This is a genomic window from Achromobacter piechaudii NBRC 102461 (genome assembly GCF_001571245.1).
Lineage (GTDB): Bacteria > Pseudomonadota > Gammaproteobacteria > Burkholderiales > Burkholderiaceae_B > Achromobacter > Achromobacter piechaudii.
This window is the reverse complement of sequence record NZ_BCTK01000001.1, coordinates 51,140-106,256: the sequence shown is the minus strand read 5'-3', so window position 1 is coordinate 106,256 and position 55,117 is coordinate 51,140. Positions and strand designations below refer to the sequence as shown.

Annotated in this window: 57 protein-coding genes and 1 pseudogene (2 of these 58 cut by a window edge); 31 read left to right on the top strand and 27 right to left on the bottom strand. The window is 64.6% G+C overall.

What is annotated here, in order from left to right:
* The 3 genes from API01S_RS00605 to API01S_RS00595 all read right to left on the bottom strand — a co-directional run.
* Positions 1-242: the 5' end (the start) of an undecaprenyl-diphosphate phosphatase gene (locus API01S_RS00605; RefSeq protein ID WP_006220646.1), read on the bottom strand. The gene continues 622 nt to the left of window position 1, outside the view; 242 of the gene's 864 nt are visible here — the first part of the coding sequence; its start codon is at positions 240-242; the stop codon falls past the left edge of the window.
* Between the two features lie 18 nt (positions 243-260).
* A complete protein-coding gene (locus tag API01S_RS00600) occupies positions 261-1,847 on the bottom strand; it encodes a TerC family protein (protein WP_006220647.1) in 1,587 nt (528 codons plus the stop codon).
* Between the two features lie 189 nt (positions 1,848-2,036).
* Positions 2,037-2,822, bottom strand: a complete 786-nt coding sequence (locus API01S_RS00595) for an inositol monophosphatase family protein (RefSeq protein WP_006220648.1) — start codon at positions 2,820-2,822, stop codon at positions 2,037-2,039.
* Between the two features lie 130 nt (positions 2,823-2,952).
* Here API01S_RS00595 and API01S_RS00590 point away from each other — a divergent pair, with 130 nt between their 5' ends.
* Positions 2,953-3,744, top strand: coding sequence for an RNA methyltransferase (locus API01S_RS00590; RefSeq protein ID WP_085947669.1), 792 nt, complete (start codon positions 2,953-2,955; stop codon positions 3,742-3,744).
* 69 nt (positions 3,745-3,813) lie between these two features.
* Here the strand turns inward: API01S_RS00590 and API01S_RS00585 are convergent, their stop codons facing one another.
* Positions 3,814-4,803, bottom strand: coding sequence for a Bug family tripartite tricarboxylate transporter substrate binding protein (locus tag API01S_RS00585; protein WP_006220650.1), 990 nt, complete (start codon positions 4,801-4,803; stop codon positions 3,814-3,816).
* 160 nt (positions 4,804-4,963) lie between these two features.
* Here API01S_RS00585 and API01S_RS00580 point away from each other — a divergent pair, with 160 nt between their 5' ends.
* A complete protein-coding gene (locus tag API01S_RS00580; protein ID WP_050729894.1) occupies positions 4,964-5,725 on the top strand; it encodes an IclR family transcriptional regulator in 762 nt (253 codons plus the stop codon).
* Between the two features lie 102 nt (positions 5,726-5,827).
* Here API01S_RS00580 and API01S_RS00575 read toward each other — a convergent pair whose 3' ends face one another.
* The 5 genes from API01S_RS00575 to API01S_RS00555 all read right to left on the bottom strand — a co-directional run bounded on the left by API01S_RS00575 (position 5,828) and on the right by API01S_RS00555 (position 11,846).
* Positions 5,828-6,673, bottom strand: a complete 846-nt coding sequence (locus API01S_RS00575; RefSeq protein WP_006220653.1) for a mechanosensitive ion channel family protein — start codon at positions 6,671-6,673, stop codon at positions 5,828-5,830.
* A gap of 143 nt (positions 6,674-6,816) precedes the next feature.
* On the bottom strand, positions 6,817-7,929 hold the full coding sequence (locus tag API01S_RS00570) for a DUF1513 domain-containing protein (protein ID WP_061302625.1): 1,113 nt from the start codon (positions 7,927-7,929) through the stop codon (positions 6,817-6,819).
* Entirely contained in the window at positions 7,919-9,034 is a 1,116-nt protein-coding gene (locus API01S_RS00565; protein ID WP_156487037.1) for an imelysin family protein, read from the bottom strand. Before API01S_RS00565 ends, API01S_RS00570 begins: the two co-directional genes overlap by 11 nt.
* On the bottom strand, positions 9,034-10,551 hold the full coding sequence (locus API01S_RS00560) for a di-heme oxidoreductase family protein (RefSeq protein ID WP_061302623.1): 1,518 nt from the start codon (positions 10,549-10,551) through the stop codon (positions 9,034-9,036). The genes API01S_RS00565 and API01S_RS00560 overlap by 1 nt, the downstream gene beginning before the upstream one ends.
* Positions 10,548-11,846: an imelysin family protein gene (locus API01S_RS00555; RefSeq protein ID WP_006220657.1), complete on the bottom strand. Its 1,299-nt coding sequence runs from the start codon at positions 11,844-11,846 to the stop codon at positions 10,548-10,550. Before API01S_RS00555 ends, API01S_RS00560 begins: the two co-directional genes overlap by 4 nt.
* Positions 11,847-12,058: 212 nt before the next feature.
* Here API01S_RS00555 and API01S_RS00550 point away from each other — a divergent pair.
* The 10 genes and pseudogenes from API01S_RS00550 to API01S_RS00505 all read left to right on the top strand — a co-directional run bounded on the left by API01S_RS00550 (position 12,059) and on the right by API01S_RS00505 (position 21,250).
* Positions 12,059-12,987 (top strand): annotated as a pseudogene (locus API01S_RS00550) (LysR family transcriptional regulator).
* A 106-nt stretch (positions 12,988-13,093) separates the two neighbouring features.
* Positions 13,094-13,894 (top strand): class II aldolase/adducin family protein, encoded by an 801-nt coding sequence (locus tag API01S_RS00545; RefSeq protein ID WP_061302622.1) that lies wholly within the window; start codon positions 13,094-13,096, stop codon positions 13,892-13,894.
* A 101-nt stretch (positions 13,895-13,995) separates the two neighbouring features.
* Entirely contained in the window at positions 13,996-14,955 is a 960-nt protein-coding gene (locus API01S_RS00540; protein ID WP_050729890.1) for a Bug family tripartite tricarboxylate transporter substrate binding protein, read from the top strand.
* Positions 14,956-14,962: 7 nt separating this feature from the next.
* Entirely contained in the window at positions 14,963-15,952 is a 990-nt protein-coding gene (locus API01S_RS00535) for a D-2-hydroxyacid dehydrogenase (RefSeq protein ID WP_061302620.1), read from the top strand.
* Between the two features lie 211 nt (positions 15,953-16,163).
* On the top strand, positions 16,164-17,171 hold the full coding sequence (locus API01S_RS00530; protein ID WP_006220662.1) for an ABC transporter substrate-binding protein: 1,008 nt from the start codon (positions 16,164-16,166) through the stop codon (positions 17,169-17,171).
* A gap of 45 nt (positions 17,172-17,216) precedes the next feature.
* Positions 17,217-18,029, top strand: a complete 813-nt coding sequence (locus API01S_RS00525) for an ABC transporter permease (protein ID WP_006220663.1) — start codon at positions 17,217-17,219, stop codon at positions 18,027-18,029.
* Positions 18,029-18,850: an ABC transporter ATP-binding protein gene (locus API01S_RS00520; protein WP_006220665.1), complete on the top strand. Its 822-nt coding sequence runs from the start codon at positions 18,029-18,031 to the stop codon at positions 18,848-18,850. The genes API01S_RS00525 and API01S_RS00520 overlap by 1 nt, the downstream gene beginning before the upstream one ends.
* 70 nt (positions 18,851-18,920) lie before the next feature.
* On the top strand, positions 18,921-19,103 hold the full coding sequence (locus API01S_RS00515; RefSeq protein ID WP_006220666.1) for a DUF4089 domain-containing protein: 183 nt from the start codon (positions 18,921-18,923) through the stop codon (positions 19,101-19,103).
* The gene (locus tag API01S_RS00510; protein ID WP_061302618.1) at positions 19,100-20,488 is read left to right on the top strand and encodes an AtzE family amidohydrolase; all 1,389 of its coding nucleotides are present in this window, start codon (positions 19,100-19,102) and stop codon (positions 20,486-20,488) included. Before API01S_RS00515 ends, API01S_RS00510 begins: the two co-directional genes overlap by 4 nt.
* 54 nt (positions 20,489-20,542) lie before the next feature.
* The gene (locus API01S_RS00505; RefSeq protein ID WP_061302616.1) at positions 20,543-21,250 is read left to right on the top strand and encodes a GntR family transcriptional regulator; all 708 of its coding nucleotides are present in this window, start codon (positions 20,543-20,545) and stop codon (positions 21,248-21,250) included.
* A 13-nt stretch (positions 21,251-21,263) separates the two neighbouring features.
* Here API01S_RS00505 and API01S_RS00500 read toward each other — a convergent pair whose 3' ends face one another.
* Positions 21,264-21,806 carry an antibiotic biosynthesis monooxygenase gene (locus API01S_RS00500; protein ID WP_050729886.1) on the bottom strand — a complete coding sequence of 181 codons (543 nt, stop codon included), beginning with the start codon at positions 21,804-21,806 and terminating at the stop codon, positions 21,264-21,266.
* 200 nt (positions 21,807-22,006) lie between these two features.
* Here API01S_RS00500 and hpxZ point away from each other — a divergent pair, with 200 nt between their 5' ends.
* Together hpxZ and API01S_RS00490 are read left to right on the top strand one after the other, a co-directional pair.
* Positions 22,007-22,381, top strand: a complete 375-nt coding sequence (gene hpxZ / locus API01S_RS00495) for an oxalurate catabolism protein HpxZ (RefSeq protein WP_061302614.1) — start codon at positions 22,007-22,009, stop codon at positions 22,379-22,381.
* Between the two features lie 123 nt (positions 22,382-22,504).
* Positions 22,505-23,059, top strand: a complete 555-nt coding sequence (locus tag API01S_RS00490) for an NADPH-dependent FMN reductase (protein ID WP_050729884.1) — start codon at positions 22,505-22,507, stop codon at positions 23,057-23,059.
* A 793-nt stretch (positions 23,060-23,852) separates the two neighbouring features.
* Here API01S_RS00490 and API01S_RS00485 read toward each other — a convergent pair.
* Positions 23,853-24,068, bottom strand: coding sequence for a dodecin (locus API01S_RS00485; RefSeq protein ID WP_006220672.1), 216 nt, complete (start codon positions 24,066-24,068; stop codon positions 23,853-23,855).
* 185 nt (positions 24,069-24,253) lie between these two features.
* On the opposite strand from API01S_RS00485, the gene API01S_RS00480 reads away from it, so the two are divergent.
* Complete coding sequence (locus tag API01S_RS00480; protein WP_061302612.1) at positions 24,254-24,769, top strand: DUF6496 domain-containing protein; 516 nt, start codon at positions 24,254-24,256, stop codon at positions 24,767-24,769.
* 141 nt (positions 24,770-24,910) lie between these two features.
* On the opposite strand, the gene API01S_RS00475 is transcribed toward API01S_RS00480, so the two are convergent.
* Positions 24,911-25,813 carry a LysR family transcriptional regulator gene (locus API01S_RS00475; RefSeq protein WP_061302609.1) on the bottom strand — a complete coding sequence of 301 codons (903 nt, stop codon included), beginning with the start codon at positions 25,811-25,813 and terminating at the stop codon, positions 24,911-24,913.
* Between the two features lie 127 nt (positions 25,814-25,940).
* On the opposite strand from API01S_RS00475, the gene API01S_RS00470 reads away from it, so the two are divergent.
* The 3 genes from API01S_RS00470 (at position 25,941) to API01S_RS00460 (ending at position 28,953) form a co-directional block, all read left to right on the top strand.
* A complete protein-coding gene (locus API01S_RS00470) occupies positions 25,941-26,735 on the top strand; it encodes an SDR family NAD(P)-dependent oxidoreductase (protein ID WP_006220675.1) in 795 nt (264 codons plus the stop codon).
* A gap of 28 nt (positions 26,736-26,763) precedes the next feature.
* Positions 26,764-27,777 (top strand): zinc-binding alcohol dehydrogenase family protein, encoded by a 1,014-nt coding sequence (locus tag API01S_RS00465; RefSeq protein ID WP_061302607.1) that lies wholly within the window; start codon positions 26,764-26,766, stop codon positions 27,775-27,777.
* Positions 27,778-27,990: 213 nt separating this feature from the next.
* Positions 27,991-28,953 (top strand): tripartite tricarboxylate transporter substrate binding protein, encoded by a 963-nt coding sequence (locus API01S_RS00460; RefSeq protein ID WP_006220677.1) that lies wholly within the window; start codon positions 27,991-27,993, stop codon positions 28,951-28,953.
* A 96-nt stretch (positions 28,954-29,049) separates the two neighbouring features.
* Here the strand turns inward: API01S_RS00460 and API01S_RS00455 are convergent, their stop codons facing one another.
* Together API01S_RS00455 and API01S_RS00450 are read right to left on the bottom strand one after the other, a co-directional pair.
* Positions 29,050-29,847: a flavin reductase family protein gene (locus tag API01S_RS00455; RefSeq protein WP_061302605.1), complete on the bottom strand. Its 798-nt coding sequence runs from the start codon at positions 29,845-29,847 to the stop codon at positions 29,050-29,052.
* Between the two features lie 12 nt (positions 29,848-29,859).
* On the bottom strand, positions 29,860-30,924 hold the full coding sequence (locus API01S_RS00450) for an LLM class flavin-dependent oxidoreductase (RefSeq protein WP_006220679.1): 1,065 nt from the start codon (positions 30,922-30,924) through the stop codon (positions 29,860-29,862).
* Between the two features lie 108 nt (positions 30,925-31,032).
* Here API01S_RS00450 and API01S_RS00445 point away from each other — a divergent pair, with 108 nt between their 5' ends.
* On the top strand, positions 31,033-31,980 hold the full coding sequence (locus tag API01S_RS00445; protein WP_006220680.1) for a LysR family transcriptional regulator: 948 nt from the start codon (positions 31,033-31,035) through the stop codon (positions 31,978-31,980).
* Here API01S_RS00445 and API01S_RS00440 read toward each other — a convergent pair whose 3' ends face one another.
* Positions 31,981-32,859, bottom strand: coding sequence for an SMP-30/gluconolactonase/LRE family protein (locus API01S_RS00440; protein ID WP_061302603.1), 879 nt, complete (start codon positions 32,857-32,859; stop codon positions 31,981-31,983).
* Between the two features lie 277 nt (positions 32,860-33,136).
* Between API01S_RS00440 and API01S_RS00435 the strand changes: the two genes are divergently transcribed.
* Genes API01S_RS00435 through API01S_RS00405 form a run of 7 tightly spaced genes read left to right on the top strand, consistent with a single transcriptional unit; the run spans position 33,137 to position 40,922 of the window.
* The gene (locus tag API01S_RS00435; RefSeq protein ID WP_006220682.1) at positions 33,137-33,907 is read left to right on the top strand and encodes an enoyl-CoA hydratase/isomerase family protein; all 771 of its coding nucleotides are present in this window, start codon (positions 33,137-33,139) and stop codon (positions 33,905-33,907) included.
* A gap of 1 nt (position 33,908) precedes the next feature.
* Positions 33,909-36,062, top strand: coding sequence for an acetate--CoA ligase family protein (locus tag API01S_RS00430; RefSeq protein WP_061302601.1), 2,154 nt, complete (start codon positions 33,909-33,911; stop codon positions 36,060-36,062).
* A gap of 8 nt (positions 36,063-36,070) precedes the next feature.
* Complete coding sequence (locus tag API01S_RS00425; protein ID WP_061302599.1) at positions 36,071-37,276, top strand: acyl-CoA dehydrogenase family protein; 1,206 nt, start codon at positions 36,071-36,073, stop codon at positions 37,274-37,276.
* Positions 37,273-38,217: an acyl-CoA dehydrogenase family protein gene (locus API01S_RS00420; protein ID WP_061302597.1), complete on the top strand. Its 945-nt coding sequence runs from the start codon at positions 37,273-37,275 to the stop codon at positions 38,215-38,217. The genes API01S_RS00425 and API01S_RS00420 overlap by 4 nt, the downstream gene beginning before the upstream one ends.
* Before the next feature lie 10 nt (positions 38,218-38,227).
* Positions 38,228-38,986: an SDR family NAD(P)-dependent oxidoreductase gene (locus tag API01S_RS00415; RefSeq protein ID WP_061302595.1), complete on the top strand. Its 759-nt coding sequence runs from the start codon at positions 38,228-38,230 to the stop codon at positions 38,984-38,986.
* Positions 38,986-40,194, top strand: coding sequence for an SDR family NAD(P)-dependent oxidoreductase (locus API01S_RS00410; protein WP_061302593.1), 1,209 nt, complete (start codon positions 38,986-38,988; stop codon positions 40,192-40,194). The genes API01S_RS00415 and API01S_RS00410 overlap by 1 nt, the downstream gene beginning before the upstream one ends.
* The gene (locus API01S_RS00405; RefSeq protein WP_061302591.1) at positions 40,182-40,922 is read left to right on the top strand and encodes a carboxymuconolactone decarboxylase family protein; all 741 of its coding nucleotides are present in this window, start codon (positions 40,182-40,184) and stop codon (positions 40,920-40,922) included. The genes API01S_RS00410 and API01S_RS00405 overlap by 13 nt, the downstream gene beginning before the upstream one ends.
* Positions 40,923-41,046: 124 nt before the next feature.
* Here the strand turns inward: API01S_RS00405 and API01S_RS00400 are convergent, their stop codons facing one another.
* Both API01S_RS00400 and API01S_RS00395 read right to left on the bottom strand, forming a co-directional pair.
* Positions 41,047-41,403 (bottom strand): hypothetical protein, encoded by a 357-nt coding sequence (locus tag API01S_RS00400; protein WP_050729872.1) that lies wholly within the window; start codon positions 41,401-41,403, stop codon positions 41,047-41,049.
* A 68-nt stretch (positions 41,404-41,471) separates the two neighbouring features.
* Positions 41,472-42,377, bottom strand: a complete 906-nt coding sequence (locus API01S_RS00395) for an aldose epimerase family protein (RefSeq protein WP_061302589.1) — start codon at positions 42,375-42,377, stop codon at positions 41,472-41,474.
* A gap of 341 nt (positions 42,378-42,718) precedes the next feature.
* Here API01S_RS00395 and API01S_RS00390 point away from each other — a divergent pair, with 341 nt between their 5' ends.
* From API01S_RS00390 to API01S_RS00370, 5 genes are all read left to right on the top strand, one after another.
* Positions 42,719-42,985, top strand: coding sequence for a hypothetical protein (locus API01S_RS00390; protein WP_061302587.1), 267 nt, complete (start codon positions 42,719-42,721; stop codon positions 42,983-42,985).
* Between the two features lie 561 nt (positions 42,986-43,546).
* The gene (locus API01S_RS00385; protein WP_061302585.1) at positions 43,547-44,074 is read left to right on the top strand and encodes a hypothetical protein; all 528 of its coding nucleotides are present in this window, start codon (positions 43,547-43,549) and stop codon (positions 44,072-44,074) included.
* A gap of 28 nt (positions 44,075-44,102) precedes the next feature.
* A complete protein-coding gene (locus tag API01S_RS00380) occupies positions 44,103-44,294 on the top strand; it encodes a hypothetical protein (RefSeq protein ID WP_061302583.1) in 192 nt (63 codons plus the stop codon).
* Positions 44,295-44,378: 84 nt separating this feature from the next.
* Positions 44,379-45,044, top strand: coding sequence for an SOS response-associated peptidase (locus API01S_RS00375; protein WP_061302582.1), 666 nt, complete (start codon positions 44,379-44,381; stop codon positions 45,042-45,044).
* A gap of 55 nt (positions 45,045-45,099) precedes the next feature.
* The gene (locus tag API01S_RS00370) at positions 45,100-45,408 is read left to right on the top strand and encodes a hypothetical protein (protein WP_254598522.1); all 309 of its coding nucleotides are present in this window, start codon (positions 45,100-45,102) and stop codon (positions 45,406-45,408) included.
* 458 nt (positions 45,409-45,866) lie between these two features.
* Here the strand turns inward: API01S_RS00370 and API01S_RS00365 are convergent, their stop codons facing one another.
* From API01S_RS00365 to API01S_RS00320, 10 genes are all read right to left on the bottom strand, one after another.
* Complete coding sequence (locus tag API01S_RS00365) at positions 45,867-46,373, bottom strand: lysis system i-spanin subunit Rz (protein ID WP_061302579.1); 507 nt, start codon at positions 46,371-46,373, stop codon at positions 45,867-45,869.
* The gene (locus API01S_RS00360; RefSeq protein ID WP_061302577.1) at positions 46,352-46,846 is read right to left on the bottom strand and encodes a lysozyme; all 495 of its coding nucleotides are present in this window, start codon (positions 46,844-46,846) and stop codon (positions 46,352-46,354) included. The genes API01S_RS00365 and API01S_RS00360 overlap by 22 nt, the downstream gene beginning before the upstream one ends.
* The gene (locus API01S_RS00355) at positions 46,843-47,130 is read right to left on the bottom strand and encodes a hypothetical protein (RefSeq protein WP_061302575.1); all 288 of its coding nucleotides are present in this window, start codon (positions 47,128-47,130) and stop codon (positions 46,843-46,845) included. Before API01S_RS00355 ends, API01S_RS00360 begins: the two co-directional genes overlap by 4 nt.
* Positions 47,131-47,218: 88 nt before the next feature.
* Positions 47,219-48,037 carry a hypothetical protein gene (locus API01S_RS00350; protein WP_061302574.1) on the bottom strand — a complete coding sequence of 273 codons (819 nt, stop codon included), beginning with the start codon at positions 48,035-48,037 and terminating at the stop codon, positions 47,219-47,221.
* A gap of 3 nt (positions 48,038-48,040) precedes the next feature.
* Positions 48,041-49,963: a GDSL-type esterase/lipase family protein gene (locus tag API01S_RS00345; RefSeq protein WP_061302572.1), complete on the bottom strand. Its 1,923-nt coding sequence runs from the start codon at positions 49,961-49,963 to the stop codon at positions 48,041-48,043.
* 56 nt (positions 49,964-50,019) lie between these two features.
* Positions 50,020-52,911: a host specificity factor TipJ family phage tail protein gene (locus API01S_RS00340; protein WP_156487036.1), complete on the bottom strand. Its 2,892-nt coding sequence runs from the start codon at positions 52,909-52,911 to the stop codon at positions 50,020-50,022.
* Positions 52,908-53,252, bottom strand: a complete 345-nt coding sequence (locus tag API01S_RS00335) for a hypothetical protein (RefSeq protein ID WP_061302568.1) — start codon at positions 53,250-53,252, stop codon at positions 52,908-52,910. The genes API01S_RS00340 and API01S_RS00335 overlap by 4 nt, the downstream gene beginning before the upstream one ends.
* Positions 53,249-53,767, bottom strand: a complete 519-nt coding sequence (locus API01S_RS00330; RefSeq protein ID WP_061302566.1) for a DUF1833 family protein — start codon at positions 53,765-53,767, stop codon at positions 53,249-53,251. Before API01S_RS00330 ends, API01S_RS00335 begins: the two co-directional genes overlap by 4 nt.
* Positions 53,760-54,257 (bottom strand): hypothetical protein, encoded by a 498-nt coding sequence (locus API01S_RS00325; protein ID WP_061302564.1) that lies wholly within the window; start codon positions 54,255-54,257, stop codon positions 53,760-53,762. The genes API01S_RS00330 and API01S_RS00325 overlap by 8 nt, the downstream gene beginning before the upstream one ends.
* A protein-coding gene (locus API01S_RS00320; RefSeq protein ID WP_061302562.1) for a phage tail tape measure protein crosses the window boundary here: on the bottom strand, positions 54,254-55,117 show its 3' portion. It continues 1,950 nt past the right edge of the window; only the last 864 of its 2,814 coding nucleotides appear in the window; the start codon falls outside the window, past its right edge; its stop codon occupies positions 54,254-54,256. The genes API01S_RS00325 and API01S_RS00320 overlap by 4 nt, the downstream gene beginning before the upstream one ends.

Sequence of the window (55,117 nt, the reverse complement as noted above, 5' to 3'; positions counted from 1 at the left end):
GGAACGCCGGTCAGCGTGCCCCGGATCAGCTGGAGCAGCCGCGCCCGGAACACCCACATCACCGCCAGGATCGAACCCAGCTGGATGACGACCTCGAACACCTTGCCGTCGCCGGACTGGAAGTTGATCCAGTCGCCCACCAGGATCAGGTGGCCGGTGCTGGATACGGGAATGAACTCGGTCAGCCCTTCCAGAATGCCGAGTATGAAAGCCTTGATCAGATAGAGCGCGTTGTCAGTCACGATAGGTAGGGGTTCCGGTTAATCGTTGGCCAGCGGGGCTTCGTCCGACAGCATTTCCTGCGGCCGCTTTTCAACGCGCACCAGCGCGATCCGGCGGCCATCCATCTCCAGCACCTCGAAGCGGAAATGCTGATGATGGGCTTCGTATTCACACACATCGCCGGGCTTGGGCAGATGGCCAAAGCGCGACAGCAGGTAGCCTGCCAGCGTGGAGAAGTCCTGGGCTTCATCGACCAGGCCTTCGGTTTCCAGCACCTGTTCGACGTGGTGCAGGTCGGCCGCGCCGTCGATCTTCCAGGTGTTGTCGCCGTCGGCCACGATGTCGGGCAGTTCGTCTTCGTCGGGAAATTCACCGGCGATGGCTTCGAACACGTCGATCGGCGTGACCAGCCCTTCGATGGCGCCGAACTCATCGGCCACCAGCACCAGTTGGCCGCGCGAACGCTTGAGGGTGTCCATCAGGCGCAGGATGCCGATCGACTCGTGCACGATGATCGGGTCGCGCAGCCGGTTGCGGCGCACGCGGCCTTCGGTGATCAGGTCGGCGACCAGATCCTTGGCGCGCGCGATGCCCAGCACCTCGTCCAGCGAGCCCCGGCAGACCGGGAAAAAGCTGTGCGGGGCCTCGGTCAGCTGGCGGCGGATCAGTTCGGGGTCGTCGTCGATATTGACCCAGGACACGTCCGTGCGCGGCGTCATGATCGACCGGATGGAGCGCTCGGCCAGCGTCAGCACGCCGCTGACCATATTGCGTTCCTCGACGCCGAAGGCGGGCATGGCCGGGCCGTCGGCGTTGGGCAGGTCGGCTTCGTCGCTGGTGGGCGGGCGCTTGCCCAGCATGCGCAGCACGGCCGACGCGGTGCGTTCACGCATCGGGCGGCGCGCGTCCAGCTTGAGCAGGTTGCGGCGCGCGACCTGGTTCAGCGCTTCGATGGCTACCGAGAATCCGATGGCGGCGTACAGGTAGCCCTTGGGCACCTTGAAGCCGAAGGCTTCAGCCAGCAGCGAAAAGCCGATCATCAGCAAAAAGCCCAGACACAGCACCACCACGGTGGGGTGCGCGTTGACGAAGCGGGTCAGCGGCTTGGAGGCCAGCAGCATGATGCCGATGGCGATGACGACGGCGATCATCATGATGGCCAGATGGTCCACCATGCCCACGGCCGTGATGACGGAGTCCAGCGAGAACACAGCGTCCAGCACCACGATCTGCGTCACGATGACCCAGAAGCTGGCGTACACGCGCGGCCCGGAAGAGCCCGCGTGCTGGCCGCCTTCCAGGCGTTCGTGCAGCTCCATCGTGCCCTTGAACAGCAGGAACAGGCCGCCCACCATCAGGATCAGGTCGCGGCCCGAAGGCGAGACGGGGCCGACCGAGAACAAGGGGGTGGTCAAGGTGACCAGCCACGACATGACGGACAACAGGCCAAGCCGCATGATGAGGGCCAGGCTCAACCCCATGATGCGCGCGCGGTCGCGCTGCGCGGGGGGAAGTTTGTCCGCCAGGATGGCGATGAATATCAGGTTATCAATGCCCAGGACGATCTCAAGGACGACCAGGGTAAGCAAGCCGACCCACGCTGCGGGGTCTAGCAGCCACTCCATCAGGAGCTCCAGAAGTTACGCGACCGGTAATCGTACATGGAAAATTCGTGACATGCCGGTGACACGCGACCCTCCGTTTGCCTGATGGCCATTGGCTTTGCGCCATGCGCAGGACTTGCGCGAACGCCTCGGCGCGAAAAAAAACCGGCCCGAAGGCCGGTCTTTGCGTCGCCTTGACGGCGCTTGCTATCAGGCGGCGGACGGCGGGTTCAGCGACGTCAGCATTTGCGTGAAGATCTTCGGGCTGGCGGCCAGCACGTTGCCGCTGTCCATCCAGCCTTGCTCGCCGTCGAAGTCGGCGATCAGGCCACCGGCTTCCAGCACCATCAGGCTGCCGGCGGCCAGATCCCAGGCCTTGAGGCCGACGCCGCAGAAGCCGTCCAGACGGCCGCTGGCGACATAGGCCAGGTCCAGCACCGTCGAGCCCAGACGGCGCACGCCGGTGACGTTTTCAGCCATATGGCGGAAACGCTGCGAACCCTGTTCGGGATCGCCGGCGTTGGGCCAGTGCGCGCCCAGCAGTGCTTCGTGGTAGCGGGTGCGGCCCGAGACGCGCACGCGGCGGTCGTTCAGGAAGGTGCCGCTGCCACGGCTGGCCGTGAACAGTTCGTTGCGCGACGGGTCATAGATGACCGCCTGCGTGACTTGGCCGCGCTGGGTCAGAGCGATCGAGACGGCGTAGTTGGGCAGGCCGTGGATGAAGTTCGTCGTGCCGTCCAGGGGATCGACGATCCACTGGAACTCGGCCTGGTCGGGACCTTGCAGCCCGAATTCCTCGCCCAGCACGGCATGGTCCGGGTAAGCGGCATGCAGCGTTTCGACGATGGACTCCTCGGCGGCGCGATCGACTTCCGTGACATAATCGCGCGGCCCCTTGCGAGCCACGCTGAGTCGTTCCAAATCCATGCTGGCACGGTTGATAATGGTGCCGGCACGCCGGGCCGCCTTGATGGCGATGTTGAGCATCGGGTGCATAAAATTCCGTACGTATGCGGTGGGTTCGCGTGATGATAGGCCACTTGCCGCCCCCCGGATCCATCGACGCCCCAACGGGGAAATCGACCCAAAAAACCAGGAAGGCGCGAAGCCAAACGCGCCATTTTAAATGACTCAAGCATTTTCACGTGTTCGCTTCATTATGGTGAACCCCAGCCACCCCGGAAACGTGGGTTCGGCGGCCCGCGCAATCAAGACGATGGGCTTCTCCGAACTGGTGCTGGTCGAGCCTAAATTTCCAGATGTAACAACCCAGCCCGAGGCCATCGCCCTGGCCAGCGGCGCGCTGGACGTGCTGGAAAACGCACGCATCTATCCGTCGCTGGAAGAAGCGCTGGCGCCCGTGACCATGGCGTTCGCGCTGACCGCGCGGGTGCGCGACCTGGGCCCTCCGCCCTGCGACATCCGCCAGGCGGCGGACCTGGCGCGGGAGCATCTGGCCGGCACGGCCGAGGGCGTCGCCGCCGTCGTGCTGGGCACCGAACGCGCCGGGCTGACCAACGCGCAGATCGCCCTGTGCCATCGCATCTGCCACATACCCGCCAACCCCGAATACAGCTCGCTGAACGTGGCCCAGGCGTTGCAGCTGGCCGCCTGGGAGTTGCGCTACGCATTGCTGGTGGAACAAGGCGCGGCGCTGTTGCCGGCCTCGACCGCACAAGAGCCGTCACGCGGCGCGGAGCCGGCTTCGGGCGAAGCGGTGCAGGCGTTCCTGGCACATTGGGAAGAAGCGCTGATCGGCGTGCAGTTCCTGGACCCGGCGCACCCCAAGAAGCTGATGCCGCGCATGCGCCATCTGTTCTCGCGCCCTGCGCTGACGCGCGACGAAGTCGACATGATGCGCGGCGTCTGCACCGCGATGCTGGCGACCGCCCGGCGCAACGGCGGCGCAAAAAAATAGGGACGGGCGCCAAGCCCATCCCTATTTCAGATCCGCGACCCGGCGAACGATCGCCGGGAAGTTGCGCGATCAGTCCACCTTGGCGCCCGATGCCTTGACCACCGGCGCCCAGCCATCGACTTCCGACTTGATGAACGCACCGAACTCGGCCGGCGTGGTCTTCACGCCCACGGCGCCCAGCTTTTCATAGCTGGTCTGCACGGAGGCCTTGTCCAGCGCCTGCTGCATGGCGGCGTTCAGTTTGTTGATCACTTCCGGCGGCGTGCCGGCCGGGGCCAACAGACCGAACCACGACGATACGTCGAAGCCGGCGAAGCCCGATTCCTGCATCGTGGGCAGGTCCGGCGCGCTCTTGGAGCGCTCGCTGGTGGTGACGGCCAGGGCGCGCAGCTTGCCCGATTGGGCGTGCGGCCATGCCGAGGGCATGTTGTCGAACATGAACTGCACCTGGCCGCCGATCAGATCGGTCATGGCCGGCGCGCTGCCCTTGTAGGGCACGTGCAGCACGTCGATACCGGCCTTCATCTTGAACAGCTCGCCCGCCATGTGGATGGACGTGCCGCTACCCGACGAGGCGAATGCCAGCTTGCCAGGATTCTTCTTGGCGTAATCGACCAATTCCTGGACCGACTTGACCGGCACTTGCGGGTTCACGACCAGGATGTTGGGCACCTTGGCGCCCAGTGCCACAGGCGCAAAATCGCGGGTCAGATCGAACGTGACGTTCTTGTACAGCGTCTGGTTGATGGCGCTGGTCACGGCCACGAACAGCAGCGTGTAGCCGTCCGGTGCAGCGCGCTGCACCTGGTCGGTGGCGATGTTGCTGCCGGCGCCCGGCTTGTTTTCGACCACGAACGATTGGCCCAGGGACTCGGTCAGTTCCTTGGCCATGATGCGGGCGATCACGTCGGTGGTGCCACCGGCGGAAAAACCGACCACGATGCGGACAGGTTTGTCGGGATAAGCAGCATGGGCGGAACCCATCGCGAATGCGCTTGCGGCGGTAGCCAGAAGGGTGGCGGCAAAACGCCGCAGTCCAGGCTTTTGACCTGTAGTCATAGTGTCTCCGTGCAGGTACTGTCCATTAGGTGGACGATTCGAATTATTTGATGACGCATTCTGAGCTATACACGACGGTTGCATCAAGGTAGAGTCCACGCTACGGACAATGGTTTTCCCTTGACCGTTCCGCGATAACCCCTAGTTTTCAGAGATTTGCATGCAAGACAGTGATGCCGCGGCCGCAGGCCCACGCACTTTGCGGCGGGGACTGGCCGTGCTGGCCGCCCTGCGCGACCAAGGACCCGACGGCCTCAGCGTGACTGATATCGCCCGGCTGACGGGCATACAGCGCCCCACCATCTATCGCCTGCTGGCCGCCCTGCTGGACGCCGGCCTGGTGCTGCCCGTCACGGGCACCAAGAAATACCGCGCGCAGTTGGCGGTGGACCCGGACACCCGCTCGCGCGACCCGCGCGTGCGTCAGTTGCTGCCGGTGCTGCGCCGCCTGGCCGACCGCACGGGCGATGCCGTCTTCCTGGTGGTGCGCGACGACGACGATTCCATCAGCCTGCATCGCGAGATCGGCAGCTATCCCGTTCAGATCCTGGCCACCTATGCCGGCAAGCGCCAGCCCCTGGGCGTGGGCTCGGGCGGCATGGCGCTGCTGGCCGCGCTGCCCGACGACATTGCGCGCGGCATCGTCGACCGCAATTCCGGCCGGCTGGATGAGTACGGCGGCATGACGCCGCAGGAAATGTACCGGCTGATCGAAAACACGCGAGCGCGCGGCTACTCGGTCGTGGGCAACCACGCCGTGCGCGGCGCGCTGGGCGTGGGTTGCGCGTTGCTGGATTCGCACGGCGCGCCGCTGCTGGCCGTCAGCGTCACGGCCATCATCGACCGCATGCCGGCCCAGCGACAACGCGAGATCGCTGGCTGGATCAAGTCGGAACTGGCGCGCCTGGTCATGCAGGCCTGAGCGCCCGCTCCTCATCCGCCGGCCGCCCTGCGCGCTGCCGAGGCGGAACGCAACACGGGCGCCCGAAGGCGCCCGTGTTGCATTACAGACTGCTGCAAGCCCTCAGGCGGCGGCGTCGGCCTTGCCCGCCGTCTTGGGGTTCTGGATTTCGCGCAGCGGGATCGGCGGCTGGAAGCCGGCCGCTTCAAGCGACGTGCGAATCTGCTGGTACAGGCCCCAGCGCAGTTCCCAGTACTTGCTGGATTCGGCCCAGACGCGCACGTTCACGATCACGCCGCTTTCCTTGTACTCGAACACCTTGACCTGGGGTTCCGGATCCTTCAGCGCATCCGGCCGGGCGGCGACGATTTCCTTCAGCTTGCTCAACACCTCTTCCAGATTGTCGCCATAGCGCACCGGCACCGGGATATCCAGACGGCGCGTCTTGTTGCGGCTGTAGTTGGTGATGGTGGCGTTCCACACCGTGCTGTTGGGCAAGGTCAGGTGGATGCCATCGCCCTGCACCAGCCGCGTCAGGAACAGGCCGACTTCCTCGACCGTGCCGTCCGCGCCGGAACTGAGCGCCACGTATTCGCCCGCGCGAATGGGGCGCAGGATCAGCAGCATGATGCCCGCAGCGATGTTTTGCAGCGTGCCTTGCAGCGCCAGACCCACGGCCAGGCCGGCGGCGCCCAGCACCGCGATCAGGCTGGCCGTCTGCACGCCAAAGCGCGCCAGCACTGCGATCACCGTGAAAATGCGCACTGCCCACACGACCGTGCTGTAGAACATCGGCACGATCGTCGGATCGATCTTGCTGGATCGGGTTGCCGCGCGCCGCACCCAACTACCCAGCAACGACGACACCCACCAGCCTACGATCAGGATCAGCAGGGCAACCAGCAGATTGATGCCCATATCCACCAGCCTGGGGGCCCAGGCGTTAAATTCGTTCAAGGCGTCTTCCATGGGATCTTCCACAAAAAATAACAACCGAAAACTGTATCAGATGACGGATACGCAAAGGGGCGCGGGGCGAGCCGGCAGTGTCAAGCTTTGTAAGCGCGAAGGTGTCGGGATGGGCGTGCCCATCACGTCCAGCGCCCGCGCCCTCAGGCCGGGACGATGCGGAAGTGGTTGTCCCACGAAATCTCGCGCGACCGCGGCAGCACCGGTGTTTCTGCCCCGGCCGGGGCGGCGCGCAGCATTGCACCCAGGCCACTGCTGATCAAGAAACCCTCCCGGCTTGCGGGCGCCACGCCGCAGCCATCAGGCAGTTGCGTCGTGCCCAGGCAGCGGCCGTTGCCCGCATCCCAGTACATCACCTGCCCGCCCACCGGGCTGGACGTGGCGATGACGGCACCTGCCGCATCCACCGTCACCGAACCCACGTAATTGCGCATGTTGCGCAGCGTCTCGGCTGGCCCTTCGAACAGTTCCAGCGGTGCGCCCCGGCGATGCCGCCCCACCAGCGCGGGCCGGTCCGCCGCCGGACCCATGTACTGGCAACCGAACCACACGCAGCCGTCGGCCGCCAGCGCCAGATGCCGGATCGACAAGCGATGCAGCGCGGGGGCCAGCTCGACCTTTTCCAGCAGTTGGCCGCTGGCCGCATCGATATAGGCCAGCGACGGCCGCATCGTGTCCAGATTCAGCTCAAGCTTGCCGTAATCGGGATGGGTGAGGATGCCGCCGTTGGCGACGCACAGCGTCTTGCCATCGGGCATCAGCAATACCTCGTGCGGGCCGATGCCACCCGAATCGAATTCACCGACGCGGCGCCACGCACCGCCCGGCGAGGCGTCGTAAAGGCCCAGCACGCCGCGCCCGGCCTCGAAATCATTTTCGGTGGCGGCCAGCAAGCGCCCCCCATCCACGAAAACGCCGTGGCCGAAGAAGTGCCGTTCGTCCGGTACGGGCAAGGCGTGGCGCTCACGGCCCTCGCGCAGCGAAAACGCCACGGCGAAAAATCCTGGCTGGCGTCCGAACACCACGGCGCGCTCGTGCGCGGCGTCGATGGCAAAACTGTGGCCGCGCGCGGGCATCGGCACCACAAGGCGGTCGTGGCCAGCCTCGTCCAACAACACCGCTTCGTCGCGGCCGCCGCGCTTGCGGGCGCTCAGGTACAGCGCACCGCCATCGGCGGGCAGCACCGCGCGCGCAGCGGCGGGCGACAGGCCCAACGCCGTCGCCATCAACAGGAAGCGGCGGCGGTCAATCACCATCGAGCGCATTGAATCCGATGGTGACGCCCAGCGCCGGCGCAAGGTCCTGATCGACGATGGCCTTGGCATTCTTGAGGGTCAGCGAGGCCAGCAGCAACTGGCGCCGGCCGTCTTCGTCTTGCAACGCGGCCTCCAGCGGCGCGGGCACCGCCTGCAAGGCCTGCGCGGCCGACTGCAATTCACCGCGCACCGAGTCGTCGATCCAGGCGTTGCCGGCCGGCAAGGCATACGCGCCGGCCTGGTAGAACGCCTTCAACCCCTCCAGGTTGGCCACCAGCAAGCGCGTGGACAAGCCGCTGCGCCAAAACGCCGCCCGCTTGGGGCGCGCCGCGTCGGGCGAATCGCCCAGCACCGGCTGAATCTTCACGTCACGGGCGAATTGCAGGCCCGTGGACAGCGCCTTCATGGCTTCGGCGGCAATTTCCTGGGGATCGCGGTACAGCTCGTTGCCGGCTTGCGGCTTGGCAAACTGGCGGCCGAAATCGCCTTGCGGGCTCCAGGCCTGCGCCACATCGCGCGATATCGTCGACACGTTCGCAGCCACCGCGCGGGCATAGCCGCAGGCGTAGGCAAAGTCGGGCGCGCCCATCTGCTTGAGTAGCGCGGGCTCGCCGTACAGCACGTATTCCAACGCGGGCAGCCCTTGCACCGCAACGCTGCGTCCGGCCAGCGCGCCGGGCGCGAGCAAGGCGGCGTCCTGGGCGGCAATCAGTTGCTGCACCTGCCGGGGCATCACGCCGCGCGTGTCAGGCCAGAACGCCAGCCGCTCGTAACGGTTGGCTTGCACCAGCGGCCCAAAACGCAGAATCTCGACACCCGACCAGGCCAGCGCCAACTGCGTATAGGCATCGGCCACGCGCGTCGCGCCCGCTGCATCCGGCTTGGCGCACCAAGCACCCAGCGCCCCATCGAGCGCGCCGGCGGCATCCACCATCCCGGTAACGGCGGGACGCGCGTAATCGCGTGCCAGGCGCTCGCCCAGGTCGGCGGGCAGTTCGGCGTGGGCGGACAGCGGCGCGGCAAGCAGCATCGCGGCCAGAGCGGCCTTGATTCCGCGAGCCTTGATGCCGGCGCCGATCACATCGGCTTGCTTGAAAAATGCCATCAAAGCGACTCCAGGAAACGGATCAGGTCGGCGCGCTCGTCCGGCGTCATCGCCACCACGCGGTCGCGCGCGGGCTTGCCGGCTCCGCCATGCCACAGCACGGCTTCCAGCAAGGTGCGCGCGCGGCCATCGTGCAGCCAAGTCGCCGACGGATTCACCGTCTTGGTCAGGCCGATGCCCCAGAGCGGCGGCGTGCGCCATTCGCGCCCGTTGGCCTGGCCGTCGGACACGCCATCGGCCAGATCGTCGCCCATGTCGTGCACCAGCATGTCGGTATACGGCCAGATCAGCTGAAAGCGATGCTCGGGCTGTTTGGCGTTGCGGCTGGTCACGTACTTGGGTACGTGACAGGCCACGCAATTGGCTTCGTAGAACAGCTTCTTGCCGGCCAGCACGCGCGCGTCGTCCGCGTCGCGGCGTTGCGGCACCGCCAGATTGGTGGAGTAGATCGTCACGAAGTCCATCAGCTTGGCCGGCACTTCTTCCGGCCCGAAACGCGGTTGCGCTCCGTGCGGCATGTCCAGGCACTGCTTCTGGGCGGGCGTGCAATCGCCCGAATGCTTGGGGAACAGCGGCGTGGACAAGCCCATATCGTTGGAGAACGCGGCGGCGCTCTGCTGCTCGACGGTGGGCTGGCCCGCCTTCAGATTGAAGCGGCCCAGCACGCGCGCGCCGGTGCGGGCGTCGGTCACCCAGTTGGGCTTGCCGACGATACCATCGCGCTTGTCCGCCCCCACGTTGGCCAGGATGTCGGCTTCGTGGATGGATTCCAAGAGGCCCAGGCCGATCATGGGCGGCGCCAGGCGCGGCGAGATCTGCGTGTCGGCGCGCATAGGGCCATAGCCCAGATTTTCTATGCGATACGTGGGCTTCATCAAGGTGGCGGTTTCGCCGCCATTGAGGGCCACCGCGATCGGCTCGTAATCGATTTCCATGCGGCCTTCGGCGGGCAGCCCGGCCACCGCGAAATTCTGCAACTGGACGCCGTAGACGGGTTCCGGCAGCTCGGCCAGTTCACCGGGGGCCAGCTTGGGATGGCCACGGTCGGGCCCGCGCGGCACGGCCAGGCGCAGCAACAGCGCCACGGCATCGGTGCGTTCCAGCGGATCGAAGCCCGGCACCGTACCGCGTCCGTCCTTGGTATGACAGGCCTGACAGGAGCGCGCGTTGAACAGCGGGCCCAAGCCGTCGGAGGCCTGCGTCGAGGCCGGCGCGGACACCCAATCCTTGCGGAACAGGCCGTTGCCCACCTGGAATTCCTGGCGGCCTTCGAAGCTCATGTTGGCCGACGGCTGCGAAAAGATATCGGCGTTGATCAGTTTGTTGGTGGTCGCCGCCCCGGCCTGCATGGTCTCGAAGGTTTCCACCTTGGAGAAGTCGCGCGTGGGCGCGGTGATGGCGGTGACGCGTTTCTGGTCTTCGGGCGACAGGTCATCACGCCCGGCAGGCACTTCGGTGGCGGCGGCGGCGCCGGCATGCGCCGACGCCGCCAGTACGGCGGCTAGAACGAATTTCACTTGAATACGGCGTCGGGTTTGTCCAGGCTGTCAGAACCTTCGATGGCAACCTTGCCCAGCTCAAGCAGGGTGATCACGCGTTCCAGGCTGCGCGTCTGATCGACCAGGCGATCGATCCCGGCCTGCACCACGGCGTTGCCTTCCTTATTGCCGTCCGCGATCATCTGGTCATAGGTTTCGACCGTTTCAGCGCGCGTCTTCATCGCCTGCATGGCCGCCACGGTGGCGTCCAGCTTGGCGCGCACTTCGGCATCCAGCTTGGGATCGCGCGCCTTGACCAGCTCGGACAGGCTGGCGCCCGTGACCTGCTTGCCGTCGATGCGGGTGTAGGTGCCCAGGTACACATTACGAATGCCGATCTGGTCGTAGTAATGCGAGTTGTGGGTGTTGTCCGAGAAGCAATCGTGCTCTTCTTCGGGATCGTGCAGCATCAGGCCCAGCTTCATGCGTTCGCCAGCCAGTTCGCCGTACGACAAGCTGCCCAGGCCGGTCAGCATGGCGATCAGGCCCGCCTTCGGATCTTCCTCTACGGCCTTGCGCGCCGCGCCGTCCTTCTTCCAGTTGCCCACCATTTCTTCCAGGTCCGTCACCAGCAGGTCGGTCACGGCTTTCAGGAATTCGATGCGGCGTTCGCAGTGGCCGCCCGTGCATTGCTTGGTGTCGAAGTCCGTGTGCGGACGATTGCCGGCATGGCGCTCTTGCGGCGTGCCCTTGCGGTCGGCCGGCGCGGGGCCGGTGCCGTTCAGGTCCTGACCCCACAAGAGGAATTCGATGGCGTGATAACCGGTGGCCACGTTGGCTTCGTTGCCGTCGGCTTCATGCAGCACCTCGGACAGCAGTTGCGGCGTGATCTTGCTGACGTCCACCGTCTTGCCGCCGACCGAGATCTTGGAATTGGCGATGACGTTGACCGAGTAGTACGCGTTTTCGTCGTTGTCGGTGCCGTAGGAGGCATCGACGTAGTCGATCAGGCCTTCGTCCAGCGGCCAGGCATTCACGCGGCCTTCCCAGTCGTCGACGATCGGGTTGCCAAAGCGGTAGGCCTCGGTCTGCTGATACGGCACGCGCGCGGCCAGCCACGCCTGGCGAGCGGCCTGCAAGGTGTCGGGGCTGGGCTTGGCGACCAGCGCGTTGATGGCGGTGCGCAACGTCTTGGCGGCGGCCAGCGAATCTTCATAGCCCGCCAGCGCCAGATCCGAATAGGTGGCGACGACGGCGCGAGGTTCCACCGCCGCATGGGCCGTTCCCCCGAACACCGCGGCGGCCAACACCGCTCCCAACAACAACTTGCGCATCGACTTTCTCCCGTAACTCGAACGGTATCCGCCCCCACGGCGGACCGTTCCGACTTCAAATTTTGTGGATGCGAGTGTAAACAATTTTCGTTTGGGTTTCAGCCCAAATTCAGATACCTGACATTTTTTTGAACGGAAACCGCGGAAGAATCCGCGCCACTTTCGCGCACGGGCCGCTACTATCCGCAATCGCCGTCCCCGTTTTGAAGACCATGGAACTCCGCCAACTCCGCTACTTCGTGCGCGTCGCCGAACTGGGCAGCATCGGCCGCGCCGCCCGCGATCTGGGCGTGGTCGCCTCGGCCCTCAGCCAGCAGATCAGCCGGTTGGAAAGCGAGCTGGCGACGCGGTTGCTGATGCGCACGCACACCGGCGTCGTGCCCACCGCTGCCGGCACGGCGTTCCTGCGGCAGGCCCGGCTGACCCTGCGCCACGCGGAACACGCCGTGGCGGCCGCGCGCGAAGCCCGCCTGTCCGGCATGGTGAGCGTGGGCTTTGCGCCCACCACCGCGTCGATGCTGGCCCGGCCCTTCTATGCGGCGATGGCCGAGCGCTACCCCAACGTGCGGCTGCATCTGGTCGAGGGCCTGTCCGGCAATCTGGGCGAACAGCTCAACAGCCGGCGTCTGGATCTGGCCGTGCTGTTCCAGAACGACAGCGGCCAGGGCCGCAGCGCGATCCCCGTGCTGGACGAAAAACTGTTCCTCCTGGCGCCGCGCGGGGTGTTCGCCCTGCCCGACGGCGAACCGGCCACCATCGACCAACTGGCCGGCCTGCCGCTGGCCGTCACCAGCAAGGCGCATGGCCTGCGCACCTGGGTCGAAGCGGCTTTCGAACGCGCGGGCATCGAACCCTGGGTGGCGGTCGAGGTGGACGGCCTGACGACCTTGATGGATCTGGTGCAGGCCAATCCCATCGCCACCATCCAGCCGGGGGCCGCCGTCGCGCGGGCCGAGACCGGCCTCTTGAACATGCACCCCATCGACGACCCGTTCCTGTTCCGCCGCAACGCCGTTTACTGCATCAACGACGACGAACTGTGTCGCCCGCCGCGCTGGCCGCGCGCGTCGTGCTGGTGGACGTGATGCGCGCGCAGGTGCGCCACGGCGGCTGGCCCGGCGCCACCCTTCTGGATTCGTGATGGCCCCATGCCGGCCGCATGCCTAGGCCGGCCGGGATCCCAGGCATACAGTGTTTTCATGAACGCTGCGGCATCGGGCCGGGGCGACGGACCTTCTTGAAAACCGATGACATCTGATTCCCGACGCCCGGGCACGCTTCCCATCCCTTCCATGCGGCCGCACTGCACCGACCAGGAATGGCAGGCCCGCGTGGACCTGGCCGCCTGTTATCGCCTGGTCGAGCTCTATGGCATGGCCGACATGATGGCCAACCACATCTCGGCGCGCGTGCCGGGCGAGGACAACGCCTTCCTCATCAACCCCTACGGCATGATGTACGAAGAGATCACCGCGTCCAGCCTGATCAAGGTGGACCTGGACGGCGCCATCCTGTCCAAGCCCGACTTCGGCGACATGGGCTACGGCATCAACAAGGCCGGCTATGTGATCCACAGCGCCGTGCATGCGGCGCGCCATGACGTGGACTGTGTGATCCATACGCACAGTTGGGCTTCGATGGCGGTGGCCTCGCTGGACTGCGGGCTGCTGCCGCTGACGCAGACCGCCATGCGCTTCCTGAAGATCGGCTATCACGATTACCAGGGCGTGGTGCTGGACCTGAAAGAGCAGCAATCGCTGTTGCAGGACCTGGGCCAGGGCGAAGCGCTGATCCTGCGCAACCACGGCGCGCTGACGGTCGGCCGCACGGTGGGCGAAGCCTTCAACTGGATGCACCGTCTGGAACTGGCCTGCCGCGCGCAACTGGCGGCGATGGCCACCGGCTCGCCGCTGAGGCAGGTCAGCCCGGCCGTGCTGGAAGAGACCTGGAACAACTATCAGCCCGGCACCCGACGCCCCTATGGCGTCATGGAATGGCCGGCCCTGCTGCGCAAGCTGGATCGCATGGATCCCGGGTTCCGGGATTGATACCGAGCTGCTGACGAACGACACCTGATTACCCAAAGCGCTGGCCGACGTGGCGGCACGGCGCTCGCATGTCCAAACCACAACCACGGACGGAGACACCGATGAACACTGCCCGAGCCTTGCTCGCCGCCGCAGCGGCAGCCTACGCCTGTAGTTCCCCGCCCGTGATGGCCGCCGACTATCCCGACAAACCCGTGAAGGTCATCGTCGCCTTCACGGCCGGGGGCACCACCGATACGCTCACTCGCAGCGTATCGAACACGCTGTCCAAGCAGCTGGGGCAAAGCTTCGTCGTGGAGAACAAGCCTGGGGCCGGCGGCAACATCGGCACGGAATTCGTGGTGCGCGCGGCGCCCGACGGGCACACGTTGATCGTCAACTCCGTGGGCCCCATCGCCGTCAACGCCTCGCTGACCAAGCTGTCCTTCGACCCGCTGACCGACCTGGTGCCGATGGTGCAGATCGCCACGGTGCCCAATGTACTGGTGGTGCCGCCGTCCTCGCCCGCCAAGGACATCAAGAGTTTTCTTGCCTACGTCAAAAAGGCCAAGCACCTGAACTACAGCTCGACCGGCGTGGGCACCTCGTCGCACCTGTCCAGCTACATGCTGATGGATCAACTGGGCGTGGAAGCTACCCACGTGCCCTACAAGGGCGCCGACGCCGTCAACGATCTGCTGGCCGGACGCATCGATTTCATGTTCGCGACCATCCCGTCCGTGATCGGCCAGATCCGCGCGGGCAAGCTGCGTCCGCTGGCGGTCAGCACCTTGCAGCGTTCGGCCACCCTGCCCGACTTGCCGACCATCGCGGAATCCGGCTATCCCGGCTTTGACGCCGGATCGTGGTTCGGATTCTTCGCGCCCAAGGGCACCCCGCCCGCCGTGGTGGCGACGATCAACCGCGAAGTGAACGCGGCGCTGCCGGCGCTGAATGCGCAGATGCTCAACGAAGGCGCGGAACCGGTGGGCGGCTCGGCGGCGCAGTTTTCCGAGTTCATCCAGCGCGAACACGACAAGTGGGCGGCGCTGGTGCGCAAATTCCAACCCGCCGCCAACTAAGCCTCCCATGCCGCACGACGACATCCGCATCCTGTGTTCACCAGCCGAGGCCGGGGCGCTACAGCAGGCCCTGGCAAGCGGCGCGGGGCCGCGCGTGACGCTGCGCCATCCGCGCGCCGGTCAAGCCTGCGACGCGCAGGTGGCCTTCATCTCGCGCGACATCACGGGCGCTTCGACCAAGTTCGAGATCACGCCCGAGACGGCGCTTTACTACGATGCGCTGCGCGACACGCCCGCGCTGCAATGGGTGCACGTGCATTCGGCGGGCGCGGACCGCGACATCTATCAGCAGCTGCATGCGCGCGGCGTGGCCATCACCACATCGCAAGGTGCAACCGACGCCGTCGTCGCGCAGACCGCCATCGGCGGCGTGCTGGCCCTGGCGCGCCGCCTGCCCATGTTGGCGGCGGACCAGCGCGAGCGCGCATGGCGGCCGCTGCTGGGCGATCGCACCCCGCGCGACCTGGCGGGCCAGCATGCCGTGGTGGTCGGCTGGGGCGGTATCGGCCAGCGCATTGGGGCCTTGCTGGGCGCGCTGGGCCTGACGCTGTCCGTGGTGCGCCATACGCCCACCCCGGTGCCCGGCGCGCGCCGCAGCGCAACCTATGGCGAACTGCCAGATCTGCTTGCCGATGCCGACTGGCTGGTGCTGGCCTGCCCCTTGACCGCCGCCACGCACGGGCTGGTTGACCGACGAGCGCTAGCCAAGCTGCCCCCGCACGCGTCGGTCATCAACGTGGCGCGCGGACACGTCATCGACGAAACCGCGCTGATCGACGCGCTGTCTTCTGGCCGGCTGGACGGCGCGTTCCTCGATGTGTTCCAACAAGAGCCGCTGCCCGCGCAGTCCCCGCTATGGGGGCTGGACAACGTCATCGTCACGCCGCATAGCGCGGGCTTCTCAGACGGCAACCGCGCGCGCGTGCGCGCCCTGTTCGTGGACAACCTGCGCCGTTGGGCGCGCGGCGAGCAACTGGCCAATCGCCTGACCGGATAGCGAGCAGGCTCTCGATACGTCCCCTTGAGTGGTGCGTCATGCACCAAAATGGTTCACGCCCGGCACCAGCGCGAGGCCCGAGCGCGGGCTTTCCCGGGGTGAAGCACGGTTGCGCCAACCTGGCATGGGTTTTGCTTGATGACTGGTATGCAAGCTTGTCTACAAGACGAGCACAGCGCCCCCATTCACTGCAAGCCCTCCAGGAGCCTTCATGATCAACCGCAACGCGCCCTTCGCCTTCAACGCCACCCGCCGCCGCTTGATCCAGGGCGCGGCCCTGGGCGCCGCGACGCTGGCCGCGCCCGCGCTGGTGCGCGCGCAATCGGGCCCGGTGATCCGCATCGGCTTCTGGCCGGTCGCGGCGGGTTTGCCGTTCTACGCAGCGGTCGAAAAAGGCTACTTCAAGGAAGCGGGCCTGAACGTCGAACCGCTCAAGTTCGCCGGCGCGCAACAGGTCATGGAAGCCATGCTGGCTGGCCGCGCCGACGGCAGCGCCAACGGCACCGGCTCGGCCAACCTGGCCATCGGCGAGATCGCCTCGCCCGGCCTGTTCAAGATTTTTGCGTCCAATCCCAGCAACGCCAAGAACGTGCTGGATGAGTTCATCGTTGCAAAAGACAGTCCCATCAAATCCATAGCAGACCTCAAGGGGAAAAAGGTCGGATCTGGACCCGGCATCCAGAACGCCACGCTGGCCAAAGCAGTACTGGAGCGCGCCGGCGCAACCGGGGCAACCGTGGTCGAGTTGGCGATCAGCCAGCACGTCGCCGCGGTTGCCGCCGGCCAGTTGGATGCGTGCTACACGCTGGAACCCACGGGCACGGTGGGCCGTTTGAACGGCACTACGCGCGTCTTGGAAACCGGCGTGATCGCCAAGTACGTGCTGGGCGATCCGATGGCGCCTTGGTTCGGCGGATCGGCATCGCTGACCACCGCGTTCCTGAAAAAACACCCTGAAGAAAGCAAGAAATTCATCGCGGCCTATGCGCGCGGCATTGAGCTGATCCGCACCAAGCCGGCCGAGGCGCGCCCCTTCATGAAGGGCTACACCGCCATCGAAGGCCCCATGACCGAAGAAGTGCCGCTGGCCGCCTACACGCTCTACAACGAGTTCACGCCCAGCGACATCCAGTACTTCCAGAAATTCTTCGACCTGTTCACCGACAAGGGCATCTTCGCGCAAAAGGTCGACGTGTCGAGCATGCTCTACAAGGGCTGACCCATGACCGCATCGACAGCAACTTCTGCCACGACGGCTACAGCCATGAAAGCGCCATCCGCCGTACCTTCGACAGTCGCCGCCACCAGTCAGCCGCCTCGTAAATTCAACGGCGCGCGCTTCCTGCCGCTGATCGGCCCGCTGGCGCTCTTCGTGATCTGGGACCTGGTGGTGCGCCTGCAACTGGTTAGCCCCGTGCTGCTGCCCACGCCCAGCGCCACGATCGTCGCCTTGGCCAAGGGCCTGGCGGGCGGCCCGCTGCTTTGGGACTTCCTGTCTTCGCTGAACCGCACGTTGCAAGCCTTCGTGATCGCCGGCGTCATCGGCGTGCCGCTGGGCGTGCTCTTGGGCAGCAATGAAAAAGCGTATCGCAGCGTGGAGTTCCTGGTGGACTTCTTCCGGTCCACGCCCTCGTCCGCGCTGATTCCGCTGTTCCTGATGATCTTCGGCGTCACGGACATGAACAAGATTGCCATCGCCGCATTCGCCGCCGTGCTGGTCATCCTGTTCAACAGCGCCTATGGCGTCATCAACGCGCGCAAGCAGCGCGTGATGGCGGCCCGCGTGATGGGCGCATCGCGCTGGCAGATCTTCAAGGACGTGCTGATCTGGGAAAGCCTGCAACCCACCTTCGTCGGCCTGCGCAGCGGCGTGTCGATGGCGCTGGTGATCGTGATCGTAGCCGAGATGTTCATCGGTTCCGACAGCGGCCTGGGCAATCGCATCATCAATGCGCAGCAGGTGCTGAACGTGCGCGAGATGTACGCGGCGATCCTGGCGGCGGGTGCGCTGGGCTATGTGCTGAACATTCTTTTTCTTGTGCTGGAAAAGCGCGTGGTTCACTGGAGCGGCCGATAATGTCCACCGTCATCAATCCCGTCATCGCCCCCGCCCCCGCCGCCGCGCCGTTCTCGCCCGGCCCGCTGGGCACGCACATCACCATCCGTGGTCTGACCAAGTATTTCGCGGGCTGGCCGCTGTACGAAGACTTCAACCTGGACATCCCCAAGGGCAAGATCGTCTCGGTCTTCGGGCCCAACGGTTGCGGCAAGTCCACGCTGATCAACATGATCGCCGGCCTGATTCCCATCGATGCCGGCGAGATCCTGTTCGACGGCAAGTCGCTCGCGCAGACCAAGATCGGCTACGTGTTCCAGAACTACCGCGAGGCCATGTTCCCGTGGCTGCGCACCATCGACAACATCGCCTACCCGCTGCGCCTGGAAGGCCGCAGCAAGGCCGAGGTGGATGCGCGCGTGGAAGAGCTGGTCGCCTCGTTCGACGTCAAGTTCGACCTCAAGCGCTATCCCTATGAGCTGTCGGGCGGACAGCAGCAGACCGCCTCCATCATGCGAGCCCTGGCGCCCGGGCCCGAAGTGCTGTTCCTGGACGAACCCTTTTCGGCGCTGGACTTCGAGATGACGCTGTTCATCCGCGAAAAGCTGCAAGAGGTGTTCTTGCAGACGGGCACGACGATGCTGCTGGTGTCGCACGACCTGGAAGAAGCCGTGTACCTGGCCGATCAGGTGCTGCTGCTGACCAAGCGCCCCACCCGCGTCGCGGAGATCCTGGACTACACCGACCCGCGTCCGCGCACGGTGGAAACGTTGTCCGAGCCCAGCTTCATCCAGATGAAGAAACTGAGCCTGGAGATCTTCCAGCGCGAAGTGCGCAGGTAAGCCAGGCCGCCGCCTCGTCATTCAGCCCTGAACCGGCAAGCCATCAACGCGTCTATCGGGAGAATCCGCCATGACCCAGGAAACCATCGATCAATACGTGCGCAGCGCCTTGGCGCTGTCCGGCTACGCGCTGCGCGAGGCCGCGACCGAACAGGTCGTGCAGCAGTTCGCGCGCATTCACGACATCGCGGCAAGCTTTGTCGACGAGCCGCTGCCCGTCGAGCTGGAATCCGCTTCGGTGTTCCGTCCGTGAGCGGCCCCGCCCTCGACATCGCCCGCCAGGTGGCCAGCGGCGAACGCAGCGCCGTGGCCGTGCTGGACAGCACCCTGGCGCGCGTGCGCGAACGCGACCCGCGCTACAACTGCTTTACCGCCGTCACCGAAGCCCGCGCGCGCCAGGAAGCCGCCGCCATCGACGCCCGCCGCGCACGCGGTGAAAGCTTGCCGCCGCTGGCGGGCGTGCCCTACGCCGTCAAGAACCTGTTCGACATCACGGACGAAGTGACCTTGGCGGGCGGCCGCGTCAATGCCGCCAACCCGCCCGCCACCCACGACGCCCGCCTGGTCAGCCGCATGCGCGAGGCCGGCGCCGTGCTGATCGGCGCGTTGAACATGGACGAACACGCCTACGGCTTCACCACCGAGAACACGCATTACGGTCCTTGCCACAACCCGCACGACCTCAGCCGCATCGCGGGCGGATCGTCGGGCGGCAGCGCGGCCGCCGTCGCGGGCGGCCTGGTGCCGCTGACACTGGGGTCCGACACCAACGGCTCCATCCGCGTGCCGGCATCGCTGTGTGGCGTCTTCGGCTTGAAGCCCACCTACGGCCGCCTGCCTCGCACGGGTTCGTTTCCGTTCGTCGGCAGCCTGGACCACCTCGGCCCCTTCGCCGCCAGCGCCAGCGATCTGGCCGCCGCCTACGATGCGCTGCAAGGCCCCGATCCGGAAGATGCCGCCTGCGCCCAACACGCCGTGGATCCCGTATTGCCCGGGCTTGCTGCCGGCGCGCGCACGCTGCGCGTGGCCGTGCTGGGTGGCTACTTCGACGAGTGGGCCGGCCCGCAGGCCAAGCGCGCCGTGCAGATCGCCGCGCGCGCGCTGAACGCCACCGCCATCGTCGACCTGCCCGGCGCCACGCAGGCGCGCGCCGCCGCCTTCATCATCACTGCGGCCGAAGGCGGCGCGTTGCATCGGCGCAAGCTGGTCACGCACTACGACTACTACGAACCCTATTCGCGCGACCGCCTCGTCGCCGGCAGCCTGGTGCCCGCAGCCTGGGTGCAGCAGGCCCAACGCATCCGCCACCGCGTCTACCGAGAAGCGCTTGCGCTGTTCGACCAGTACGACGTGCTGATCGCGCCGGCCACGCCCGTCTCCGCCACGCCCATCGGCACGGACTGGCTGACACTGGCCGGCAAGGAATTGCCCGCGCGCGCCAGCATGGGGCTGTTGACGCAACCCATCTCTTGCATCGGCCTGCCCGTCTGCACCGCGCCCATCTGGCCCGAAACCGAGCAAGACGGCCACCTGCCGCTGGGCGTGCAACTGATCGGCGCGCCCTGGCGCGAAGCCGATTGCCTGGCTGCCGCCCACGCGCTGGAAGGCGCCGGCGCGGCGTGCGTGCGCCAGGTCTGACGCCGCCTGTTCGTCGCTGCCGACCCAACCCCTCTTTCAAATTCAAGGCCCGCTATGGAATCCGCTTTCGCCGCCATCGACATGCCGCGCACCTTGGCCGACACGGCCTATGGCGCCTTGAAACGCGACATCCTGGATTTCCGGCTGGCGCCGGGCGATCGCTTCACCGAAACAGAAATCGCAGACCGGCTGCAAGTGAGCCGCACGCCGGTGCGCGAAGCGCTGTTCCGGCTGGAGCGCGAAGGGTATCTTGAAGTGCGGCAGCGCAACGGCTGGCTGGTCAAGCCCTTGGACTTCAACACGCTGGACCACTTCTACGAGCTGCGCAGCGTGCTCGAAACCGCCGCCGTCAATGCCCTGTGCACGCCCGCGCAGATCCCCGATCCGCTGCGCGCCTTGCAATCATTGGCCGACACGTGGCTGGTCGACGCCAGCGAGAGATCCAGCGACGGCGAATGGTTGGCCGACCTGGACGAGCGCTTTCATATCGAGCTGGTCGCCGCCGCCGGCAACCCCGAGATTTCGCGCGTACACCGCGCGGCCACCGAACGTATCCGCATCGTGCGCCGGCTTGACTTCACGCTGCCCGACCGCATCGACCACACCTACGAGGAACACGGCGCGATCCTGCGCGCCGTGCTGGCCCGCGACGGCGCCCTGGCCACGCAGCTGCTGCAAGCGCACATCCGCGACAGCCAGAACGCCGTGCGCAAGATCACGCTGCACCGACTATATTCCAGCCGGCACGCCAAGGCAGCGTGAACGTGCGCCGCGATCACCCCGCCCGCAACCACCGTTGCAATACGCGCGAGATGACCGGGATGCAGATGAACACCATGATGGGCGTCAATATCACGCTTGTGATCAGGACGCGCCAGAACACCGGCAGGACGCTCAAGTGCTCGTTGACCAGAATCGAGAACACCAACAGCACCGGAAAATAAGCCAGCCAGATGCTGACGGCCTGCTTCCAGCGCGGCGGCGCGCTGGCGGCCTTGGGCGCAAACCAGCCGTCCGTTCCACTGACCCGGTGTTCATGGCTGGCGCGCACCAGATTCGATCCGCGTTCCAGCCACATACGGCGCGGCAGCGATTTTTCCCAACGCAACAGGCTCGCCTCGTCGGTGAAGCGCAGCACGATCTGGTACTGGTCTCCGCCCTCGGGCGGTTGCAGCACGCCCGACCCCAAAAAACCAGGAAACCCCGCCGCCAGGATTTCGCCCTGGCGCATCCAGGACAGAAAATCGCTATAGCGTTCGGGCGCGATGTGACGGGTGACCAGCATGGTGACCGGGGCGGAAACAGCGGAACTGGACATGACGAAAACTCCTCTACAACGGTGCAGCTTGTTATGCAGTGTTAACCCTAGCAATCCCCGTGCCAGCCTTGCGCCGCAGCATTCCCCAGGCAGCAATGACAAAGTCGCGACGAGCGCCAGATCTTGCGCACCGCAGCACTCACCATATTGGTGATTACCCCTACTTAACGCACCAAGCTGGTGCAACCGGAGAAAGACAGATGGACATCAACCTGCCCGACATCGTTGCCGAGGTCACGGCCGCCTTCGAACGGTATGAGATTGCGCTGGTCAGCAATGACGTCGAGGCACTGGACTCGCTGTTCTGGAATAGCCCGCACACGCTGCGCTACGGCGCGGGCGAGAACCTCTATGGCTACGACGCCATCCGCGAATTTCGCGCCAGCCGTTCCCCGCAAGGTCTGGCGCGCCAGGTTCTGCGCACTGCGATCACCACCTACGGCAAGGACTTCGCCACCACCAACATCGAATTCAAGCGCGAAGGCAGCGACCGCATCGGCCGCCAAAGCCAGACCTGGATGCGCACGCCCGCAGGCTGGCGCGTAGTGTCGGCGCATGTCAGCCTGATGTCCTGAGTCCGGCGCGGCGGCAGGCATGGCGGCGACACATTTTGCATTACGACATAACGCGCAGATGATTGAGCGCATCGCAGAGCAGGTCTACACTGAGCCTTCCCTTTCACGTTGGAGCATTCGCCCATGAGCACCTACAAGATTGCAGTTTTCGTCGGCAGCCTGCGCGCCGCCTCGATCAATTTGCGATTGGCTCGTGCGCTGGAAAAGCTGGTTCCGCCGGACTTCAAGTTCGAATACGTGAGCCTGGGCGACATCCCGCTGTACAACCAAGACAACGAAAACAACCTGCCCGCCCCCGCCGCGAAACTCAAGCAACAGATCACCGACGCGCAGGGCATACTTTTCGTCTCGCCGGAACACAACCGTTCGGTGCCCGCCGCCATCAAGAACGCCATCGATTGGGGTACGCGCCCATGGGGCCAAAACTCTTGGGCGGGCAAGACGGTCGGTATCGTGGGCGCATCGCCCAGCGCCGCCGGCACGGCAATGATGCAGCAGCACCTGCGCAACATCCTCGCCGCCGAAGGCGCCAACGCGCTGACCACGCCCGAAGTCTTCCTGCAATATTCCGAAGGCTTGATTGACGACCAATACACGATCACCAACGAAGGCACCCGCAAGTTTCTGCAAGGCTGGGTGGACCGCTACGTGGACTGGGTCAAGAAACTGAACCCCTGATTGCCGCCGCTGCCGGCAGGGCCCCATGCCCGCCGGCACCGATCGCCCGATCTACCTCCGGGCGATCAAGCCCCTCGACACGTCGGGGGGCTTTTTTTACGCCTTCTGTTTGGACTGCGTCGACGGCGCGCTCGCCCGTCAATGCAACGCGCGCTCGAACCGCTTACTGCTTCGCGCCGACCCCGCTTGAAACTTATCCCCGCCATCTGTGGAGAAGGCTGAGGACAGTGTTGGGGCACTGTCAAAAATCCCTGCCCCGCCAAGCACTTGCGAGGCTTGATCAAACAATGCGCAATCGATCTTTTGGATGAGTTTCACCGAACTTATCCCCGAAAAGGCTGGATGTCCGACCAGCACTTAGCGGCGCGCCGGCCCGACGCTTTATTTGTCCCAGCATTCTGTGGAAAAGCATGAGGACAGTTTGAGGGCAGGTGCGAAAAGCGCATTGATATCAAGCACCTGCAGGGGGTGGGCAATAAAGGCCCAGCACCGGGGTTTGCAGCGTGAAGTTGTCCCCGTCAAATGTGGATAAGGCTGAGGACAGTATGCGGGCAGTCGCCAAAATCCCTTATCTGCCAAGCACTTGGAGGTAGCGGGCAATAAACGCCCAGCGGCGCGCGAGCGGCCGCATCGTGAGGCGGTCTCTGCCAACGGGTCCAAGGAATGGGGATAAGCGAACAGGCTTGTCCCCATCGAATGTGGACAAGCCTATGAACAGTCGGATAACAAGCCTGAAAACTTCTTATCCGACAAGCACTTGCAAGCGCTGCTCAAAGAACGATCAGTGGAAGGATTACTCGTTGCCTTCGAGACGCATGCCGATTTTCAAACCGACCTGCCAATGGGCCACCTTGCCGTCCTTGATATGGCCTCGTACTTCGGTGACTTCGAACCAATCCAGGTTGCGCAGCGTTTCGGATGCGCGCTCGATCGCCTTGGCGATGGCGTCATCCGTTGAGGTGGTGGAAGAACCCACCAATTCGATTTGCTTGTACACATGATTCGACATAGCTCGTCTCCGCTAAGGGGGTGAGTCGTGAATCGACGGTCTGTCAGCGACGTTCCGGCGCTTACGACCGGCAATTCATTCGAACAGACAGGATACCTCCGCAGCGCTATCGTGGTGTTACGAGTTCCGTCGCGTGGTCTCGACTGGCGACGGGGCCGCTCCCGCAACCCAGCAAGGAGATCACCATGCCTGAACGGAAAACCCTGGAACGCGCCAAGCGAGACAAGCGAGAAGGCAAGGCCGCATCCACGCAGGCCGGAGAATTCGTGCGCGAGCAAATCGAACACGTGCGTGAAGGCAAGCACGGCGTGCGTTCGACCAAGCAAGCCATTGCGATTGGGCTGTCCGAGGCGCGCCGCGCGGGCGTGAAGGCCACGCCCTCCAAGAGCGCCAGCAAGGAGACCAAGCATCGCGCCAAAAAGGATGCCGAGGCAGCCCATGATGGGCACGCCAAGTCGGCGACGCGTTCGCGCGCGACCACCAAGGCGTTGAAGAAGGAAAGCACCAAGCCCGCATCGCACGCTGCGCTGTCGCGTCAGGCCAGCAAGACGGCGGCAAGCCGCAAGGCGTCCGACCGTTCGGCGGCGGCGAAAAAGGCGGCGGCCACCAAGGGCGCGGCAGGCCGTTCGGCCGCTGCGAAGAAGGCGGCACAGACGCGGGCTCGGAACAAGGCCGGGGCACACCACCACGCCGCACATTGAGGCGCTGCGGCCGCTACGACGCCCTGCCATCCGCCGCGCATTGCGCCGATGCCGCCGACGTCGCCGTGCCGGCCGCAGCACATTGAGCCGGTGCGGCGGCATCTTCAGCTGCGCGATGACGAAGGTGGAGCTGCCGCCAGACTACCCCGCGTCGAACTGCCGAAAGCGCTCTTGCAGGAATTCCCGCATGCGTTTGACCGCAGGCGACAGCAGCATGCGGTGCACGCAGAGCAGGTATAGCGGCGACGGTTCGGTGGCGTAGTCGGGCAACAGCGCGACCAGGCTTCCGCTGCGCAAGTCGCGCAGCACGTCGTAGCGCGATTTGTAGGCGATGCCCTTGCCCGCCAACGCCCAGCGCCGCACGAGGTCGCCGTCGTCGCCCACGCGGTCACCCTTGACCGGCACCGTCATCGCGGTGCCGTCGCGCTCGAACGCCCATCGGTCATGCAACGTCTCGCCCAGCACGAACGACAGGCAGTTGTGCGCGCGCAGGTCTTCCGGCTTTTGCGGCACGCCATGGCGCGCCAGGTACGCGGGCGAGGCGCACACGACGCGGCGGTTGTGTTCGGCCAGCGGCAAGGCGACCAGCGCCGAATCACCGGGCTTGCCGTAACGGATGGCGATGTCGACCGGCTGGCGATACAGGTCGGCCAGGCGGTCGCTGATACGCACCTGGAAATTCACGCTGGGGTGCTGATGCTGGAAGTCGTCCAGCCAGGGCAGCAATACATGGCGGCCCAGGTCGGACGGAATCGACACCGACAGCGTGCCCGATATCGCGGTCTTGTCGCGGGCCAGGGCGTTCTTGCCCGCGTCCAGCGTAGCGATGGCCGAGCGCGCGTACTCCAGGTAGCGCTCACCGTCGGCGGTCAGCCGCAGGCTGCGGGTGGAGCGCACGAAGAGGCGCGCATCCAAGATCTGCTCCAGCCGTTTGAGGGCAGCGCTGGCAACGGCCGGCGACACATCGAGCTCGCGCGCGGCGACGGAAAAACTGCCGTGATCGGCCGATGCCACGAAGATCCGCAAGTCTTCAAACCGAACCATGGATGAGCCACTTTCAAAAAATTATTGAAACTGAGTGCGATGCTAGCCGCTTTTTCATCGGTGCGGACTAGGTAATCATGGTTTGGTTTTCGAGGCTGTCCTCGTTTCCCCTTTACGGAGTTGACCCATGAACATCGAATTGAAAGGCAAAAAAGCACTGGTGACCGGCTCGTCGGGCGGGATCGGTCTGGCCATTGCATTCGGTCTGGCAGAAGCTGGCGCTCAAGTGGTGCTGCACGGCCGCAGCGCCGCCAAGCTCGCTGACGCCGCCGCCGCCCTCTCGCAGAAATTCCCCGCCGCCAGCGTCACCACCGTCCAGGCCGACCTGGCTACCGCCGACGGCGCGGCCTCCGTTTGCGCGGCCCACCCCGACGTGGACATCCTGGTCAACAACGCCGGCTTCTTCGCGCCCAAGTCCTTCACCGAAATCACCGATGAGGACTGGCAGACGATGATGGACACCAACGTCATGAGCGGCATCCGGCTGTCGCGCTACTACCTGCCGCGCATGATCGCGGCCAACTGGGGCCGCATCGTCTTCATTTCCAGCGAATCCGGCGTGCAGATTCCCGCCGAAATGATCCATTACGGTGTCAGCAAGACGGCGATGCTGGCGGTATCGCGCGGCTTGGCCGAGCTGACCGCCGGCACCGGCGTGACCGTGAACGCGGTGCTGCCCGGCCCGACCCGCTCCGAAGGCGTGGCCGACTTCTTCGCCGAAATGGCCAAGGAACAAGGCGTGTCCCAGGACGACATGGAACGCGATTTCATTGCCCAGCATCGGCCCACCTCGCTGCTGCGCCGGCTGGCCACCGTGGACGAAGTCGCCAACATGGTCGTCTACGCATGCTCGATGCAGGCCAGCGCCACCAATGGCGCCGCGCTGCGCGTGGACGGCGGCGTGGTCCGCTCCATCCTCTGATCCCTTACTTCCTACACTGAGCCCCCCCATGAAAGCCATTGCCTACTTCAAGAACCTGCCGGCCGATAATGCCGACGCCCTGCAAGACATCACCGTCGACGAGCCGGTGCCCGGCGAGCGCGACCTGCTGATCGACGTACACGCCATCTCGGTCAATCCCGTGGACGTGAAGATCCGCGCCAACCGCGCGCCCAAGGATGGCAAGCCGGAAATCATCGGCTGGGACGCGGCCGGCGTCGTGCGCGCCGTGGGCGCCAAGGCCAGCCTCTTCAAGCCCGGCGACCGCGTCTGGTATGCGGGCGCGCTGAACCGCCCGGGCGCCAACAGCGAACGTCACATCGTGGACGAGCGCATCGTCGGCCACATGCCGCAGAGCCTGGACTTCGCGCAGGCCGCTGCCCTGCCCCTGACCACCATCACCGCCTGGGAGCTGCTGTTCGACCGGCTGCGCGTGCTGGACAACGCGGCGCCCAGCCAGGGCAGCCTGCTGATCGTGGGCGCGGCGGGCGGCGTGGGATCAATCCTGGTGCAGCTGGCGCGGCAATTGACCGGCATGACGGTGATCGGCACCGCCTCGCGGCCCGAGACGCAGGCCTGGGTGCGTGAGCTGGGTGCGCACCACGTCATCGACCACAACCGCCCGCTGACCGACGAACTCAAGCGTATCGGCGTGCCGCAGGTCAGCCACATCGCGGGCCTGACCCACAGCGACGCGCACTTCGCGCAACTGGCCGAAGCCATCGCGCCGCAGGGCAAGATTGCCCTGATCGATGACCCCGCCGCCATCGACGTGCGCCTCTTGAAAGGCAAATCGGCGTCGCTGCACTGGGAATTCATGTTCGCGCGGTCCCTGCACAACACGCCCGACATGATCGCCCAGCACGAATTGCTGAACCAGGCCGCCCGCCTGATCGACAACGGCACGCTGCGCACGACCTTGGGCGAACACTACGGCAAGATCAACGCCGCCAACCTGCGCCGCGCGCATGCGTTCATCGAAAGCGGCAAGGCGCAGGGCAAGGTGGTGCTGGAGGGGTTCTGAGCCTGACCGGCCGCCACTCATGCCGGGCTCGCAGAACAGTTCTGCGCAACGATGGGGTAATCGACCGGTCCGATAGAAATTATTATCGGTTGATGTGACAAACCAGGACCGGTGGCCCGACCACCGGCCGACCCCATCCGCCAGCGTGACCAGACCCGGGACCGGCCCATAGAAGGCCGGCAAATCAGGGCGGCGGGAACCAGGAGACAGACAATGACCAAGCTCTCGCGCCGCGGCTTCATCGCGGCCGGCACCCTCATGATGCTTGCCCGGCCACTGCGCGCCGCCCCCAAGCCCGTGACGCTGATCGTGCCCTATGCGGCAGGCGGCCCCAACGACAACTTCGCCCGGCTGCTGGCCGAAGGCATGAGCGCCAAGTTGGGCGTGCCCTTCATCGTTGAAAACAAGCCGGGCGCCAACGGCATCATCGGGGCCACACAGGTGGCGCGCGCGCCGGCCGACGGCAACATGCTGCTGATGGGCGGTTCCGGCCCCGTGTCGCTGAACATCCTGTTGCGCCCCAAGCTGCAATACCGCTTCGACAGCTTCGAGTCCGTGGCGATGATGTTCGACGGGCCGCTGACCATCACCGTCCCCTCCACCATCGGGGTCAACTCCATCGCGGATCTGGTCGCCTATGCCAAGAAGGAAAAGCGCGCGCTGACCTACGGGTCGCTGGGCCCGGGCAGCGTGACCGACCTGTACGGGCTGATCCTGTCCAAAGCGCTGGATATCCCGCTGACCGCCGTGCCGTACAAGAGCACGCCGACCAGCCTGATCGACCTGATCACCGGGCGCAACGACCTGTCCTACATGACGCCCATCGCGCTCGCCGATCACCAGAAGGCGGGCGCGGTGAAGATCCTGGCGCTGACGACCGACCGGCGCGACCCCGCCCTGCCCGACGTGCCGTCGGTGACCGAGCTGGGCTATCCGCAATTGAAGGCCAGCTACTGGACCGCGCTGCATGCTCCGAAGGGCACGCCGGCGCAACTGGTGCAGGCCTATGCCGACGCCGCCATCAAGACGGTTCAGTCCGACAGCTTCCGCCAATTGCTGGTCACCAACGGCCAGACCGAAAAAGCGGGCGGCCCCCAGGCCCTGGACGCCCAGCTGGACGCCGACCGCCAATACTGGGGCCGCGTCATCCAGGACAACCACATCGTCCTGGACTGAACCCGGCCACCCGGGCATGACCCGCCCATTTGTATTCATGGGCGGCAACGAAGAAGCCCGCCAATCTGGCGGGCTTTTGCATGGCGACGGCAGCGACTACTGCAAGCGGACTGGCGCGATCCGATGCGTGGCCGATCTGAAATTGATGACCGGTTGCGCCTCGCGGCACGTCGTCTTGCGGATCTTGCCCACGATCAGGTCATGCGTACCCAGCACTTCGGTGCAGACGATATCGCACTCGATACTGGCCAGCGCGTCCGGCAAGACCGGCGTGCCCTGCTCGTTCATCACCCAACCGCCCTGCGCGAAGCGCGCCATGCCCTGCGGCTGCCCCAGGAACGCCTGCATGACGGTTTCGTGTCCCTCGCCCAGCACGTTGGCGACGAAACGGCCGTGACGCAGCAAGGGTTCGCGCGCCGACGAAGTCTGCTGTACGAAGAAGCCGACCATCGGCGGATCGGCGGAAATCGACGTCAGGCTCGACACGATCATGCCGGCCACCTGCTCGCCCTCGCCCGTCGTGACCGCGCTGATGCCGGCAGGCAGCGAACGCATCGCCGCCTTGAAGTCGTCGATGGAGACCACCTGGTCATGCTCGTTGACCACCATGTGCGCGCGGATGTCGCCGCGTTCGTCGACCCATCCGTGACGCGCCGCGTAGTCCACCATGGCGGAAAAGTCCGCTTCCCATTTCGGATCGCCGGCGTGCTGCGACAGAAAGCGCAGCACTGACGGCGACAGGCGCACGTGGCGCTCGTCCTCGCGCCGTCCGACTCGGGCGATGGCATGTTCCAGCCGCTCGCGCGGTTGCGGATCGGCCAGCACGTCCAGCCGCCGGAAGTCCGAAGGATGGCGCAGCGTGATCGCCCCCGCGTTGCTCAGATAGATCTGCATGTGGCGCTCCCTTCAGGCAATGGCCGTGGCGCTGCCGACTTCCTTGCGGATGGCCGGAATGATCTTGTCGCCCCACAGTTCGATCTGCTTGAGCATCGTCTTCTGGTCGAAGTCGCCCAGCTGGGTCTGCAAGGCAATGTGCTTGGGACGCAGGATGCTGATCTCTTCCAGCATCTTGTCGATCACTTCATTGACCGAGCCCACCGGCAGGTTCTTGCGCAGCTGCTCGAACGTGGGATCGTTTTCCGACGGCACTTCCTTGACCATGTAGCCGTCGTCGCTTTGCGCGCGGCGGAACTTCAGGCTTTCCGAAATGCGTCGCTGGAAGCGCGCGCAATCCAGGTACGCATCGATCTCGGCCTTGTTGTCGGACGCGTAGCCGCAGCGCAGGAAGCCGAACTTCACATCGCGGTCCAGGTCGCGGCCATTGTCCTCGGCCACTTTCTCCAGACGGCCACGCAGCTCGGCGATGGCGTCGGTGCCCTTGAGCAGCGCGGTGACGAAAAGGTTGTGGTTCTCGCGCACGCCCCGGCCCAGCGTCACCGGATTGCCCGAGGTGATCCACAGCGGCGGCATCGGATCCTGCAAACAGCGCACGGCGATCGAGCTGGGCGGAATCTTCAGGAACTGGCCGTCATGCTCGAAGATCTTCTGCGTCAGGCCCTTGGGGATGATGTCCAGGAACTCATTGAAGATCGCGCCCGATTCCGCGATCTGCACGCCGAAGCGTTCAAACTCGAACTCCTGATAGCCCGAGCCCACGCCCAGGTCCAGGCGCCCGTTGGAAACGGTATCGACGAAACCCACTTCAGCCAGGAAGCGCGCGGGGTGATACAGCGGCAGGATGCACACCGCCGTGCCCAGGCGGATGCGATGCGTCTTGGCGGCCGCGTGCGCCACCGTCATCAGCGGCGACGGCGACAGCGAGTAGTTGTTGAAGTGATGTTCGGCGTACCAGGCGGCGTCGAAACCGGCCTGCTCCGCCACCACGGTTTGTTCGATGGAGTTGTTGATGACTTGCTTTGAGGACTGGTGGTAACCTCGCTGCTGCGCCAGAATGAACACGCCGAATTCCATAATGTCTCCTCATTGATTGCTTGACGTTCTGAGGAAATTCTAGAGGCCGGCAGTCATCGGCTGAATACAGGAAATGCGGCGTTCTGTGCTGCGTAAAGTGGAGGAATCATGGACAGACTGCGCGCGATGGAGCTCTTTCTGTCGATCTCCAAGACCGAGAGTTTTTCTGAAACGGCACGGCAGTTCGGCGTGTCGGCCACCTCGGTATCCCGCATGATCACCGAGTTCGAAAACGAGCTCAACGTCAAGCTGCTGCTGCGTTCCACCCGACAGGTCGTGCTGACCGAAGCGGGGCAGGAATATGCGCAGCAGCTTGAATCCATCCTCTGGAACATCAACGAGGCGCATCGCAACATCACCGAAATCCGCGCCGCCCCCAAGGGCATACTGCGGGTGCATTCGCGCATGATGTTCGGGCTGGGCGTGTTGCCGCCGCTGGTGGCCGCCTTTCGCCAGCAGTACCCCGACATCCATATCGAACTGGTGCTGTCCGAGGCTAAGACGGATCTGCGGCGCAATAATTTCGATATTGATTTCCGCATCTCGCCGCCCGTGGAAGCGGGCTTGAAGCGGCGCATCCTGTTCAAGAGCGAACGCTTTCTGGTGGCCTCGCCCGCGTATCTTGCCAAGCATGCCGCGCCGGCGAAGCCGGGCGATATCGCGCAGCACGATTGCCTGGCGTACCTCTTGCCCGGCGATCAATACTGCTGGCGCTTCAAGCAAGGCGAGGCTATCGAGGAAGTCCTGATCAAGCCGCGCCACGTCACCAACAACGGCGTCGCGCTGCTGGAACTGGCGTTGCTGGGCGAAGGCATTGCGCTGCTGGACGACTACACGGTGCACAACGATATCTCGCGCGGCACGTTGGTGCGTCTGTTCCCGGATTACCAGGTCACCAACACGACCTTCGAAGAAGGCATGTACGCCACCATCCTGGACACGGCGATGATCCCGGTGAAGATCCGGCTGTTCCTGGATTTCGTGGCCTCGCACGTGTCCGGCTCGGCGCTGCGCTTCACGGCCTACAACAAGATCGCCGCTGCCGAAAGCCCCTGATCAGGGGCGAATGCGGCATCGCCCGCGAGGCGCGCCTGCCGCGCCCACGCCACGAATGCGCAGCAGCGCGCCGTCCAGCGGGCCCTTGGCAGCCAAGCGGCCGCTGTCGCTGATCGTGGTGACGAAGATATCCGACAGGTCCGGGCCGCCGAAACATAGCGACGCCGGGTGCGCGACAGGCAGGTCGATGCGCCGGTCCAGTTTGCCGTCGGCATCGAAGCGCGCAATGGCCGCCGCATGCACCAGCGCGGTCCACAAGCCGCCTTCGCTATCGAAGCAGCAGCCGTCGGGCGCCGAGCCCAGCGCTTCCGTGTCGATGTAGATGTCGGGCGCAGACAGCCCGCCTTGCGTATCCATGCGATAGCGATAGCCCTGCCGCCGCGCGCTGTCGCAGACGTGCAGATGCCGCCCGTCCGGATGCATGACGGGCCCGTTCACGACGCCCAGCCCCTGCGCGATTCGCGCTACCTGACCGGCGGGGTCCACGCGATACAAGCCGCCCAGCGGCGGCTCGCCTTCCTGACGATGGATATGCATGGTGCCGGCCACGAAGCTGCCATCCGGTAGCGGCGCGCCATCGTTCAGCCGCAGATGAGGATGGCTGTCGTCGATGCGGCCCAGCGTGCGCAGCGCGCCGTCCGACAGCCGGTACAGGGCGAAGCTTTCCTTCAGCGCCACGATGATCTCGTCCTGGCCATTGAGGGCGAACGAGCCCACGGGTGGCGGCAACTCCCAGATGCGAGTCTCGCCGCTGTCCGGGTCGATCCTCAGCAACTGCCCGCTGCGGCAGTCCAGCATCCACAACCTGTTTCCCGCCGCGTCCCACACCGGGCACTCGCCCAGCGCCGCGCGAACCGTGCCGATACGCTCGATGCGCATATGCCGACCGCTCCTTTGCTTAAGTCTGGTGACCGATTTCACAGCCCATGGTATCGGCTTGGAAGCGCCCGGAATATGCCGCATTCCTGCAAAACACAACCCAGGTTTTTGGCGTGAATCCGAGGCGATACCCGTCCATATAATCCAAAAAAAGCCGGCCGCCCCGGGCAGCAAACCCAGGCAAGACCGGTCAATCCGACTCAAGGAGACACTTCATGCAGCATGCCATCAGCGCTCTGCGCGCCGCTTCGTTTTCCCCCTTCAAGCAGGTGTCCGCATGAGCGAGGCGACCGTCACACTGGAAGTCAGCGAGGGCGTCGCGCTGGTCACTTTGAACAGCCCGCCCGTCAACGCGCTGAACCGCGCCATGCGCCGCCGCATCGTGGCCATCTTCGACGAAATATCCGAACGCGAAGACATCCGTTGCGCGGTGCTGACCGGCAACGGCAGCGTGTTCTGCGCGGGTGCGGACCTGAAAGACCGCCCCAACGCGGACATCGCCGGCGACTTCCTGGAGCACAACCGCATCACCCGCGAAACGGGCAACGCCATCAAGGAATGCGCCAAGCCCGTCATCGCCGCCGTCAATGGCGCGGCGCTGGGTGCGGGCCTGGGACTGATGGCCGCGTGCGACATCATGTACGCGTCCGACAACGCCACCTTCGGCATGCCCGAGATCAACGTGGGGTTGGCGGGCGGCGCGTCCATGTTGCGCACGCTGGTGGGCCGGTCCACCTTGCGCCGCATGTTCTTCACGGGCCAGCGCCTCAGCGCGCATGACCTCCTGCGCCGCAATGTGCTGGAAGACGTGTTGCCGCCCGACCAGTTGCTGCCGACCGCGCTGGCGCTGGCGCACGAGATCGCATCCAAGGCGCCGCTCGCCGTGCTGTACGCCAAGCGCGCGGCCAACATGGTGGACCTGATGCCGCAGCGCGACGCCTACCGCTTCGAACAGGACTTCACCATGGCGCTGGCCAAGACGGAAGACGCCCGCGAAGCGCGCATGGCCTTCCTGGAAAAGCGCCAACCGCAATTCAAGGGCCGCTGACATGGCGCGCTCTGCACACCCCCTGCGCGCGGGCGCCGGGCTGGCGCCCTTTTTCAAGGCTGCCAGCATCGCCGTCGTGGGCGCGTCGGACGAGGTCACCAAGATCGGCGGACGGCCCGTACACATGCTGATCAAGCATGGCTACGCCGGCGCGGTCTATCCCATCAACCCCAAGGGCGGCCTCATCCAGGGCCTGCCCGCCTACGCCAGCGTGCGCGACACTCCCGTCGCGCCCGAGCTGGCGATCCTGGCCGTGCCCGCCAGCGCCACGCCGGCCGCGTTGCGCGACTGCGCGGCGCGTGGCGTCAAAGCTGTGATCGTGCTGTCTGCCGGCTTCACCGAGGCGGGCCCGGACGGCGCGGCGCTGCAAGCAGAGCTGGTCCACATCGCCCGCGAACACGGCATGCGCGTACTGGGGCCCAACTGCCTGGGCGCGGTGAATGTGGCTGACCGGCTGATCGGTTCGTTCTCGATTGCGCTGGAAGAACACATGCCGCCCGCCGGCCACGTGGGCATCGTCTCGCAATCGGGCAACGTGGGCAGCCACACCATGCAAAGCGTGGCGCGGCGCGGCATGGGCGTCAGCCGCTTCATGGCCACCGGCAACGAGGCCGACGTGGACGTGGCCGACGGCATCGCCGCCCTGGCCGACGACCCCGACACGCACATCATTCTTTGCTGCATGGAAACCTGCCGCGACGCCGACAAGCTGATCAACGCGCTGCGCCTGGCGCGCGAGCGCGGCAAGCCAGTCATCGTGCTGAAGATCGGCTCCACCGAAAAAGGCCAGCAGGCCGCAGCATCACACACCGGTGCGCTGACCGGTTCGGATGCGGTGATCGACGCCGTGTTCCGCCGCCACGGCGTGCTGCGCGTGCGTTCGGTGGAAGCGCTGATCGACATCGGCCACGCAGCGTCATTGCTGATGCCGAAGCGGTTGCCGCGCAATGATGCGGTGACGCTCGTCGCTGCCTCTGGCGGCTTCGGCATCATGATGGCCGACGCCATGAGCGAGGCCGGCATGGCGCTGCCCGCGCTGGCGGCGCATACGCAACAACGCATCCGCGACGCCGTGCCCACCGCCAGCACCGGCAACCCGGTCGATGCGTCTGCGCAGATGTCGAGCCGGCCGGACATCCTGCTGAAGATGTTGACCGCTTTGCTGGAAGACCCTTCCGACAGTGCGCTGGTGCTGTTCATGTCGCTGTCGCTGTACAACACGCGGCTGCGCGGCATCTATCTGGAAGCCTTGGCGCAGGTGCGCGCGAGCCATCCGGATCGACTGCTGATGATTATCAGCCAAGGGCCGGCCGACGCCGTCGAGCAGATCAACGCGCTGGGCATACCGGTGTTCTCCAGCATCGACGCCGCCGCGACCGGGCTGGCGGGCTTGTTGCGGCTGGGTCAATTGCGCGCGGCCGGCGAACCGGATGCGAGCGCGGCCGACGCGCCTCCCGCTGAACCGGTCGATTCCATCATTTTCCAGAACGAATTCCACGCCAAGCAGGCGCTGGGCAACGTGGGCATCGACGTGCCGCGCGAAGTGATCGCGGCCGACGCCGACGCGGCGGTGCGCGCCGCCGAGGCCATCGGCTACCCGGTGGTGCTGAAGATTGCATCGGAAGACGTGGCGCACAAGACCGAGGCGGGCGGCGTCGTGCTGGACGTGGCCAACGCCGAGGGCGTGCGCGAGGCCCATGCGCGCATCCTTGCCAATGTGGCGCGCCACGCGCCCACCGCCCGCATCGACGGCGTGCTGGTGGCGCCCATGCTGCGCGGCGGCACCGAGATGATCGCCGGCGTTTCGCAAGACCCGGTCTTCGGCCCGATCGTCATGGTGGGCATGGGCGGCATCTACGCCGAAGTGCTGAACGACGTCGCGGTGCAGGCCGCCCCCGTCACCGAAGACGAAGCGATGGCGATGATCCGGTCGCTCAAGATGTTCCCGATTCTGGACGGCGCGCGCGGGCGGCCCCCGGCCGATATCGAGGCGGCGGCGCGCAGCGTGGCGCGCCTGTCGGAGTTCGCCTTCCGGCATCGCGACCACATCGCCGACATCGACATGAACCCCATCCTGGTACGGCCGCGCGGCCAAGGCGCCGTCGTGCTGGACGCCTTGATGATCGCGCGCGCCGCGCCCGCTACCGCTGAGTAAGGACTGGCATGCAATTTGAAAAACAGGTGATCGTTCCCGACCCCTCGTCGGGAATCGAGGTTTACCGGCAACACGCGCGCACCTGGCTGCGCGCCAACCTGCCGGCGTTCATGCGCTCGGACAGCCTGGACTACCGCGCGCCCACGCTGTCGGAGAGCAGCGCGTGGGAAGCGGCCATGCATCAGGCCGGGCTGGCCGGCATGACCTGGCCCAAGGCATATGGCGGCCACGGCCTGAGCCTGCGCGAGCATCTGGCGGTGAACAAGGAAATCGGCGCGCTGCCGATGCCGGAGAGCGTCAGCTCCATCGGCAAGGAGCTGGCGGGCCCCATCATCATGGCCGTGGGCGATGAAGCGCAGAAGCAGGCCTTCCTGCCCGATATCCTGGCGATGCGGCAGTTCTGGTGCCAGGGCTTTTCCGAACCGGATGCCGGTTCGGACCTTGCCCGGCTGCGCACCAAGGCCGTGCAGGAAGGCGGGAACTGGCGCATCAACGGCCAGAAGATCTGGACGAGCGGCGCGGCCAAGGCGCATTACTGCCTGCTGCTGACGCGCACGGGCACGGTGGCGGACAAGCATCGCGGTCTGCTGATGTTCGCCGTGCCGATGGACACCCCGGGCATCCGCGTGGTGCCGATCAAATCCATCGACGGCAAGGAATCGTTTGCCGAAGTCTTCTTCGACGACGTGGTGGTGCCCGACAGCGCGCGTCTGGGAGCGCCGGACGAAGGCTGGAACGCCGCGATCCGCGTGCTGTCGATCGAACGCGCCACTAATCGCATGTATCGCCCCTGGCGCTTCGAATGCGAATTGCGCCAGCTGATTGCCGCCTGCAAGTCCGACGCCCGGCTGGCGCCCACGCTGCAAGATGGCTATGTGCAACGCCGCGTCGGCGATCTGGTCGCGGAAATCGATGGGCTCAAGGGCCTGGTCGAACTGACGGTCGAACGCATGCTGCGCGGTGAATCGATCGGCGCGCGCGGCTCCTTGACCAAGCTGTATTGGTCCGAGTGCCATCAGGCCTTTGCCGGCCTGGCGCTATCGCTGCTGTCGCAGGTCGGCCCGCATTCCAGTCCCTTGGCGCAGCGCGCGCACAAGGCTTACACCAACGCATATCTGTTCGCGCGCGCCGAGACGATCTACGCCGGCACCACCGAAGTGCAGCTGGATGTGATCGCGCAGCGCGTCATGAATCTACCCAAGGATTTGACATGAGTAGCGAAGAACTGCGGCCCGAAGAGTTCGCGCAGGCCGCCGATGCGGCTATCGCCGATGCGCTGTCGAAAAAGCATCCCCACGAGCAGGTGGCCGTGCTGGCGCAGGCGGGCTTGTGCAGCGTGATGGCCGATGAGGCCGACGGCGGCCTGGGTCTGGACCTGGCGTTCGCCTTGCCGATTGCCCATGCGGCTGGACGGCTGCAACTGCCCCTGCCGCTGGCCGAGCAGATGCTGCTGGCCCGGGCGCTGGCCGGCACGCCTTGCGCCGCCGCGTTGGTCGCCGGCGAGCAGCTGGCTGGCATCGCCTGGCAAGGCAGTTTGCAGGCAGGCAGCGCCCGTCTGGATCATGGTCCCGCCGATTGGGTGCTGGTCGCCGATGGCGATGGCGCGGCGCTGCTGGACCTACGCGAGGCGAAGCACGATACGCAGGCGACGCTGGACCCCGATCATCCTCAGCTCTGGTTGTCGCTGGAGGGTGCGCCGGTGCTGGCGCGTCTGGACGCGCGCTCATGGAGCGCGCTTCGGCGCGATGCGCAACTGCTGTTGGCCGAGTTCGCCAACGGCGCGGCCGAAGGCGCGTTGCAGGCCACCGCCGCTTACCTGGCCACCCGCGTGCAGTTCGGCCGGCCGCTGTCGGCCAAGCAGGCGGTGCGCCACCTGCTGGCACGGATGCGCCTGCTGCAAGAGGTGTCCAGCGCCGCCATCCGCCGCGCGATGCGGCCGGACGAATTCGGCGCGCCGCGCGACACGCGGCCCGGGCTGGCCGGCGCCATCGCCAACGCGGCCTTTGTCATCGAGAAGGCCATCCATCTGCACGGCGGGATGGGCTTCACATGGGAACTGCCCTTGCACCCGGCGCTGCGCGCGGTGCGCAAGCTGGATGCCGCGTTCCATGGCCTGCCGCAAAGCGTCGGCCGCGATTTCATTGAATCTGTATAGGAAGACAAGCATGCAACAAGATCTGGCTGGGCGCGTCGCGCTTGTCACCGGCGCGGGCGCCGGCATCGGCCGCGCGACGGCACGCGCGCTGGCGGCTCGCGGCGCCATCGTGGGCGTGAACGATTTGAAGCAGGAACTGGTGGACGCCGCCGTCGCCGGCATCAATGCCGAGGGCGGCAAGGCCTTCGCGGTGGTGCAGAACGTGGCCTCGCGTGAAGGGATCGGGCAAGCCGTCAGGCAAACCGCCGAGTACGCGTCGCGCCTGGACATCCTGGTCAACAACGCCGCCTGGGTGCGCTACCAGAGCGCCGCCGAGATCCAGGCCGACACCATGGACCGCATGCTGGATATCGGCTTCAAGGCAGTGATCTGGGGCATCCAGGCGGCCGCCGAGGCCATGGATCCGGAGCGAGGCGGCGCGATCGTCAACGTGGCCTCGACCGCCGCGCTCAAGTCCGCGCCCAGTTCGATGGTGTATTCGGGCATCAAGGCGGGCGTGCTGGGCATCACGCGCGCGGCGGCCGCCGAGCTTGGCGCGCGCAACATCCGCGTCAACGCCGTGTGCCCGTCGGCCGTGCCGACCGAAGGCACACAGCGCAACCGCAACGCCGAGCGCGATGCGCGCCGCATCGCCAGCACGCCGATGGGCCGGCTGGGCACGGTCGAAGACGTGGCAAGCGGCATCGCGTTCCTGGCCAGCGACGAGGCGCGCTTCATCACGGCGCAAGCGCTGGTGGTGGACGGCGGCATTACCTTCACGACGCTCTGATGGACACGGTCCTGCTGACGGGCGCCGCCAGCGGCATCGGCCGCGCCACGGCGTGGCGGCTGGCGCGAATGGGCCGGCGCTGCGTGCTGGTGGACCGCAACGCCGAGGCGCTGGAAGTGCTGTTGGGGCAGTTGCGGGGGGCCGGTGGGCAGGGTGCAAGCGCCATCGACCATCTTGCCTTCGTGGCGGACCTGACCGATCCGGACCAGATCAACGCGCTTGCCGCCGACATGCCGCCGCTGGACGCCATCATCAACAACGCCGGGATGACGGACGCCAGCAATCTGCCCGTCATCGAACAGACCGACCGCGACTGGCAGCGCTTGCTGGATCTGAACCTGCACGCGCCCGCGCGCCTGCTGAGGGCCATGCGCGAACGCTTGACGCGGCATGCCCGCATCGTGAACGTGGCCTCGGGCGCGGGCCTGCATGCCATTCCGCTACGCGGCGCGTACAGCCCCAGCAAGGCCGGCCTGATCGCGCAGACCCAGGCGCTGGCGCGCGCGCATCCCGATCTGCGCGTCAGCGTGCTGTGCCCCGGCTTCGTGCAGACCGAACTGGTCGACGCCCTGATCGCATCCGGCCGGCTGGACCCCGTGCGCGCGGTGGCCAAGATTCCGCTGGGCCGCCTTGCCGCCCCCGAGGAACTGGCCTGCGCGCTGGCATTCCTGTCCAGCCAGGACGCCGCGCCCTTGAGCGGCGGCCGCCTGTCCGTGGACGGCGGCTCGTCCCGCTTCGGCGGCAGCCAGGCCTACGTGCCCCAGACCATCGCCCCCGTGCCTTGCGACGCGCCCTTGTCCCTGACCGTGCACGGCCATTGGCCGGCGCTGGCTGACGCCGGCGTGAACGCAGACCCGCGCGACGGCTACCCCGCCATCCTGGACGCAAGCGTGCTGGACAGCCCACCGGGCGGACGCCTTGCCGCTACCTTGGCGGCGGCGCGCCGTCATGGCCGGGCAAGCGCGCCTGGCAGCCTGACGCTGCTGCTGCCGCGCGCGGCGCAGGGCGACTGGGAACACGCGGGCGACGATGCCGCCGCACGCATGCTGATCGCCACGCTCGCCTGCGAATGGGGCCCGCGTGCGCGGCGCATCAATGCCGTCGAAGTGGCCTCGGCCACCCCGGAACCCGCCCTGTCGCCGCTGCTGCGATTCGTCGCCGGCGCCCAGGCCCAATACCTGACCGGACAAACGCTATGCACACGCTGACCGACCTGGACGCCATCAAAGCGCGCTTCATCGCCGCGCGCGGCTATTGGCGGCCATGGACCGAAGCGCTGCTGCGCGCCAACCCCGGCTTTGTCCAGCACTACGCCGACTACGCCGGCTACCCCGCGCAAACCGGGCCGCTCGCGCCACGCATGGTCGAACTGGTCTACGTTGCGCTGGACGCTTCGGCCACGCACCTGTATGAGCCGGGCTTGATGACGCATCTGCGCCTTGCCCGTGCGGCCGGCGCCAGCGAGGCCGACATATTCGACGTGCTGCATCTGGTGACCTGGCAAGGCGTGACGGCCGTGCTGCAAGCCGCCGATATCCTGCACGAGGCCGCCGCGCTCGAACCGCTGCCAAAGGATGACCCGCTGGCAGCCCGCATCCAGACGCTATGGCCCGAACAGGCGGACAGCCTTTTACGTTTGGCCGCGCAAGACGCCGGCTATGTCAGCGCGCTGCTGGATTTTCTGGAGGGTGGCGCGCCCGTTGGCGGCCTGAGCCCCGCCGAACGGCTGCTGGTTCGCATCGCGCTGCACGCCGCGTTCACGCACGGCGACCGGACGACGCTGCGCGCGCTCATCCCGCATGCGTTGACGCAAGGCGTCAAGCGCGCGGAGATCCTGCAAGTGATTCAGCTGGGCGCGCACCTTGCCGTGCATGGCGCGTCATTGGGGGCAATGGCGTACACGAAGGACGTGGCGGTCGCGGCGGGGCAGACGTAGGAGGCCGCGACGCGGATGTGTCGGGTACGGGATGCGTCTTTGAAAGACACGACAGGGGCAGGACCTGGCCTACGCCCCCGGCGCGCTGGCGCCATCATGCCAGCGCCCCCTTCAGATCACCCGGTCAGGCCTGCCCTTCCCGCTTGGCGCGCGCGTGTGGGTCATTGATCTCCGCTTCCAGTTCGGCGATCAGCCAATCGAACCACCCTTTTTCGGTTCGGGCGTACACCACGGCGGCCGGCGTCTTGCCGTCGCGCCATCCCGGCATCTGGGTATCCATCCATGCAGACAGGCTCTTGTGCGGCGCCAGCAAGCCGGACAACCAGGTCCACAGATAATCCGGCACGTTGCGGCGAAAGCCCTTGGCGCTGGCGTACAGCGTGGGCTCCAGCGGCAGGCTGCCCGAGCGGGCCAGCTTTGCCTGCACCCGGCGCAGCGTTTCGGCGGCGGCCTGCAATTGTTCGGTGCTGAGCTTTTTCACGTGAGAACTCCTGGATTGGGATTGGCGCGATTATCGCCGGAGGTCGCCGACGTTTCATAGCCCCGGGGTCAGCGTGAGGCCCGGGGCGTCGTCAACGCCATCAAGGCCGTCGCCGAAAAGCGCGCCCCCGGCTCCAGCACCTGCATGCCCGTGCGCGTCTCGCCGGCCGCCGCCAGATTGAACGCATCCGCCACATTGCTGACCGGTTCCACGCATAGAAACGACGAGCCCGGCGCGGTATAGACCACCACATGGGCAAAGGCCGGGTCCGCATGCAGCGCCAGCTCGTGGCCGTCCGGCCAATGCAGCGTGGCGCGTCCTTCCCACTGGGACAGATAGGTATCGCAGCCCTGCTCCGACCGGCGAATCTCTCGCACATGCTTTACGCGGCTACCCGTGGGCAAACCGTTGTCGTCGGCGGGCCAGATGCGCCGCGCGTTCAGGGCCACGCGCTCGGCGGTGAAGTACGGATGGATGCCCAGCCCGCAAGGCATGGGGGTATCGCCCTGGTTGATCAGACTGAGCGACAGGCTCAAACCGCGCGCGTCCAGCCGATACCGCTGCACGCACTCGAACGGCCACGGCCAGCCCAATACGCTCGCAGGCTGGTTCAGCACCAGGTCGATACTGTCGGCCGTGTGATTACGCACCTGCCAAGGTTGGAAAAGTCCCGCCCCGTGGATGGCTTGCGGCCGGCCGGGCACGGATTGCAGGACATGACGCGCGCCATTGAAGGTGAAGACGCCGTCGCGGATGCGATTGGAATACGGCGTCAGCGGGTAGGAGCCCGCCCGGGGCCACTTGCCTGCCGGCCACTCGGTGGCGGTCAAAGGCACGATCCAGTCATGCGCCCCCGTGGACAGCCGCGTCAGCCGCCCGCCGCCCCCGGGCGCGAACTCCGCCTGATGCGCCCCGCTGGAAATCGTCACGCGCTCGACCGCGCTGACGGGGTCGGGAAAAGGAAAATCCGGCATCTGCTGCTCCCACGGCCATCACGGGGCCGCGTCGTGCGATTGTGCCGGTGGCGTGCGGGTGGGGCAAATCGGAGGCTGCGAAGGGGCAGGCCGGCGCTGTTACCAGTCCGACCCCGACTCAGGTCAAACCTGCGCCAAAAGCATCCTGCCCGGCGCCGCACGCGCCCGCCCGCCCCGATACAATCACGGGCATGAATTCAGCAACACAACCTACCGCCGCCGAGGCCCACGCGGGCCATACTCCCATGATGCATGGGCACCTCTCATAGGGAGAGCGTTCGCCCAATCATAAAAGCTACGCTATACCTTACGCCCCTTGGGCCTCGCTACTGGAGATCGGAATGGAGCCAACGGACTTCAAAAAATATGTCCACCCGCAGGGCGAAGGCATTTACGTCACTCGTCCTGACGGAACTGTGGCACAAGCGGGAGACACGGTCGTGCTGAAGACTGTCGCAGGTGAAACAGTTCGCGCGTTGGTAGTCGCCATGCATTCAGACAACGCCTCGGCATATGTCGGCCGGCAGCAAGACGCGAATGGCGACGCCGTTTTGGACCAAGTGCGCTTCAATTTCGAGCATATTTTTGAGGTTGAACCGGCGCCTTAAACCTTAAACATATGTTGCGCCCGTCAATTGAGCAGTGGCCCAAACGGCACATCTCGATCGACTATTCCCTCGCGACAACGAGCGCGCCGTACTCGGAATCGGCCGGAGATTTCCTCCCACAGTGGGACAGCGAAGGTACGTCCCGATAGAGCGCCGGCCTCGACTTGGCCTTCCCAACCTTCCGCACGACGCGTTCGAAGCCTCCACCGACGACGAGCGGCCCACCTTTCAGGCGCTCACGTGCACCTCCCAGCCTCACGCCGACCAGCATCAGGAGACTCGCCCCCCCCCGACTAGGGCTAATGTTTGTGCGGTTCTCCGACCAAATTCTGGCGTAGCGCTGTCATTTGGTCGGCAATCACCAATTCCGCTCCCCTCCGTCGCGACTCGGACTTGTCTGATTAGGCCCACTGGCCTATTGCATGTTTGCCTGAGGTGCCGTAACTTAGAGCTGATCGCATAGGGATTACCCTATGCTTGCGATGAGTAACAGGCCATGTAACGAAAGTTTCATGGTAAAAAGCGTCTCTGACAACGTAACCAAGATGTTACTTAGAGACAATGACGTACCAACTACGGCAGTTCACTGAAGAAAGCTTTGTCGCCACAAAGCAAAACTGGCAAGGAATCGCCGGGGAAGACGAGTTCATGAGTGAATTTGGAGTGGTGTTCGAATGGCTGGGTGACAATCGGGACTACGCCAACGGCGGGAAGGCTGGCAACTCGTTGGGTTACGGACTTTTCTACGGCGAGAACGGTCACGCGTGCGCTCTCGCTGAAGTCGTGGCTCGCCCGATGGTACGTGGAGGTCTGACTAAGTTGCTGAAGGTTCTGATTACGCCGGAGTATTGGAACATTGAGGAACATGCGGCGCGAATTGTTGACATTTACTCTGCTGCCATCCTTGGTACGATTGAACTTTCTGAAGCCGTTCAGGCTCGAACAATCAAGCTCTATGGACGTGGCGACCAAATGATGAAGTTGCTCCGTTCAATCAACGACAGCGTTAACAAGCGGTTCTCAGAGTCGCCCGGCGGACGGATCAAGTCCGCAATGAAGGGCCAATGGCTCGAAATTTCTATCAATTGAATTTGCTGTATCACCCCCAGGAGATGTCATGAACAACGTCCACCACACTACCCTTGCTGGCGCGGTTAGGGCCAACCGAGCAGAGTTTGAGGCCGCAGTTCAGGATGGCGTTCGCGAAGGCCTGATCAGCATCGGGATTGAGAGCGTCCGGTCGGCGTTCTTTTCAGCCGAAGGTATGTTTGAGATGCACGAAGCGGAAACTATGAAGAAAGCGGCGTAAGTCGCTGTCGCATCAAAAGGCCCACGCTAATTTGCGTGGGCTTTTTTATTGCGGAATGAGATGGCCGAATGTGGAGCAAGATCTATGTGCAGCCATTACCAGACCCTGAAGGACGCAGATCTGTTGCTGAAGCGATTCGGCGCGCCCGCCAAGCCTGCCGCTCTGGGCAAGTACGACATGTGGCCCAGGTATCAGGGCGTATTCGTGCGCCGGCCGGTTGAGCATGACGCAGGCGACGAGGCCGTGCCGGAGCGCGAAGAGGTCGTGGGCCGTTGGGGCCTAATCAGCGCTATGACGAAAGCCGATGGCCTGGATAAGGCCGGCAAGCTATCCACGTTCAACGCGCGCAGCGAGACGGCGGCCAAATCCTTCACCTTCGGCAATGCTTGGCGGCGCGCGCAGCACTGCATCATCCCAGCGGACGCTATCTTCGAGCCTGACTGGCGCTCAGGGTCGGCGGTGGCAACGCGCTTCACGCGTGTCGATGGCGCGCCCTTGGGCATCGCCGGGTTGTGGGATCGCTGGCGCGACGCGGCCGGCCAGGTACAAGAGAGCTTCACCATGCTGACCATCAACGCGGACGATGACCCGCTGTTCCGCGACTACCACCAGGCGGGCAAGGAAAAGCGCATGGTCGTCATTCTGCCCGAGGGCGCCTACGGCGACTGGCTGACCGCGCCCGCCACCGAAAGTCGGGATTTCTTGGTGCCATTCCCCTCGGACAAGCTCGTCGCCACGCCGATGAAGTGACCCCGATTTAGCTGGAATATACTGTTTATAAATACAGTATATTTGGCAGCAAATCATGCTCTGCAAAGTCACCCGTACCCACTACTTCGGCGAGAAGCGACACGACCGGGATCCAGGCCCGACCGTCACAGGCACAGTCCGCATGTACTCCGTGATGCGGGACGACATGAAGCGGTACATCCGCATCATGACCATGGACACCCTCCAGACCTTCGGCGCGCCGCAGAAAGGTGTCATCCCCGACTTGCTTCAGCCGGAGCTGCTGACCTTTGCGTCCGAGCGAGGCATGATGGTCTGTGGATTCGAAGAAATAGACGGAAAGCGCTACTACCAGAGCTGGTGGATGCAGTGGGTCAATGGATAGCCGCGCGGCCTTCGGGTATCGCGCATCAACATAAAAGGTTCATAATTGCCCGGACCTATCAAAGCAAGGGGCGATCATGGTCTTCTATGCTCAAGAAGGGGTATCCAGTTGCGATATCGCCGGCGCCATAGCACGTGCAGCTCTGGAAGATATACGGATCAATTCCTTCGCCTGTCCTGGACTGCCCGAGATCCGCGTTCGAGAACTGGGCAAGACGAAGTTCGAAATTTCCCTCTGGCTCCGAACTGACCACGAAACGCTAACTGAGGAATTCGTTCTTGGCCGGCAAGAGGCCCTAGCGGCCGCTCGTGGGTTCCTCGATGACACCCTTACACCAGAGCCCCTCTTGGCTTCCGTCCAGGAGGCGATGGCCTCGTTGGAAAGGCGGTACCGAGAAGCGGACCGACGAACAGTTCGTCATCCTAGCTCGCCATTCTCCGGATCGCCTGCCGCGTGACCTAGCGCAGACGCGCTTGGCACGCCTCTAGCTGCGCTGTCAGTCGCCGGATCCCAGCCCGGAGGGCGAAATAATCCGATCGAGCAGCGGGATCAAGTTCGGCGCGGGCTCCATCACCCACGCGGGCGCTGGCTCCGGCTTGGGGCATTCCACCGCCGGCGGCGGCGCAGGAGGCAGCGACGTGCAGCCGCTGACGCCCAGCGTCAACATCAGCACGCAGAGCGTCGTCTTGTACTTGCGCATTGCGCATCCCCCCGTAAGCGGCCCATTCGGCCTTGGCGTTCCGTTCATTGATCTGGCCGACTTCGGCCACGCGGCGCTCTAGGATCTCGCGCGCCTGGCGCTGGGACTCCGCGACTCCGGCGGACTGATCGGCCTTCATCGCAGCGATCTCGGCCCCGTAGCGCCAGCCCAGCGCCTTCCAGGCACCGCCTCCGGCCACGATCGCACCCACCACCATGGCAGCGGCGTAGCCCTTCCAGCCGATCAGCGTTGCAGACAGACCCATGTGTCCACCTCCCTGCGCGTAACCAGGCCCGGCAGCGTCACGAGCACGCCGCCCTTCCTTCCCTTCACCCAGCGGTCCAGCTCCGCGCAACCGCCGGCATAGTCGCCCGCGTTGAACTTGCGCCGCATGGTCGAATCGGCCAGGTTGCCGGCGCCAAGGTTGTAGGTGAAATCGATGAGCGCCGCGCGCTGCCAGTCGTTAAGCGGCACGGTGATCAGGCGACGCACAGCCCGGTCGGCAGTGGCCAAATCGGCATCACGCCACGCATCGCACTCGGCATCGGTGTAGACCCGCTTCGGGTCGATGTCGGGCCCAGTGTGCCCATCGCACACGGTCAGCACGCCCACCGGGTCGATGTACGGCTCGCCGCGCACCTTCCCGGGCTCGAAATGCGATACCAGCACGCCGGCAATGGCAATCGATCCCGCGCTGGCCGCCGCAATCAACTTGCGCCTCAGGCTGTCCGATATCATTTCCAAATCCCCTTCACCGCCGCCACAGCCGCGAGCGTGGCCGCAATCGCCGTGGCGATATAGCCGATCGGACGAGCCAGCCGCCCCAACCCCTGCAAGACCTTGAATCCCCCCGACAGCGCCGCAAAGGTGTCCACGATGTCCTGCGTGTTCTGACGGATCGTCTCGATTGAGTCCGTATTCCGAGCGGTGGCTTCCGCGTTATGGGCCATGTCTTGCTCCATTTGCACGACGCGCGCGTGCAGTGACTTGATGAACGCATCGGACAGATGTTCGTCAGCCATGGAATTTCCTTTGGAGCGACAACATCGCGTCCCCTATAGACGAAAAAAAGCCCGCCGAAGCGGGCAGGATATTGACACCGGCGCAGCGCTAGGCTGGTAGCCCATAGCGCTCATACGAGTACGCAGACAGAATTGCTCGATCGCCTGCTGTGAGCACCGAATGAAACACGAACAAGTCGTAGATACGGCCACCAAATCCCGCATTGGTCACACCGGAGCCTGCCGTGTTGGTGTTGCCGCCGATCAGCAACCGGCTGTTCGTATTCTGAGGGTTGGCCCGCGACACCGTCGTCTGTCCTACGCCATCGACGTAGCAGCGCAACCGGTCAGGAGATTCGGCATCTGCACCGGGATTTCTCGACAGGACAACCAGGTGCGGCCCGCCAGACGCGGGGAACCCTGCCGTCGTGTATCCGAGGTCTGCCCCGCCCTCATTGATCACGATGGGCTTGTTCGCGCTGTTACCTTGGTAGAAGACTGCGGATACCAGCTGACCGGCACCGGCTTGCTCATTCCCAAAAACACCTTCGTTCACAATGAAATTGTTCGGCGACGGCTGCCCGACCCAGGCGAACGTCCACGGATTCGGCCCGACTGGCCACAAAGCTACGTCGGCCGGAGTCTGCAAGATCGTCCCGAGTTGCTGATTGAACTGCAAGTAATCGCGGTCAGCGATCCCACCGGGGGTTCGCACGGGCCAGGATGCTCGGCGCAACGTCAACGCGATGTCATTCACGCGATCACGCCAGGCACCTGCGGTCGGGTCAGGATTGAACAGCGCGTCAGCGCGCCACCATGCCTTCAGCCCAGGGATGCGGGACACCTGCACCTCAACATCCGAAACGGAAATGACTGGCGCGCTTGCCGGGGCGTTCACGCCCAGATGACGGGTGATTAAAGACGACATAAGTTACCTCGCATTGAAAAGTTCAGCGTGTTGCTTGATGATGCGAAACACAAGTGCATGCCCCGCATCATTGGGATGGAGCAAATCAGACCCACTGAAGATCTGCTGCCCGTCTTCAATGGCGTCTCGCATCTGGGGGTATAAGTTCAAGAAACTGACTCCAAACATGCGGGCCAAATTCTGCTGACACCGCGCTATGTCTCGTTGCTGATAAACCATCCCCTCTTCATCCAGAGTGGCATAGCCAGCCAACAGAGTTACCGACAAGCTTGAGCGATTTGCTACAAGCCAGCTAAGGACCTGCGCCATGTTGTTTTGGTGCCAGGTCGTGTTGGCCGGCGTAGCGGAGCCAATTCGATCGTTCGTACCCAAGGCAAGCACAATGTCGGTGGCGCTTACCGGCACGCCGTCCACCAAGAGCCGTCGACCATTGGGTGCCGATGGCAACCAGGATGCAGAAGATGTGCCACTAATTCCTTGGTTCACCACACGGATGACTTTGTTCCGCCGCATGCCTTCCAACGGCAGCGCCACACTGGCGGCGTTGGAAATCCGGACTCTGGACAATCGATAGGCGGGCAGCGCGACCGCTAGGGTGTTCCCCCAGCCTGCCACCGCATCGTTGAACTCCTGCTGAGCGATCAGCACACCGTCCACCGAAACGGTGAACATCCTCGACGTGGAATCAGCGACTTTGCCGTACATCAAATCAAAGCCTACAGCGAGGCAGTCGAACTCGACATATCCCAATGGCGGAACTATCAGCGCGGCAGCCGCCACCGCAGGCGCGACAGTTGCCACCGTCTGCCTCGGAATTGGTACGCCGCCACCGTCCCGCAGGTCAACGAAGAACGCGTCGGAAAAGGCGGCGATCTGGACTTGAGAAAACGAACCCGATCCACCTTCGATAGCCCCTGGCGCAATTTCCACCAAAGGCTCGGCATCCACCGGCACAGCCAAGTAGCGCCGCCCAAGGTAACACCGTAAAAGGTTCACCCAGGATTTGGCGGTCAACGTTGAGCGCGGATCATCAAGTCGCTGATTGCGCGGTCCAGACGGCCCGGTATTCGACGCGCCAATCCCCCATGCGATGCTGTCGCCCGCGACAACCAAATTCACATCCTGAGCCACGTTAGAGCAACGCAAGACAAGTCGCTGTAGCCCGCTTCCTGCCAAGGAGGGCGCTTGCGAAAGTTCATCGACCTGCCGCTGCAATTCTGGAATCCACGCAGGGTCATAGACCTTCTCAAACTCCGTCGCCGACGTCATTTGCCAACGGGCCCCAGCGCGAGTCCAGAGGCTAATAGCCCTATCACCCTCGCCAACATTTGCTTCCAAGCAGTCGCCTACCGTAGGCGTTCCCATTGCAATGCCATCAGCCTGAATAGCTCCGTCCACCTTCAGGCTGCCAGTCGCGCGAAGGTTTGCGTTGCGATCCATCCCAAAGAGCAGTTTTCCAGTGTTCTCTTCGATATGGGCGAAAGCCCATTCATCGACTCCGATCTTCGCTTGCTCAGAAGTCAGAGATTCCAGTGACTGAACCCGCCCCGAGTTATCGTCGGATTGCACACGAACTGCCTGAAGCGATAGCGTGCTGGCAGGCTGGATCTCGGACCACTGCCAAGCCGAGCCATTCCAGACATAGTCACCGTTGTTCGACAAAATCGGATCCTTTGTTACCCTGCCGGTGCTCGGCACAGGCCTGCCCGTATCGGCCTGCATGGCCGCCTTCGTCAGATAGGTCTTGATATCCGCCGCAGCAAATGCAGCGTCCAGCGCTTCTACACGCAGTGTTTGCAGGTTCTTAACGTCGCTGCCAGCGCGATTTACGTTCGGCGCACCAACTGCGCCGTTCGCAAATTCGCCCAACGTGCCAGCATCCACACTGCCGTTGAGCAATTCCTGCTTGGTAAGAAATCCAGCCATTGCGAACTCACAAAAAAAACCCCGCACTTTTGCGGGGTTTGTAGGGGGAAGAACTTCTAGAGCAGAAAATCACGATCATTCTGGTAGTACCTGGCGTCGTAGTTAATCGCCTTCAAAGGGATTGAACCGTCGTCATTAGGCACATCTTTCTCCGTCAAAATGAACGCCTTAGCGGTCCGCGTGTCGCTGGCCTCGGTGATGATGTAGCCCGTCGCGTTGTAGCCCTCTCCGCGGCAGATGATGGGCATGCGCGGGGCACGGTGCAGCAGCGCCAGCCGTGCACCGCCGCCAGGGCTTACACCCATGTTTTCTACGCGGCCGTCGCTTCCCTGAAGGAAAATCACGTAGGGCCCGGCGCCCCAGTCGAAGGGCTGGGACAGAGTCACCAAGCGCCCGTTCTCGTCGTCGACGTCCACGATGTCACCGTCTTGGCTCTGAGCCAAGGTGTTGTCCGCACACAATATGCGCTCGCTGACCCGCAGCAGGTTCGCCTCCGGCAACCCATCGAATTCTGTCGATTCATCGTGATAGCGGATTTTGTTCCAGCGCCGATGGGCATGAATGTGGGCTTGCGCTGCCATCCGCACGCCCACAGACTCGACCCGGAGCGGATTGACGGCCGAGCGGTCCGCCGGCAGATATATCGTCACCGGGGCGTCATTCGCCGGATCAATCCACTGGAATTCCACGCCGTCATACTCTTCGTCGCTGCCCTCGGTGCGCTGCTCAGACCCAGGCAGCTTGTTGCGATGGTTGAACAAGACGGTCGAATCTTCCGTCGCGCGTTCAAAGAACAGCCGGATAACGCTGCCGCGACGATAGGCCCTGCAATAGACCGAATCCGCGATCATCGACAGCGTTTCCTCGAAACTAAGGTTGTCGCTATCGATGGTGTAATCGAAGCGCGCGACGTCCACTCCAAAATAGTCGCGGATCTCCTGTGCTGTGGCATAGATGTTGTCGAAGTCCACCTCGGCCAGCCGCCTGTTGCCGATGAGAGGGTCCAGGCACACTGCCGATATGATGTCCGCGACATTCGTTGTCGGAAACAACTCACTCGTGAAGGTTGATCCAGAAATCCGCTGCGGCAGCTTGCGCGTGACCAACAAGTTGAGCTTGCGCTCCTTGACCGCCAGTGCGCCGTCCGTCGCCAACGTAACCGATTGCACCGTCGTCACATCGCCGAAGTGGGCCTGGCCGACTGGCGAGCAGGCATATAGATCTCGCCACTTGATCTCGTCAACCACGGAGCCTTCGAAATCTGTGTCGGAATTCGTCAGGCGCCTGGCCCTGAAGCGCCAGCGCGTGCTGGGAGGGCCGGTAAGCTGCGCGTCCAAGGTATCCGCCCGCACTGAGCGCGTAACCGCAGACCCCATAATGGTCCGTTCGAACGTCAGCACGACCCCATAAGGGGCGCCTCCTGCATCGACCCGCTGGGCCTCGATGCGATACAACACATCCCGACTATATTGCTGGCGCCCGTTGTCCTTGTACAGGCCATTGAGCGCAATCACGTTGGAGATGATGCGGCTGATAGGCCGCACGCTTTCCACGCTGAACCACCCCACCCAGCGCTCCCCCGTCGTGCTGATCGTTGGGTTCATAACGACGGACTGCCCACCATAGCCGGTCTGCATCACCGTCCAGGCCGGGTTCACGCCTGCCGGGTTATTGAGCGTGAGCAGCGAACTGGTGACCGTGGTGACCGTGTAGTTTCCGGATAGGTCAAACTGAACCACCCCGGAGGGTCGCGTCAGCACGGGTGAACCCGTCACCGCCGTCGGTGCGCCTCGAAAGGCCCGCCACGCCGAGAAATTCTGCGTAACATCGAGTCGGATAGTCGTGACATCGCCAAAGCTATCGAACACGACAGACAGCACGCCGTAGATGCCTGCGACGTTGCTGCTGGCCCCATATGGCAAATCGGCATCGCCGCCTGAGTTTCCGGTCCACGTCACCACGCCGTTAGTCAAGGTCAGGATCTGACCGGCGCCCCAGTCGGCCCGATGATCACCCGAAAAGATCACTTCACCCCAAGTAGGCGTTAGCGTGTCCTCAACTCGCAATTCTGCGCCGTCTTCGGGCGTGTAGGAAAACGTGCCCTGCGTCTGCGCAGCGTTCTGCACCGTGATCACGTCCCCCGGAATGAACAACTCAGAAAAGTCGAGATCGGCATCCTGGGAAACAATTTCGTTGGGCGAGCGGAACACCATGCCACGCCGGATGACGCTGCCATAGTCCTGAGCTTGCAGCGTCTGCCCATTCACGCTGTTCGCGCGCTTGGCGGCCGTCACCGGCAAATTGATAGCGTTCCCGATCCGGAGCTGCGGCGTATGGCCGCTGTTCGGTGACGTGAACGGCGCATAGACCTCAACCGATGCCCCTGGGATTTCGGCGATTAGGGTGGTGTCGTCGCGCACATCGTGCACCTGGTGCGCACCTCTCCCCACGCACATGAACGCGACCTCCTTTTCCACATGATTCTCGAACATCAGATAGGGCTGAGCAAGCATATCCGGGGTCGATCGGACCTGACCATAGATGTCCGGTACTCTGCCGTTGACGCGCACCTGGTTCGTGCGCTCAGAAAGGCCGTTGTTCGGCGATTCCTTCTGGACGTTGCGCGCGGTTTGGTTCGGAGGGTCTTGCGCCAGAATCGACGTCAAAATCATGGACGCAGCGGTCGTCACCAGCGCCACGGCAAGCGCTGGCAAGAATGTCGGCCCCAGCGGATACGCTTCCACGACGAACGGACCAGGCAGCCCACGCAGTTCGGCGATGTCTGAGGGCTTCATGGGCCGGACTGAACGCCCGGTTTCCATATCAGCAATTCGGCAACCCGCTGGCAACCTTGGCCCAAGCTTTGCCTTCAGAAAGGCATTCAAGTCGACCACTTCGTGCGTCTCGCGCTTCCCGTCAGGCGCCCGGTAAAGGTGAACTGTCTTCATGCGTAAAACCTCATGTTGCGATAGAGGGCCGTTTGCGCTTCAACCGGGAAGAATGAAGCGCCCGATTCGTTTATATGAAGCAACCGTCCACGCACACACACGGCGATATGGGCCTCGCCTTGAAGCGTTTCCATGAGTGCGATGGAGGGCAGCACCGACGGGCCTATCAGCTTGTGCATGCTGCGAAACAGCGCCGACAGCCGGCCCGCAGCCAAGTCCTCTTCCTTGACTTGGTGCAAGCGCCGGTCTCCCGTCAAATGTTCCCAAGCGTCAGCGGCGAAATGCAAGCAGTTGTATGTCTTTCGGTCGTAGGCCCGGCCCAGCAAGAAGTCGATGCTCACAGGTACCCCAACAACATCGGGAACAGGTCAGTCCGGTACAGCATCCCGGTCTTCGTGACGTTCGCCTGCGGCGCCATGCCGTCGAATTGCGCACCGTCGCGGTTCCTGGTGATCTTTCGCGCCTGCAGCGTTATCGGCCCGACCATAGGCGTTTCCAGGTCATCCGAACGGTAGGCGCGGTAGCGCACTGTGGCGGGAATCGTGCGCAGCGTGCCGCCCTGACGGGCGCGGGCGATTTCGTCCGGCAGGATCTCACCCAGGTCGCCCAGCGTGACCGATATCCCGAAGTCCAGGTTTCCGCGGTCGGCCAATTGCGTCATCCGCATGGGCACGTACTGCCAAAAGACCAACTCGCCGGTCTCCAAGCGCGCCCAGAACCCTTCGCGATAGCGCGTCTGAAGGCGCCATACCTGCGAAAAGTCGGGCTGGCTGATCTCCAGAGTTTCCAGCTCGGCGATGCTTTGTGGCGCGCCGAAATAGAAGTCGATGTATTGGGCGTCGTTGTCGTCAAGCATGGGGCAGGTCCTCGTTCACTAGCTTCGCTAGCAGATCCAGTATTTCCTTCGCGGCCGAAATGCTGCCGTAGATGGCCAACATCATGACCAGCGATCCCCAGTAATCGAGGGTGGCATCATCAAACTCAGGCAGTGAGTCAACCTCCAGTTGGAACGTTACTGTCCAACCATTGCCGCCGATTGGCACCGGCCGTGCCGATCCTGGCATGAAATGCGCGACATACCTTCGGCTGGTGCTGCTATCGATGGCCAAGTCCGCATGGAAGGGGCCGCCGCCAAACCGGCGCATGTTCCGCCAGAACCCCATCAGCACGTCGTACTCCTCCCCGAAGACAACGTACGTGACGGGAACCATATGCGAGGCACCTTGCACGCCGGCTCGGTAGCGGCCACTCCCTCCCTCTAGGCCGATACGCTGCGAGCCGTCACCTAGGTTCGGTCCATAGCCGGCCTGAACCGGCCGAAAAGGCATCACAGGAAAGTTGCTCATCGCTTTCGCTCAGTCTTGAAGTTCTTCGTCATAGCGCGCGCGGCCCTCGAATTGGGCCGACCAAGTTGCGACTCGATCATTTGGGGCCCCTGCGCAAAGACCTGGTCACGCGCAATTAACACGACATCCTCACGGGTCAACTGTTCGGCCGTGTATTCCTGCGGTGTGCCGTTGTTATAGATGGTTATCCGTGGCGGTTGCCCCGCACTGGCTGAGGGGGATGAGTTCATCAAGGGCGCAACAAAGCCGCCCTCAAAGCCAGAAAAAGACAACCCAGCACCCGCGTTCATAGCGTCAAGCGTGCCGCGACCTATCCGCGCGGTCGCGGCGGCATTCAATACGTACTCTTGCCCGTGCACCAAGCCCGTGATTTGATCGCGCGGCTGATCCCCGGTGTAGCCACCGCCGTCAAGGAACATAAGTCCGCCCCCTGCGGCACCCACATCAGCGGCTGTCGCACTCCCTAGGCCTGCTGCGCCGCCACCCAAGGTGCCGACCAGACTGCCGACCATACCCACAATGGCTTGCCTAGTGGCAATGCGCGCTAGATCCGCAAGCACAGACGTCGCGAAGTCGCGGAACGACAGCTTGCCCGTAGTGGCGAACCGGACAATTGCGTCTTCCATCCCCTGAAAGGCGCTGGAGAACATGCCTTTGGTCTGGTCCGCTACGTCCGCAGCAGAGTTCAGATAGTTGTCCAGCGCTGACTTGGCGCCGCTCTTCCAATCCGCTTGTGCCTTGCGCACGTTGTCGAAGTACGCCTGCTGCATTTCCATGCGCTGGCGCAGATGCTCGCCAAGCAAAGCCGTTTCGGCCCGGTACGTCTCGTCCGATGTCTTGCCGACCGTGTTATCGCGGGT

Excerpts from the sequence above, each read along its gene's own strand:
- API01S_RS00600 (WP_006220647.1), bottom strand. The coding sequence starts at position 1,847 with ATGGAGTGGCTGCTAGACCCCGCAGCGTGGGTCGGCTTGCTTACCCTG.
- API01S_RS00595 (WP_006220648.1), bottom strand. The coding sequence starts at position 2,822 with ATGCACCCGATGCTCAACATCGCCATCAAGGCGGCCCGGCGTGCCGGC.
- API01S_RS00590 (WP_085947669.1), top strand. The coding sequence starts at position 2,953 with ATGACTCAAGCATTTTCACGTGTTCGCTTCATTATGGTGAACCCCAGC.
- API01S_RS00585 (WP_006220650.1), bottom strand. The coding sequence starts at position 4,803 with ATGACTACAGGTCAAAAGCCTGGACTGCGGCGTTTTGCCGCCACCCTT.
- API01S_RS00580 (WP_050729894.1), top strand. The coding sequence starts at position 4,964 with ATGCAAGACAGTGATGCCGCGGCCGCAGGCCCACGCACTTTGCGGCGG.
- API01S_RS00575 (WP_006220653.1), bottom strand. The coding sequence starts at position 6,673 with ATGGAAGACGCCTTGAACGAATTTAACGCCTGGGCCCCCAGGCTGGTG.
- API01S_RS00570 (WP_061302625.1), bottom strand. The coding sequence starts at position 7,929 with ATGGTGATTGACCGCCGCCGCTTCCTGTTGATGGCGACGGCGTTGGGC.
- API01S_RS00565 (WP_156487037.1), bottom strand. The coding sequence starts at position 9,034 with ATGGCATTTTTCAAGCAAGCCGATGTGATCGGCGCCGGCATCAAGGCT.
- API01S_RS00555 (WP_006220657.1), bottom strand. The coding sequence starts at position 11,846 with ATGCGCAAGTTGTTGTTGGGAGCGGTGTTGGCCGCCGCGGTGTTCGGG.
- API01S_RS00545 (WP_061302622.1), top strand. The coding sequence starts at position 13,094 with ATGACATCTGATTCCCGACGCCCGGGCACGCTTCCCATCCCTTCCATG.
- API01S_RS00540 (WP_050729890.1), top strand. The coding sequence starts at position 13,996 with ATGAACACTGCCCGAGCCTTGCTCGCCGCCGCAGCGGCAGCCTACGCC.
- API01S_RS00535 (WP_061302620.1), top strand. The coding sequence starts at position 14,963 with ATGCCGCACGACGACATCCGCATCCTGTGTTCACCAGCCGAGGCCGGG.
- API01S_RS00530 (WP_006220662.1), top strand. The coding sequence starts at position 16,164 with ATGATCAACCGCAACGCGCCCTTCGCCTTCAACGCCACCCGCCGCCGC.
- API01S_RS00525 (WP_006220663.1), top strand. The coding sequence starts at position 17,217 with ATGAAAGCGCCATCCGCCGTACCTTCGACAGTCGCCGCCACCAGTCAG.
- API01S_RS00520 (WP_006220665.1), top strand. The coding sequence starts at position 18,029 with ATGTCCACCGTCATCAATCCCGTCATCGCCCCCGCCCCCGCCGCCGCG.
- API01S_RS00515 (WP_006220666.1), top strand. The coding sequence starts at position 18,921 with ATGACCCAGGAAACCATCGATCAATACGTGCGCAGCGCCTTGGCGCTG.
- API01S_RS00505 (WP_061302616.1), top strand. The coding sequence starts at position 20,543 with ATGGAATCCGCTTTCGCCGCCATCGACATGCCGCGCACCTTGGCCGAC.
- API01S_RS00500 (WP_050729886.1), bottom strand. The coding sequence starts at position 21,806 with ATGTCCAGTTCCGCTGTTTCCGCCCCGGTCACCATGCTGGTCACCCGT.
- hpxZ (WP_061302614.1), top strand. The coding sequence starts at position 22,007 with ATGGACATCAACCTGCCCGACATCGTTGCCGAGGTCACGGCCGCCTTC.
- API01S_RS00490 (WP_050729884.1), top strand. The coding sequence starts at position 22,505 with ATGAGCACCTACAAGATTGCAGTTTTCGTCGGCAGCCTGCGCGCCGCC.
- API01S_RS00485 (WP_006220672.1), bottom strand. The coding sequence starts at position 24,068 with ATGTCGAATCATGTGTACAAGCAAATCGAATTGGTGGGTTCTTCCACC.
- API01S_RS00480 (WP_061302612.1), top strand. The coding sequence starts at position 24,254 with ATGCCTGAACGGAAAACCCTGGAACGCGCCAAGCGAGACAAGCGAGAA.
- API01S_RS00475 (WP_061302609.1), bottom strand. The coding sequence starts at position 25,813 with ATGGTTCGGTTTGAAGACTTGCGGATCTTCGTGGCATCGGCCGATCAC.
- API01S_RS00470 (WP_006220675.1), top strand. The coding sequence starts at position 25,941 with ATGAACATCGAATTGAAAGGCAAAAAAGCACTGGTGACCGGCTCGTCG.
- API01S_RS00465 (WP_061302607.1), top strand. The coding sequence starts at position 26,764 with ATGAAAGCCATTGCCTACTTCAAGAACCTGCCGGCCGATAATGCCGAC.
- API01S_RS00460 (WP_006220677.1), top strand. The coding sequence starts at position 27,991 with ATGACCAAGCTCTCGCGCCGCGGCTTCATCGCGGCCGGCACCCTCATG.
- API01S_RS00455 (WP_061302605.1), bottom strand. The coding sequence starts at position 29,847 with ATGCAGATCTATCTGAGCAACGCGGGGGCGATCACGCTGCGCCATCCT.
- API01S_RS00450 (WP_006220679.1), bottom strand. The coding sequence starts at position 30,924 with ATGGAATTCGGCGTGTTCATTCTGGCGCAGCAGCGAGGTTACCACCAG.
- API01S_RS00445 (WP_006220680.1), top strand. The coding sequence starts at position 31,033 with ATGGACAGACTGCGCGCGATGGAGCTCTTTCTGTCGATCTCCAAGACC.
- API01S_RS00440 (WP_061302603.1), bottom strand. The coding sequence starts at position 32,859 with ATGCGCATCGAGCGTATCGGCACGGTTCGCGCGGCGCTGGGCGAGTGC.
- API01S_RS00435 (WP_006220682.1), top strand. The coding sequence starts at position 33,137 with ATGAGCGAGGCGACCGTCACACTGGAAGTCAGCGAGGGCGTCGCGCTG.
- API01S_RS00430 (WP_061302601.1), top strand. The coding sequence starts at position 33,909 with ATGGCGCGCTCTGCACACCCCCTGCGCGCGGGCGCCGGGCTGGCGCCC.
- API01S_RS00425 (WP_061302599.1), top strand. The coding sequence starts at position 36,071 with ATGCAATTTGAAAAACAGGTGATCGTTCCCGACCCCTCGTCGGGAATC.
- API01S_RS00420 (WP_061302597.1), top strand. The coding sequence starts at position 37,273 with ATGAGTAGCGAAGAACTGCGGCCCGAAGAGTTCGCGCAGGCCGCCGAT.
- API01S_RS00415 (WP_061302595.1), top strand. The coding sequence starts at position 38,228 with ATGCAACAAGATCTGGCTGGGCGCGTCGCGCTTGTCACCGGCGCGGGC.
- API01S_RS00410 (WP_061302593.1), top strand. The coding sequence starts at position 38,986 with ATGGACACGGTCCTGCTGACGGGCGCCGCCAGCGGCATCGGCCGCGCC.
- API01S_RS00405 (WP_061302591.1), top strand. The coding sequence starts at position 40,182 with ATGCACACGCTGACCGACCTGGACGCCATCAAAGCGCGCTTCATCGCC.
- API01S_RS00395 (WP_061302589.1), bottom strand. The coding sequence starts at position 42,377 with ATGCCGGATTTTCCTTTTCCCGACCCCGTCAGCGCGGTCGAGCGCGTG.
- API01S_RS00390 (WP_061302587.1), top strand. The coding sequence starts at position 42,719 with ATGGAGCCAACGGACTTCAAAAAATATGTCCACCCGCAGGGCGAAGGC.
- API01S_RS00385 (WP_061302585.1), top strand. The coding sequence starts at position 43,547 with ATGACGTACCAACTACGGCAGTTCACTGAAGAAAGCTTTGTCGCCACA.
- API01S_RS00380 (WP_061302583.1), top strand. The coding sequence starts at position 44,103 with ATGAACAACGTCCACCACACTACCCTTGCTGGCGCGGTTAGGGCCAAC.
- API01S_RS00375 (WP_061302582.1), top strand. The coding sequence starts at position 44,379 with ATGTGCAGCCATTACCAGACCCTGAAGGACGCAGATCTGTTGCTGAAG.
- API01S_RS00370 (WP_254598522.1), top strand. The coding sequence starts at position 45,100 with ATGCTCTGCAAAGTCACCCGTACCCACTACTTCGGCGAGAAGCGACAC.
- API01S_RS00365 (WP_061302579.1), bottom strand. The coding sequence starts at position 46,373 with ATGGGTCTGTCTGCAACGCTGATCGGCTGGAAGGGCTACGCCGCTGCC.
- API01S_RS00360 (WP_061302577.1), bottom strand. The coding sequence starts at position 46,846 with ATGATATCGGACAGCCTGAGGCGCAAGTTGATTGCGGCGGCCAGCGCG.
- API01S_RS00355 (WP_061302575.1), bottom strand. The coding sequence starts at position 47,130 with ATGGCTGACGAACATCTGTCCGATGCGTTCATCAAGTCACTGCACGCG.
- API01S_RS00350 (WP_061302574.1), bottom strand. The coding sequence starts at position 48,037 with ATGTCGTCTTTAATCACCCGTCATCTGGGCGTGAACGCCCCGGCAAGC.
- API01S_RS00345 (WP_061302572.1), bottom strand. The coding sequence starts at position 49,963 with ATGGCTGGATTTCTTACCAAGCAGGAATTGCTCAACGGCAGTGTGGAT.
- API01S_RS00340 (WP_156487036.1), bottom strand. The coding sequence starts at position 52,911 with ATGAAGACAGTTCACCTTTACCGGGCGCCTGACGGGAAGCGCGAGACG.
- API01S_RS00330 (WP_061302566.1), bottom strand. The coding sequence starts at position 53,767 with ATGCTTGACGACAACGACGCCCAATACATCGACTTCTATTTCGGCGCG.
- API01S_RS00325 (WP_061302564.1), bottom strand. The coding sequence starts at position 54,257 with ATGAGCAACTTTCCTGTGATGCCTTTTCGGCCGGTTCAGGCCGGCTAT.